Annotated in this window: 34 protein-coding genes and 1 pseudogene; 9 read left to right on the forward strand and 26 right to left on the reverse strand. The window is 56.5% G+C overall.

Annotation, left to right across the window (positions count from 1 at the left end):
- The 3 genes and pseudogenes from AC2FNB_RS09090 to AC2FNB_RS09100 form a co-directional block, all read right to left on the reverse strand.
- Positions 1 to 446, reverse strand: a pseudogene (locus tag AC2FNB_RS09090) (hypothetical protein); the annotation flags it as partial.
- Complete coding sequence (rbbA, locus tag AC2FNB_RS09095; protein ID WP_496745812.1) at positions 447 to 3,140, reverse strand: ribosome-associated ATPase/putative transporter RbbA; 2,694 nt, start codon at positions 3,138 to 3,140, stop codon at positions 447 to 449.
- Entirely contained in the window at positions 3,137 to 4,132 is a 996-nt protein-coding gene (locus AC2FNB_RS09100) for an HlyD family secretion protein (RefSeq protein ID WP_496745814.1), read from the reverse strand. The genes rbbA and AC2FNB_RS09100 overlap by 4 nt, the downstream gene beginning before the upstream one ends.
- A gap of 247 nt (positions 4,133 to 4,379) precedes the next feature.
- On the opposite strand from AC2FNB_RS09100, the gene pobA reads away from it, so the two are divergent.
- From pobA to AC2FNB_RS09125, 5 genes are all read left to right on the forward strand, one after another.
- Complete coding sequence (gene pobA, locus AC2FNB_RS09105) at positions 4,380 to 5,549, forward strand: 4-hydroxybenzoate 3-monooxygenase (RefSeq protein ID WP_496745816.1); 1,170 nt, start codon at positions 4,380 to 4,382, stop codon at positions 5,547 to 5,549.
- Positions 5,550 to 5,637: 88 nt separating this feature from the next.
- Complete coding sequence (gene pcaC / locus AC2FNB_RS09110; RefSeq protein WP_480751918.1) at positions 5,638 to 6,015, forward strand: 4-carboxymuconolactone decarboxylase; 378 nt, start codon at positions 5,638 to 5,640, stop codon at positions 6,013 to 6,015.
- 46 nt (positions 6,016 to 6,061) lie between these two features.
- Positions 6,062 to 6,790 carry a protocatechuate 3,4-dioxygenase subunit beta gene (gene pcaH / locus AC2FNB_RS09115; protein ID WP_480751916.1) on the forward strand — a complete coding sequence of 243 codons (729 nt, stop codon included), beginning with the start codon at positions 6,062 to 6,064 and terminating at the stop codon, positions 6,788 to 6,790.
- Positions 6,791 to 6,792: 2 nt separating this feature from the next.
- Entirely contained in the window at positions 6,793 to 7,413 is a 621-nt protein-coding gene (gene pcaG, locus AC2FNB_RS09120) for a protocatechuate 3,4-dioxygenase subunit alpha (RefSeq protein ID WP_496745818.1), read from the forward strand.
- Positions 7,414 to 7,473: 60 nt separating this feature from the next.
- The gene (locus AC2FNB_RS09125) at positions 7,474 to 8,319 is read left to right on the forward strand and encodes a 3-oxoadipate:acetyl-CoA acetyltransferase (RefSeq protein ID WP_496745820.1); all 846 of its coding nucleotides are present in this window, start codon (positions 7,474 to 7,476) and stop codon (positions 8,317 to 8,319) included.
- Between the two features lie 227 nt (positions 8,320 to 8,546).
- Here AC2FNB_RS09125 and AC2FNB_RS09130 read toward each other — a convergent pair whose 3' ends face one another.
- The 15 genes from AC2FNB_RS09130 to AC2FNB_RS09200 form a co-directional block, all read right to left on the reverse strand.
- Complete coding sequence (locus AC2FNB_RS09130; RefSeq protein WP_480751912.1) at positions 8,547 to 9,920, reverse strand: aspartate aminotransferase family protein; 1,374 nt, start codon at positions 9,918 to 9,920, stop codon at positions 8,547 to 8,549.
- A gap of 26 nt (positions 9,921 to 9,946) precedes the next feature.
- Entirely contained in the window at positions 9,947 to 11,422 is a 1,476-nt protein-coding gene (locus tag AC2FNB_RS09135; RefSeq protein WP_496745822.1) for an NAD-dependent succinate-semialdehyde dehydrogenase, read from the reverse strand.
- A 110-nt stretch (positions 11,423 to 11,532) separates the two neighbouring features.
- Positions 11,533 to 12,012 (reverse strand): Lrp/AsnC family transcriptional regulator, encoded by a 480-nt coding sequence (locus tag AC2FNB_RS09140; protein ID WP_480751908.1) that lies wholly within the window; start codon positions 12,010 to 12,012, stop codon positions 11,533 to 11,535.
- 13 nt (positions 12,013 to 12,025) lie between these two features.
- Entirely contained in the window at positions 12,026 to 13,018 is a 993-nt protein-coding gene (doeB, locus tag AC2FNB_RS09145; RefSeq protein ID WP_496745824.1) for a N(2)-acetyl-L-2,4-diaminobutanoate deacetylase DoeB, read from the reverse strand.
- A 3-nt stretch (positions 13,019 to 13,021) separates the two neighbouring features.
- The gene (doeA, locus tag AC2FNB_RS09150; RefSeq protein ID WP_480751906.1) at positions 13,022 to 14,209 is read right to left on the reverse strand and encodes an ectoine hydrolase DoeA; all 1,188 of its coding nucleotides are present in this window, start codon (positions 14,207 to 14,209) and stop codon (positions 13,022 to 13,024) included.
- A gap of 19 nt (positions 14,210 to 14,228) precedes the next feature.
- On the reverse strand, positions 14,229 to 15,218 hold the full coding sequence (locus tag AC2FNB_RS09155; protein ID WP_480751904.1) for a cyclodeaminase: 990 nt from the start codon (positions 15,216 to 15,218) through the stop codon (positions 14,229 to 14,231).
- Complete coding sequence (gene eutB / locus AC2FNB_RS09160; protein ID WP_496745827.1) at positions 15,211 to 16,224, reverse strand: hydroxyectoine utilization dehydratase EutB; 1,014 nt, start codon at positions 16,222 to 16,224, stop codon at positions 15,211 to 15,213. The genes AC2FNB_RS09155 and eutB overlap by 8 nt, the downstream gene beginning before the upstream one ends.
- A gap of 17 nt (positions 16,225 to 16,241) precedes the next feature.
- The gene (eutA, locus tag AC2FNB_RS09165) at positions 16,242 to 17,006 is read right to left on the reverse strand and encodes an ectoine utilization protein EutA (RefSeq protein ID WP_496745829.1); all 765 of its coding nucleotides are present in this window, start codon (positions 17,004 to 17,006) and stop codon (positions 16,242 to 16,244) included.
- Positions 17,007 to 17,016: 10 nt separating this feature from the next.
- Positions 17,017 to 17,454: a universal stress protein gene (locus tag AC2FNB_RS09170; protein WP_496745831.1), complete on the reverse strand. Its 438-nt coding sequence runs from the start codon at positions 17,452 to 17,454 to the stop codon at positions 17,017 to 17,019.
- A gap of 15 nt (positions 17,455 to 17,469) precedes the next feature.
- A complete protein-coding gene (locus tag AC2FNB_RS09175; RefSeq protein WP_480751899.1) occupies positions 17,470 to 18,756 on the reverse strand; it encodes a TRAP transporter large permease in 1,287 nt (428 codons plus the stop codon).
- Between the two features lie 10 nt (positions 18,757 to 18,766).
- Entirely contained in the window at positions 18,767 to 19,333 is a 567-nt protein-coding gene (locus AC2FNB_RS09180) for a TRAP transporter small permease (RefSeq protein WP_480751898.1), read from the reverse strand.
- A gap of 67 nt (positions 19,334 to 19,400) precedes the next feature.
- A complete protein-coding gene (locus AC2FNB_RS09185; RefSeq protein ID WP_480751897.1) occupies positions 19,401 to 20,420 on the reverse strand; it encodes a TRAP transporter substrate-binding protein in 1,020 nt (339 codons plus the stop codon).
- A 96-nt stretch (positions 20,421 to 20,516) separates the two neighbouring features.
- A complete protein-coding gene (gene ehuR, locus AC2FNB_RS09190; protein WP_496745834.1) occupies positions 20,517 to 21,911 on the reverse strand; it encodes a MocR-like ectoine utilization transcription factor EhuR in 1,395 nt (464 codons plus the stop codon).
- 206 nt (positions 21,912 to 22,117) lie between these two features.
- The gene (locus tag AC2FNB_RS09195; RefSeq protein WP_496745836.1) at positions 22,118 to 24,298 is read right to left on the reverse strand and encodes a serine/threonine protein kinase; all 2,181 of its coding nucleotides are present in this window, start codon (positions 24,296 to 24,298) and stop codon (positions 22,118 to 22,120) included.
- A 39-nt stretch (positions 24,299 to 24,337) separates the two neighbouring features.
- A complete protein-coding gene (locus AC2FNB_RS09200; RefSeq protein WP_496745837.1) occupies positions 24,338 to 24,916 on the reverse strand; it encodes an OmpA family protein in 579 nt (192 codons plus the stop codon).
- 166 nt (positions 24,917 to 25,082) lie between these two features.
- Between AC2FNB_RS09200 and AC2FNB_RS09205 the strand changes: the two genes are divergently transcribed.
- Positions 25,083 to 25,928, forward strand: coding sequence for a M15 family metallopeptidase (locus AC2FNB_RS09205; RefSeq protein WP_480751892.1), 846 nt, complete (start codon positions 25,083 to 25,085; stop codon positions 25,926 to 25,928).
- A 67-nt stretch (positions 25,929 to 25,995) separates the two neighbouring features.
- Here AC2FNB_RS09205 and AC2FNB_RS09210 read toward each other — a convergent pair whose 3' ends face one another.
- Positions 25,996 to 27,387, reverse strand: a complete 1,392-nt coding sequence (locus AC2FNB_RS09210; protein WP_496745839.1) for a hypothetical protein — start codon at positions 27,385 to 27,387, stop codon at positions 25,996 to 25,998.
- A gap of 200 nt (positions 27,388 to 27,587) precedes the next feature.
- Here AC2FNB_RS09210 and AC2FNB_RS09215 point away from each other — a divergent pair, with 200 nt between their 5' ends.
- From AC2FNB_RS09215 to AC2FNB_RS09225, 3 genes are all read left to right on the forward strand, one after another.
- A complete protein-coding gene (locus tag AC2FNB_RS09215; RefSeq protein ID WP_496745841.1) occupies positions 27,588 to 29,318 on the forward strand; it encodes a ShlB/FhaC/HecB family hemolysin secretion/activation protein in 1,731 nt (576 codons plus the stop codon).
- Positions 29,319 to 29,322: 4 nt separating this feature from the next.
- Complete coding sequence (locus tag AC2FNB_RS09220; RefSeq protein ID WP_496745843.1) at positions 29,323 to 33,753, forward strand: two-partner secretion domain-containing protein; 4,431 nt, start codon at positions 29,323 to 29,325, stop codon at positions 33,751 to 33,753.
- Positions 33,754 to 34,444: 691 nt separating this feature from the next.
- Entirely contained in the window at positions 34,445 to 34,876 is a 432-nt protein-coding gene (locus tag AC2FNB_RS09225; protein ID WP_480751887.1) for a GtrA family protein, read from the forward strand.
- Positions 34,877 to 34,878: 2 nt separating this feature from the next.
- Here AC2FNB_RS09225 and AC2FNB_RS09230 read toward each other — a convergent pair whose 3' ends face one another.
- The 7 genes from AC2FNB_RS09230 to AC2FNB_RS09260 all read right to left on the reverse strand — a co-directional run.
- Positions 34,879 to 36,255: a hypothetical protein gene (locus AC2FNB_RS09230; protein WP_480751885.1), complete on the reverse strand. Its 1,377-nt coding sequence runs from the start codon at positions 36,253 to 36,255 to the stop codon at positions 34,879 to 34,881.
- Positions 36,256 to 36,258: 3 nt separating this feature from the next.
- The gene (locus AC2FNB_RS09235) at positions 36,259 to 39,081 is read right to left on the reverse strand and encodes a peroxidase family protein (RefSeq protein ID WP_496745845.1); all 2,823 of its coding nucleotides are present in this window, start codon (positions 39,079 to 39,081) and stop codon (positions 36,259 to 36,261) included.
- 13 nt (positions 39,082 to 39,094) lie between these two features.
- A complete protein-coding gene (locus AC2FNB_RS09240; protein WP_496745847.1) occupies positions 39,095 to 40,825 on the reverse strand; it encodes a thiamine pyrophosphate-binding protein in 1,731 nt (576 codons plus the stop codon).
- 417 nt (positions 40,826 to 41,242) lie between these two features.
- On the reverse strand, positions 41,243 to 41,740 hold the full coding sequence (locus AC2FNB_RS09245; protein ID WP_496745849.1) for a sarcosine oxidase subunit gamma: 498 nt from the start codon (positions 41,738 to 41,740) through the stop codon (positions 41,243 to 41,245).
- A 1-nt stretch (position 41,741) separates the two neighbouring features.
- Complete coding sequence (locus AC2FNB_RS09250; RefSeq protein ID WP_496745851.1) at positions 41,742 to 44,612, reverse strand: 2Fe-2S iron-sulfur cluster-binding protein; 2,871 nt, start codon at positions 44,610 to 44,612, stop codon at positions 41,742 to 41,744.
- Complete coding sequence (locus AC2FNB_RS09255; protein WP_480751879.1) at positions 44,602 to 44,856, reverse strand: sarcosine oxidase subunit delta; 255 nt, start codon at positions 44,854 to 44,856, stop codon at positions 44,602 to 44,604. Before AC2FNB_RS09255 ends, AC2FNB_RS09250 begins: the two co-directional genes overlap by 11 nt.
- 16 nt (positions 44,857 to 44,872) lie before the next feature.
- A partial coding sequence (locus AC2FNB_RS09260) for an FAD-dependent oxidoreductase (RefSeq protein ID WP_496745853.1) occupies positions 44,873 to 45,881 on the reverse strand: 1,009 nt, incomplete at its 5' end.

The raw sequence follows: 45,881 nt of genomic DNA on the forward strand, positions 1-45,881 counted from the left end.
ATGGCGAAGCGGCGGATTTCAGCACTCAGAATGTTGGAGATATAGCTTGACCCTATCCCCGCCTGTTCCATTGCGGTCGCGTCGATGAGCACCTGAATCTCCGGAGAACGGTTGGCCCGGAGATCCTTTTCGAAACCCGGCGGTACAGCAACGACAAAGATGAAACGACCCGCATCCATCTCTGCCGTACCCGTCCCGGGCTTGATGTGCACCACGGGCTGGAACTCTGGTGGAAAGAATGCAGCGGCCAACGCACGAGAAAGCGGAGAGTTGTCTTCATCCGAAAACGCAATTGACGCGTTGTTGACAGACGTTGAAACTCCGGTCGCTTCCATGATCGGTGACAGAGTGAACGACCAAACCAATAGCGCCATCATCACCCAATCGCGGCGCAGGCTTATCATCTCCTTCAGTCCAAGCCAGAAAATGCAATGCAACCGTCGCATTTACTTCTCCTGAGCCCGAAGCGCCAGTACCGCAATTGCTGTAAACACCGGTCCAAAGCAGGCCAGCGCCAGAATATCGGGGCCAAGCGCTTCCCAGCTGAGACCTTTGGTGAATGCGCCGACGTTCAAGTGCAGGAAATAGGACGACGGCCACAGCGATCCGATCGTCTGCGCGCCGGGCTCCAGGGTCGAGACCGGTTGCAGCAGGCCGGAAAACTGGATGGTGGGCACAACCGAGGCGATGGCGGTTGCAAAGGTTGCGGCAACCTGGCTTGACGTCATGGTTGCGATCAGCAAGCCATAGGACGTTGTGGCCCAAACATAGAGGAGCGCGCCAATCGCAAGTGGAATCGGATTGCCTTTGAGCGGCACACCGAAAACCAGAATGATCATCCCGGTCAGAAGCAGAAAATTGGCAAATGCGATCACAATATAGGGGATCTGCTTGCCGATCAGGAATTCGAGCCGCGTCGTGGGCGTCACATAGAAATTGACCACCGAACCCAATTCCCGTTCCCGCGCCACACTGACGGCCATCAGGATCGCAGGCAGCATGATGAGCAGGATCGCGGGCATGGCAGGAGCCATCGCGGCTATGCTCTCGAAACTCTGATTGTACCGGAAACGCGGCTCGATCCGGGCAATCTCTGCTTTCTTCGCGCCACTGTTGTCGGCCAGAACGTTCAGAAATGTTTGGTGCAGCCCCATGGCATAGCCTTCGACCGTCTCGCCTTTGAACGGGATTGCCCCATCCACGATCGCCAGAACCTCTGTCGGCTCGCCCGAGCGCAGCTTGCGTCCGAAATCCGGCGGTAATTCCACGACCAGAGAAACTTCGTTGGCGGCCAACCGACGATGCCCTTCGGTTGCAGAGGTCAGTGGGGTCGTTGGCTGGAAGTACCGTGACCCTTCGATTTCGGCAACATAAGCTCGGCTTTCCGGGCTTTGTGACAGGTCGAAAACCGCAAAGTTCAGCTCCTCAATATCCAACGTGATCCCGTAGCAGAAAACCAGCATCAACAGGGCTGAACCCAAAAACGCGAAAGCAAGCCGAACTCGGTCGCGCAACACTTCTATCGCTTCACGTCGAGCATACGCCAAAACCCGCCCGACTCCTCCTCCGGTTCCTGCGCGCGCTGTGTCAACCGGGATCGTCGGAGCCGAGACTGGAACTGGCGGATCGGCGGCTTGCAGAACGGACACGAAGGCGGCTTCCAGACTGTCGACACCTTCCGCCGCAATCAGCTCATCCGGTGTACCTTCGACAAGAACCCGACCCGCATGCATGAACGAGACGCGGTCGCAACGTTCGGCCTCAGACAAGAAGTGGGTTGAGACGAAGATTGTCACGTTCTCCTGGCGTGCCAGTTCGATCAGAAGCTCCCAGAACGAGTCGCGCGCCTCGGGGTCCACGCCTGACGTCGGTTCATCCAGAATGAGAATTCGCGGGCGGTGGATCACAGCGACTGCAAGTGACAATCGTTGCTTGATGCCAAGAGGCAATGACATGGCCAGCGCATCACTATGGGCTCCTAGAGCGAAGCGATCCAGCAATTCGTCGATCCGCGCATCGCGGTTATCGATCTCGAAAATTCGGGCGTGAAGTTTCAGGTTCTGGCGGACAGTCAGTTCGCCATAAAGCGAAAATGCCTGACTCATATAACCGATTTCTCGGCGCAATTGCAGGTCATGCGCGTCAGCAGGCCTGCCAAACAAATAGGCCTCGCCCGAACTCGCGGGCAGCAGGCCGGTCAGCATTTTCATGGTTGTCGACTTGCCGCAGCCATTCGACCCGAGAAAGCCGAAGATTTCTCCAGGCCTGATAGCGAAATTGACGGCATCGACTGCAACGAAATCCCCAAAACGACGGGTCAGGCCGCGTGCGATAATAACAGGTTCAGCGGTGGTATGTGGGCTTGGCTTTTGTTCCTGGCTTTGCTGCGGTGTCTTGTGTGTCCGGAGCCGCCTATAAGCTGTTTCGAGGTCTTCTTCGTCGCCCTTCAAATCTTGGGGCGCCCCCTGGAAAAGTACGCGCCCCCTATCCATGGCGACAATTTGGTCAAATTGCTGAGCCTCATCCATATAGGCCGTTGAAACCAGTACGGTCAGGTTGGGGCTGTCCGCCCGAATTGCGTCGATCAACGCCCAGAATTGTCGACGTGACAGCGGATCGACGCCGGTTGTCGGTTCATCCAACACCAGAATTTCCGGATCGTGGATCAGTGCGCAACAAAGCCCCAATTTCTGTTTCATGCCGCCTGAGAGTTTGCCCATCAACCGATCGGCGAAGGGTGAAAGCCCCGTCGCCGCCAACAGCGCGTCGATACGGATATCGCGTTCCTCCGGGCCTTGTCCGAAGATGCCCGAAAAAAACTCCAGGTTCTCTCGGACCGACAGTTCGGCATACAGGTTGCGGCCCAGCCCTTGCGGCATGAAAGCGATGGAAGGGCACACGCGGCGACGATGTGCCGGATCGTCGATTGGACCCCCAAGCACATCAATTGTTCCGGCCTGCAGTTTTTTCGCTCCAGTCACAAGCCCCAGCAGGGTTGACTTTCCGACCCCATCCGGCCCGATGAACCCGGTGAGCCGGCCGGTGGGAAGTTCCAATGATACTGCGTCCAGTGCGACAACCTTGCGATACCGATGTGTGACGTCCTGAACGCGGATCGTTGCGGCTGCTCCGGCACTCATTCGAACAACTCAGGTGGAATGCGCCTTTCCAGAGCGTCTGGCCATACGGCGCCAGACGCGAGGCGTATCACCGCCATACCCCTCAGTCCGGTTTTGACATGTTCTATCCGCTCCGAGACCAGTTCCTCTGGAATGCGGACGCGGACCCGAAACACCAGTTGTTCGCGTTCGCTCAGTGTCTCCACCTGCTTTGGTGTGAACTGAGCTTCGGGCGAGACGAAAGTAACGGTTGCCGGGATGGCATAGTCGGGCAGGGCATCAAGTACGATGCGCGCTTCGGCACCGATTGGCAAAAGACCTGCTTCACGGGCCGGAAGGAACACTTCCATATAGATGTTTTCAAGACTGAGAAGGGTCAGGATCGGCTCTCCCGCGCCGACGACTTCTCCGGGCTCAGCCAATCGATAGAGGACCCGTCCGGGCATGGGGGCAACAAGGGAGCTGTCCTCGATCTGTGCAACGATCCGTCGAACCTCGGCCTCGGCCGCCACGATCTGGCTAGCCGCAGTTGCAACGCGGGCCTTGGCCGCGCCCAGGACAGCCTCGGCCACTTCCTTGGCGGTTACGCGTGCCTCGAACACGGTTTCGGAAATATTCTGGCCGGCCAGCAACGCTGTCGCGCGGTCAAATTCCTGCTTTGCCCTGCGCTGTTCGCTCTCTCGCTGGACGACCACGGCCTCGGCTTCGGCCTTGTTCTGGCGCGCCAGGGCAACTTCGGCTCTGGCTCGATCAAGTGCAGCCGACAACTCATCCGTATCCATTTCGACAAGGATATCACCAGCCGAGACAAGTTCGCCTTCTGCTGCCATGATCCGGGCGATGCGCCCGGCGCTGGTCGGGGCGATTTCAACCTGTTCAGCCTCGATCCGCCCGTTGCCCTGCACAAAGCCGGGCGGCAGTTCTTCGCCGTTCCTGGCGATGACCACATACGCCACTGCCCCTGCCAGCAGGAGTATGGTTGCAAAAGTTATCGAGCCTGCCGTCAGTTTCATGAACAAGTGTCCAACTGTTGACGATGCGCTTTGAATATATTTTTTCCCAACCCAACCTACATTGCGATGAATCAAACGGCAGTACTGGCCTGACGACGGGTACCTATTTGTCGTTGACACACTTCCGACGCGGCTAAGAGCGATCGGGCATCGAGCCATAGTTTCCAAAAGGCGGGAACGATAAGATCGTTTTACTTTGATCTATTCGACAAGCAATATCTTATTCAAAGATTTTGGGAGGACCACCATGCGCACGCAAGTCGCCATAATTGGCGGTGGCCCGTCAGGGCTGTTGCTGGGCCAGCTACTCCATCGAAAGGGTATCGACACGGTCGTTCTGGAAAGGAAAACCAGGAACTATGTTCTCGGCCGCATTCGCGCGGGGATTCTGGAAGTCGGATTTGTCGAGCTTATGCGCGAGGCAGGAGTATCGGAAAGAATGGACAGGGAATGCTTTGTCCATGACGGTACGGTGATCTCTTATGGTGGTACGGAATTTGGCATCAACTTCAAGGAACTGACCGGCAGTCACGTTGTCGTCTATGGCCAAACCGAGTTGACACGGGACCTATACGATGCCCGCGAGGCCGCAGGTGGCAAGGTCATTTTCAATACAGACAATGTCACCATTCACGGCGCAGATACCGATACACCGAACGTCTCCTACATGGTCGACGGCACCGAATACCGCATCGATTGTGACTACGTCGCCGGTTGTGATGGGTTTCACGGGGTCAGTCGTCAGACCGTTCCCCTGACCGTGCGACGCGAATACGAAAAACTCTATCCTTTTGGGTGGTTGGGCGTTCTGTCTGAAACTCCACCTGTGAACGACGAAGTGATCTATGCTGGATCCGACCGTGGCTTTGCCCTGTGCTCGATGCGCAACGAACATCTCAGCCGGTACTACATCCAGTGTTCCCTGTCCGACAGCCCCGAGGATTGGACGGACGCCGCATTCTGGGATGAACTCAAGCGCCGCGTTCCCGAAAAATACGCGGAAAATCTGGTGACCGGCCCATCGGTCGAGAAATCAATTGCGCCGCTCAGGTCTTTCGTTGTCGAACCCATGCGCTGGGGGCGCCTGTTCCTTTGCGGGGATGCCGCCCATATCGTACCCCCAACCGGGGCCAAAGGATTGAACACCGCCGCCAGCGACATTCACTATCTCTATCATGGATTGATGCAGTTTTTTGAGGAGGGTGACAGTGAAGGTATCGACCGCTACTCGGAAAAGGCATTGGCGCGCATATGGAAAGCAGAGCGTTTCAGCTGGTCTACCACCAACCTGCTGCATCGCTTTCCATATCAGAACGAATTCGATCTCAAGATGCAGCAGGCAGACATAGATTTCCTGCGGGAAAATCGCGAGGCACAGTCGGTGTTTGCGCAAAACTATGTGGGGCTGCCATATTGATGTGGACAGGATGTTTGAACCCAAATCGTCCGTTTCATGTTGCCCTGTTTGCCGATCAGAGAAACGAGGTTTCAAAGGAGACGCCTGAATGAACGACCGATTTCGCGACGGAATGGAGGTGCGCCGGAGAATTCTGGGTGACGCCCACGTTGATCGTGCCGAAGCGGCAAAGTCGGATTTTGATGAACCGTTCCAGACCCTGATCACCGAAGCGGCGTGGGGCACGGTCTGGGCCTCGGATGGGATCAGTGACCGCGAACGTTCGATGCTGACACTTGCCTTGTTGGCGGCACTGGGAAACTTTGACGAAATCCCCATGCATATCCGCGCCACGGCTCGGACCGGGGCCAGCAAGCAGGATGTGTTGGAGGCATTTCAGCATGTGGCGATCTATGCCGGTGTGCCGCGTGCCAATCACGCATTCAAGCTGGCCAGGCAGACCTATGACGAAATGGAAAAGGAATGACAGCCAAACGCGCGCAGCACCAGAATAAGGGAGGAGAGATCTGACAATGTTGAAACCAGGCGAGTTCTATCAGAGGGATCGTGAATGGCATCCTCCGGCCCTCACGCCAAACTACAAGACAAGCGTGTCGCGCTCACCTCAGTACTCTTTGATCTCGTTGCAAAACTCGATCGGCGAAGTCACGGGTCCCGTCTTTGGTCACAACGACATCGGCCCGAATGACAACGATCTGATCTACAATTACGCGCAACCCGACCAAAGCGCCATCGGCGAGCGCATCATACTTCATGGGCGCGTTCTGGACGAAAATGGTCGACCGGTTCCTGGTACCCTGGTCGAGATCTGGCAGGCCAATGCGGGCGGTCGTTACCGGCATAGGAAAGACACCTACCTCGCGCCGATCGATCCGAATTTTGGTGGCTGCGGCCGAACCCTGACTGACGAAAATGGATACTACTACTTTCGAACGGTCAAACCCGGGGCCTATCCCTGGCGAAACTGGGTCAACAGTTGGCGTCCTGCACATATCCACCTGTCGATATTCGGTAGCGCGTTTGCGCAGCGTCTGATCACTCAGTGCTATTTCGAAGGCGACCCGCTGATCCCGCAATGCCCGATCATCAACACCATTCCGGACCCAGACGCAATCGAGCGACTGATCGCGCCTTTGGATCTGAACTCTACCATCCCGCTCGACACAATCGCCTACAAATTCGACATGGTGCTCAGGGGGCGCCGTTCGACCCTGTTCGAGAACCGCCTGGAGGGGAACTGATCATGCCGCAGGAGCTCAGATACCTCAAGGAAACACCGTCTCAGACGGCTGGGCCGTATGTCCATATCGGTCTTGCGCCGGGGGCAGCCGGATTTGACATATACAAACACGAACTTGGGCACGACATCGCAGGTCCAAATGCGAAAGGAGAGCGCATTCGCATCGAAGGTGTGGTGATTGATGGCACCGGCAGCCCGATCAAGGATGTGTTGCTTGAGGCGTGGCAAGCCAATTCCGAAGGTCATTATGCACACCCGGAAGACGAGGGAGAGGTTGAGGTCGGATTTCGAGGCTGGGGCCGCGTCATCACCGACTTTGACACCGGCGAATGGGCATTCGATACGGTCAAGCCCGGACCGACCCGGGGGCGCAACGTTGGCGTTCAGGCCCCACATATCAGTTTGTGGATCGTTGCCCGCGGCATCAATGTCGGACTGAACACGCGCATTTATTTCGACGACGAAGTCCAGGCAAATGCTGCTGACCCGGTGCTTAACCTGATCGAATGGGAACGACGGCGCGATACTCTGATTGCGAAGCGTTCCGAACGGGACGGGCAGGCGGTTTATCGCTTTGACATCAAGCTGCAAGGCCAGGATGAGACCGTTTTTTTCGATATCTGAGGCAGTTTGTTCATCGCCCGGTTCAAGTTGGCCGGCGGACCCATCAGCAAAGGCCAAGCCATGACCAAGCCCTGCATCATCTGCGTTGCCATCACGGGGTCGTTGCCAACAAAGGCCAACAACCCTGCAGTCCCTATTACCGTGCAGGAACAGATCGAAAGCACCCACGAAGCGTTCGAAGCAGGGGCTTCAATCGTCCATGCCCATGTTCGGAACGACGACCAGACACCAAGTTCGGACCCCGAAAAATTTGCCCGGCTCAAGGAAGGTGTGGAAAAGCACTGCCCCGGGATGATCATCCAGTTTTCGACCGGAGGACGCTCGGGCGCAGGGAAAGAAAGAGGTGGAATGCTGCCTTTGGCACCCGATATGGCCTCGTTGTCGGTAGGCTCGAACAATTTTCCCACGCGCGTCTACGAAAACCCGCCGGATCTGGTGCGATGGCTCGCTGCTGAAATGCGCAAATACAACGTAATCCCCGAAGTCGAAGCCTTTGACCTCAGCCATATTCTGAACGCCATTCACATGCATGGCGAAGGCATTTTGCCGGGCCAACTCTATGTGCAATTCGTTATGGGGGTGAAGAATGCGATGCCCGCTGACCGTGACGTATTCGACTATTACGTCAAAACCATGCAGGCCCGTGCACCAAACGCTGAATGGTGCGCCGCTGGTATCGGGCCGAACCAGATTGTTGTCAACGAATGGGCTATTGCCGCCGGTGGTCACACGCGCACTGGCCTCGAAGACAACGTCAGGCTCGACAGAAGTAAGCTAGCGCCTTCCAACGCGGCGCTGGTAAGACGCGCGGTCGAACTTTGCGACCGCTATGATCGTCCCGTGGCAACATGGCGGCAGGCAAGAGAGATGCTGAAGCTCGCAAGAGCTATTCCCGAAAAATGTTAACTGCAAGGCCGGGAAAGAGAACTATTCACCGACAGTCAGCGTGTCTAGGTACGGCTGTGGTTCGGCGGCAGCGCGACTCTGGCGCGCAGACGTTTTTCAACGGCACTTAACTTGTGCGCCGCCTGATTAAGCCCAGGCTGGCGCGATCCTGACAACTGGCGAGTTGAACAAGCCGGAATGACAAAGGGCCGGAATGACCGGCCCTCTCGTCAGACTATCGGCGGGGTTCATCCAAGTACGGCTTTGACGGCCTGAACTGTCCCGGCCACAACCTGATCCGCCTCTTCGCGGGTCAGGCAGAAGGGTGGCGCAAAGCCGAGGATGTCGCCTTGTGGCATGGCGCGGGCGATGATTTTGCTTTGCTCCAGCAATTTGGCCGATACCTGCGGGCCGATCTTGTCGGCTGCGTCAAAGAAGGTGCGACTGTCCTTGTCCTTCACGAACTCAACAGCGCATAGCATCCCTTCGCCGCGCACGTCGCCGACATTGGCATGGTCCGACAATGCCTCGGCCATGGTGGCATTGAGGTAGGCCCCAACGTCGCCGGCATTTCGCACAAGGTTCAACTCGTCAATCAGCTTGAGGTTGGCAACCCCTGCCGCGGCCCCGATCGGGTGCGCCGAATAAGTCCAGCCGTGGCCGATCGGGCCATTTTCATCCGTGCCCTGTTCCAACACTTTCCAGACCTTGTCCGAGACGATGGATCCGGAAAGCGGCGCATAGGCCGAGGTGAGGCCCTTGGCGATGGTTATGATGTCGGCCTCTATCCCATAGTGATCCGAACCGAACATGGTGCCGAGGCGGCCAAAGCCGGTTACCACCTCATCTGCGACCAGCAGGATGTCGTGTTTTTTCAGCACCGTCTGGATCGCTTTCCAGTACCCTGCGGGCGGCGGAACGATGCCGCCGGTGCCCAGCACCGGCTCGCCTATGAAGGCTGCGATTGTGTCTGCGCCCTCGCGCTCGATCAGCGCTTCCAGTTCGGCCGCGCAATGGGCCGCAAACTGGTCTTCAGTCTGTTTCAGGTCGGTGCGGCGATAGTAATAGGGCGCCTCGGTGTGGATCACCTGTTCCACCGGCAGGTCGAATTTCTTGTGAAACAATTCCAGCCCGGTCAGTGAGCCGGTAACCAGACCCGAACCATGATACCCTCGCCAGCGCGAGATGATCTTCTTCTTCTCGGGGCGACCCAGAATGTTGTTGTAGTACCAGATCAGCTTGACATTGGTTTCATTTGCATCGGAACCGCCAAGCCCAAAATAAACCTTCGACATGTTCTTGGGCGCCCGGTCCAGGATCATCTTTGACAGCGTGATCGAGGCCTCGGTACCGTGACCCACGTAAGCGTGGTAATAGGCCAGTTCGCGGGCTTGCTCTGCAATCGCCTCGGCAATTTCCTGACGACCATAGCCGACATTCACGCAATAGAGCCCGGCAAAGGCATCCAGCAGCTTGTTGCCGTCACGATCTTCGATAAAGACGCCGCTGGCGGTCTTAATCACGCGGTTCGGGCTTTCCCCCCGAGCGTGCTGCGCCAGATGGGTCGAGGGGTGGAAAAAATTCTCGCGATCCCACTGGTCGAGTTGGTCGTTCTTCAGCATCAGTTTTCCTTTCTCATCCGTGTGGATCACGCCCAGTCACGGCAGACGTATTTTATTTCGGTAAATTCTTCCATGCCCAAACGGGCCCCTTCGCGACCCAGGCCGGATTGTTTGGTGCCGCCGAACGGTATGGGCGCGCCAGTGACCTTTGTGCGGTTGACCGCCACCATGCCATATTGCAACGCCCGGCTCAGCCGGTAGATACGGCGTGGGTCGTGACTGTGAACATAGGCCACCAGCCCGTATTCGCTGTCATTGGCTCGTGCAATCACTTCTTCCTCGGTGTCGAAAGGAGTGATCGGGGCGACAGGGCCAAATGTTTCCTCCGACATGATCAGAGCGTCAGCGGGTACATCCGTCAGCACGGTGGGTTCATAAAACAAAGGACCCAGCGCGTGACGCTTGCCACCACAGGACAGCTTGGCACCCTTGGCCATCGCGTCCGCCACATGCTCTTCCTGCTTCTGCACCGCCTTTTCGTTCATCAATGGGCCGATATCACAGTCATCCAGGCCCCGTCCGATTGTCAGAGCCTTTGCAGCTTCGGTGAACTTGGCACAGAATTCTGCATAGGCCGGGCGTTCGACAAAGATCCGGTTCGCCCCAAGGCAATCTTGTCCGGATGTTGCAAACTTTGCCTTGATGGTTTCGGCAACCGCCCGATCCAAATTGGCGCCTTTGAAAACAATCACCGGCGCGTGTCCACCCAATTCCATCACCAGCCGTTTCACCGTGTCGGCGGACTGGCGGTAGAGCAACTTGCCGATGGCTGTAGAGCCCGTGAATGACAACGCCCGGACCCGCTTGTCGCGCGTCCACGGCTCCACGATTGTGGCGGCCTCTCCGGTGACGACGTTGAACACACCGGCAGGGATGCCCGCGCGTTCGGCAAGTTCTGCCAACGCCAACGCGCTGAAAGGGGTTTCGCCGGACGGATGGGCAACAACGGTACAGCCTGCTGCCAGAGCCGCAGCTGCCTTGCGGGTGAGCATCGCCGAGGGGAAATTCCAGGGCGTGATCAGGGCCGCAACACCCATTGGTTCGCGCCACAATTCCACTTCAGCATCAGGCAGGTGGCTGGTCACGCCTTCGATATTTGGGCGTTTGGCTTCCTCGGAATAGAACTCCACAAAAGCTGCGCCGTACTCGATCTCGCCGCGGGCTTCCGACAACGGCTTGCCCTGTTCCAGCACCATGATGCGGGCCAGGTCCTCCTTGTGATCCAGCTGCAGCTCGTACCAGCGGCGCAAGATCTTTGCGCGCTGTTGGGGAAGAAGTGCGGACCAAGCCGGAAAAGCTGCCTGAGCAACCTCAACCGCACCAGATGATTCCTCTGCCGAAAGGCTTGCGACATGACCGAGTTCGGTTCCGTCTGCCGGGTCGGTGACAGGAAAAGATCTGCCATTGGCGGCAGCACACCATTTTCCATTTATATAGGAAAAAGAACGTACTAATGCCTTGTCTGCAATATCTGCGCGAGCAGAGAGAGCGGTTTCTGTCATGAACAACCTCCAAACCTTCGCAGCCGATTCTGCCCGATCGCCTTAGAAGTTGTGGCCGAATTTGGCCCCGCTGACAGAAGATTCATCTGACAAGGACCCTGAACCTTTGCCTAACTCCGGCCTAGCAACAGTTCAAAGGGTGGAGGGGTTTGACCCTTGACCGGTTTGGTCACGACATATGTGAAATACCTCGACAGACCGATGCGGGCGTCCAGCATTTCGTCGATCAAACGTTGATAGGCGTCGATATCCCGGGTGATGATCTGCAGAAGATAGTCAAAACCTCCGCCAAGTGCCCAGCAGGCGGTTACCTCGTCATAGCGCTGCATCGCAGCCTCAAAAGCCCGAAAGCTGGCAGCGGTGTGATCGGTGATCTCTGCCGCAACAAACACTGTCACATGCGGCGCCAGTTTCCGCAGGTTGATGTGGGCACCGTATCCTTCGATCAACCCGGCTTGTTCCAGCTTCTTCAGCCGATCCCAGCAGGGCGTCGGCGACAAACCGATCCGGTCGGCCAGCGCGGCCTTGGTAATGCGGCCCTCGGTCGAAAGCACGCGCAGAATCTGTAGGTCGCGCTGATCCAATTGCATGTGATTGGTCCAATTACGCCTCGGTCACGCCAACAACTGCCAGACAATCCCCGGACTGGATCAGGCCGGGATAGTGGCGGCTGATGACATGGCCATCGCGGCGCGCGTGGTATTCGCGCGGTGGCTGCCCAGTTCGGTCCAGCGGCCAGACACGGGCGATCAGATCGCCCTTGGAAACCGGTTCACCCAAATCCACCATCACCTCATAAAGCCCGTCGCCTTCGCTGAACAAAAAGCACTCGTCATCGGGCATGGACAGGTTCACCGTTTCGTCGATCTGCATCTCGCCTTGCAGGATGCCGAAGTGTATCAGGACGTTGCGCAGTCCCTTCTTGGCAATCGCATTACTGCGGGCGGTGGAAGAGCCGCCACCACCAAGTTCGGTAGTGACGAGCACCTTGCCCATCTCCTCGACTGCGGTGTCGTACATACCGGCGCTGTCAATTTCCAGTAGCTGTACCGAGTACGGGGCATTGAATGCCTTCATCGCGGCGAAACAGGCGTCCTGTGTGGCCTTGTCCTCAAGAATATGGGCTGCGGCAAAAGGCACAAAATCCAGTGTTCTGCCGCCTGAGTGGAAATCCACTGCGACGTCGGCCAACGGCAGAAGCGTGCGCTGGAAATAGTCAGCGATCTTCTCGGTCACGGTGCCGTCAGGGCGGCCCGGAAACGACCGGTTCATGTTGCCTTTGTCGATCGGCGAAGTACGGGTTCCGGCCCGGAAGGCGGGATAGTTGAAGGCAGGGATGATGATCAGCCTGCCGGTCACATCTTCGGCGCGGGTCGTGGCCGCCAATTCGTGCAGGGCGATGGGGCCTTCGTACTCATCACCGTGGTTGGCCCCGGTCAAAAGCGCAGTTTTGCCTTCGCCATTCCGGATCACGGTCAGCGGGATCATGATTGAACCCCAGGCGCTGTCATCGCGGCTGTAAGGAAGTTTCAGAAAGCCGTGATGCACCCCATCCTGGTCAAGCGGGATGGTGGATGAGATCGGATTTTCCTTCATGGATCAGTCCTTTACGACCATTTTGCGCGGCACGTTTGACAGGCATTCCGGCCCGTTCGCGCCGATGCGAATGCTTTCGGTGATCTCGAAACCCCAGTCTTCCATCCAAAGACCCGTCATGAAGTGGAAAGTCATGTTTTCCTGCAGAACCGTCGTATCGCCCGGGCGCAGCGACATGGTGCGCTCGCCCCAGTCCGGCGGGTAAGACACGCCGATGGGATAACCGGTGCGGTTGTCCTTCTCGATGCCATATTTTTTCAGAACCTTGAAAAAGGCCTTGGCAATGTCTTCGCAGGTGTTGCCTGCCTTGGCCATCTCCAGCCCCGCATCCATGCCTTCAAGCACTGCTTTTTCGGCATCCAGGAAGGTTTGCGTCGGATTGCCCAGAAACACGGTTCTGGACAATGGGCAATGATAGCGGTGCACGACGCCAGCAATCTCGAAGAAGGTCCCTTCGCCAGACTTCATCGGCAGGTCATCCCAGGTCAGATGCGGCGCGGCGGCGTCGGGTCCAGACGGCAACAGTGGCACGATGGCCGGATAATCACCGCCAATGCCCAAACTTTCGTCAAAGCGCAGTGCGGCGTCATAGATATCGGCGACAAGATCGCATTTGCGCATGCCGGGTTCGACCTTGTCGAAGATCCGCTGATGCATCCGTTCGACGATCTTGCCGGCCTGGCGCATAAAGGTAAGTTCGGCCTCGGATTTTACCGCACGCTGCCAGTTGACCAGCGCATTGGCATCGGCAAAGCGGGCATTGGGCAGGTGTTTTTGCAACGACGCAAAAGCTGCGGCCGTGAACCAGTAGTTGTCCATCTCGACGCCGATATTGCCGCTGTCGTGTCCACGGTCCTTCAGTTGTGCCGAAAGGTAATCCATCGGGTGCCGTTCGGTCGACTGCACATAGTGGTCCGGGTAGCCGATGATATTGGCGGGATTCATAAAGCAGGTGCGCAGGGCGCCATTTGCATCCTGACCACGCCCATACCAGATCGGGTCGCCGTCCATGCCCAGCACAACGCATTGATGCACATAGAAGGACCAGCCGTCATAACCGGTCAGCCAGTTCATGTTCGAAGGATCGGTAACGATCAAAAGATCGAGTCCACGCCGCGCCATTTCGGCCCGGGTATTGCTGATGCGTTGCTGGTATTCAGCATGCGAAAAATACAGCTTTGGGTTTGCCATATGGGTAAGTCCTGGTTGATCAGCTGGTAATGTTGGTGCCTGCACCCGCCGCATTGGCGCGGGAACCTGCAAGTGTTGCTATAGCGGTGTCCTGTACACCGGTTCCGGTCAAGTCGCAGACGGTGATGTCCGCATCCGAAGCCCGGCCCGGTACCTGGCCCGCAATAATTTGGCCCAGTTCGGGAAATCTCCCTGTTTCGGTGACAGTGCCCGCGGCCAGTGCAGGGCGCAACTCGCCTTGCTTTACGGATTGTGCCAGCCGGTCCACAACAAACAACGTCGCGGCGGGGATCACATCTGGTGAAAGCTCGGTCTTGTAATCGGCATCAGAACCCATGGCAGTCACATGCTGTCCGGGCCGGAGCATTTCGGCACTGATCAGCGGTTCGCCGGATGGTGTGGTGGTCACAACGATATCAGCCTGCTCCATTACTTCGGCAATGCTGCCAGCGGTGACCTGGATGCCCAGTTTTTCCGCGCAATCCCGCGCACACGCCTCGGCTTTCTGCACATCGCGGCCCCAGATGACGGCGCGTTGGATATCGCGCACCAATGTCAGCGCTTCCAGTTGCAGCCGTGCCTGAATACCTGTGCCGAGGACGCCTGCGACTGTGCTGTCTTCCCGCGACAGATGTTTGGCCGCGACCGCACCGGCGGCGGCGGTACGGACATCGGTCAAATAGCCGTTATCCAAAAGTACTGCCTGCACGACGCCGGTTTTCGCGTCAAACAGCACCATCAATCCATTGAGGCTGGGCAGGCCCAGATTAGGGTTGTCGAAAAACCCGGGACTCATCTTGATGGCAAACCCGTCCAGCCCCGGCACGTAGGCAGTCTTTACGTCTACCTCCCCGTTGTACTCAGGCACATGAAAACTAAGAATCGGGGGCATCTGCACATCTTTGGTGGCAAGCAGGCGAAACGCCTCTTCCACGCACATGACCGCGTCACCATCCAGCGCAACAGCGTTGCGCAGATCGGATTCCGTAAGAATCTTGATATCAGGCATCCACGCTTCCTTGTTTTCGGGTTTCTGCTTCGACATCGACGTTTTCGCCATTGATGATGCGCTTGTGCAAAACCATGTCGATGTTCTGCCCGCTTATCAGCGACACACAGCGGCCAGGATTGTCAACCTTGCCCGACAGCAGCGCGGCAATGCCGACGCTGCCAGAGCCTTCGATGACCTGTCGCTCTTGAAAATACGCATGACGGATTGCCTCGGCGATTTCAGTTTCAGTGACAAGTACAATTTCATCCACCAACGCTTTGGTCATTTCAAAGGTATAGGCATTGTCCAACCCAATGCCTCCGCCTAGGCTGTCGGCCAGCGTCGCTTTTTCTTCGACCAGAATGGGTTTGCCTGCTTTCAGGCATTCGTACATGGCGGCGCCTCGTTCCATCGAGACGCCGATCACCCGTATTTCCGGGTTTGCGGCCTTCATCACCATCGCCACTCCGGAAATCAGCCCGCCTCCCGACAAGGGCACCAGCACGGTTTCCAGATTTGGCTCCTGCTTGAGAATTTCCAGCGCTACGGTGCTTTGGCCAGCTATGATATCGCGGTGATCAAAGGGGGGCAGCATGGTCATGCCCTCTGATACCAGCCGGTCGACTTCGACCTGCGCATCATCCTGCGAACGACCGACAATGCGCACTTCTGCGCCGTGGGATTTGATGCCGTCAACCTTGTTCCGAGGCACCAGTTCCGACATGCAGATGACGCAACGCACACCCGCCTGTGCCGCGGCATATGCCAGCCCGCGTCCGTGATTGCCGGTAGAAACGCCCACGACTCCTGCAGCGCGCTGGTCATCGGTCAGCGACAGAACCGCGTTGGTGGCGCCGCGCAGTTTGAAGCTGCCGGTGTTCTGAGTATTTTCCAGCTTCAGGGATATATTTCCGCCGGTCAACGTACTCAAGGACGGAGAGGAGGCCATGGCCGTCTTCCGGATACGTCCGGCAATCCGCGCGTGCGCCAGCAAGCTGTCCTGAAGGGTTATTTGTCTTTTCATCGGGCGTGTCCGTCTGCCTATAGTTCAAAAAGCCTGCCGTAACCCTGTCTCTGATCCGGAATTCCGGCCAAGCGCAGGCAACGCCAGACCATTGCCTGGTTCGAGCTTACAACCGGCTTGCCCAACGCATCCTCGATCCGTTGCACGCAAGTTGCGGCACGCAGAGCGGTGCAGGAGAGAAACAGTGCATCTGCCTGGCTGTCACAGGCAGCAATCGCGCCGTCGATAATGCTGTCCTCGGAAATCCGCGCCATTTGCCGGTCATCGGTCAGCCCAAAGCAGGTGGCGCTGACAACTTCGGGACCATGCGCCGCAAAGTACTGAGCCATTTCATCGGTTACGTCCGGGCTGTAGGGAGTCAGCAATGACACCCGTTTTGCGCCAAGGGCTGCAAAGGCATCAAAGGCAGCAGAACTCGGCGTGACGCAGGGCGTGTTCGGCTTGGCGGCGTTCAGATACCGGGTCACGGTATCATTGCCCAGCACGATTGAGGCCGCGGTACAGCAATAGGCGACCACATCCACCTCTTCATCCGGCAGGATCTGCGCCGCGGCCGCAGTCAGGCGCGGCCCGGTCTTCAGAAGCGTTTCCTTGGTGGTCGGATTTTCGAATTCGATCCGGTTCACGTAGACGCCAACCTGATCCGGATCACAGATTCGAGCGAAGTCGCGCTCAGACGTATGATCGGTTGCCAATGCCACCAGAGCAATCCGCTTGTTTACCGGGCGGGTGTCCAGCCGGGCGGGAATGCGCGACGGTGTGGTGTGGATATCCAGTGCCATTTTCGTACTCCTAAACGACAAGAACTGGCGTTTCGGCAAGGCTGGTCACCTTGTGCGAAACGCTACCCAAAAACACCCCTTCGAGCGACCCCAACCCGCGGCTGCCAATAACGATCAGATCGTTCTGGTGTTCTCTGGCAAAGCCGACGATTGTGCGCGCGACGGGACCGCCCTTGACGAAAGCCCGCACATTGGGAACGCCGACTTCGCTTGCAAGCGACTTGCCGCGCTCGGCCACTTCTTTTGCGTGTCCCCGCATGATGTCGTCCAGATTGTCGGGTTTGTCCGAACCTACTATATGCATCGAGGCTTCGAGCAGGGAGTGGTGACGATATACCGTCAGTAGGGTCAAATCGGCTTTGCACAGCTGCGTCAGTTTCGCCGCCTTTTGCAGGGCCGCCTCGGCCCCGTGAGATCCGTCAAATGGAACCAGGATTGAAGCAAACATGGGGATATCCTTCCCTTACTTGGCAAAGGCCAGATCACGCAGAAACAATGCTATCTGCGGGAAAAATATCAGTGCCACCGACACGCCCAGCAGCATCAGGATAAATGGCGGCGTGCCGCGTACGACCTCGGCATAAGGGCGTTTGAAGACCGCAATCGCGGTGAATATATCGCACCCAAAGGGTGGTGTGGCCGAGCCGATGGCGACTTGCAGCGTAATGATGGTGCCTACCAGCACGGGATCGATACCGACCGATTTCACGACGGGTGCAAAGACCGGAACCAGTACCAGGATCACCACGATCGGATCCACGAACATGCAACCGATGAAAAACGCAATTGAAATCACGAACAACACGCCAATCGCGCCCATCTCGCTGATACCGATGGCGCCCAGTATCTGCTGCGGCACCTGCGCGAAAGAAATCACCCAGGAAAACGCAGCACCAGCGCCAACCAGAATAAAGACGATGGCTGTTATGAGACCAGTGGATTTGGCCGTGTCATAAACATTTGCCAGCGTCATCGACCGGAAGACACCAACTTCGAGGATAAGCGCGTAAAGCACGCAGGCCGCTGCCGCCTCGGTCGGGCTGAAGATGCCTCCGTAGATGCCGCCAATGATGATGATCGGAAAGCCCATTGGCCAAAGCGCCTCCCGCATGGTCGTCAGGCGCTCGCCCCAACTGGCCTTGGGTTCGGTCGGAACGTTGTTGCGCACGGCGTACACGTAACTGTACCCGGAAAACAGGACGAGGATCAGCAGCCCGGGGCCAATGCCCGCGATGAACAGTTCAGCAATCGACGTGCTGGAAACAACACCATAGATGATCATCCCGATCGATGGCGGGATCAAAAAGGCAATGTCGCTGGCGTTGACGATCAGTGCCAGCACAAAGCTGTCTTTGTAGCCTGCCTTCAACATGCGGGGCCGCAGCGGCGAGCCGATCGCCACAACCGTTGCCTGGGTCGATCCCGAAACGGCGCCAAACATGGTGCAGGCAGCAGCGGTGGAAATCGCCAGCCCGCCACGGATATGGCCGACATAGGCCATCACCACATTGATCAACCGTCCGGCTGACTGGCCGCGCGTCATGATATCCGCAGCAAAGATGAACATCGGCACCGCAATCAAGGATGCGGGGCGGATGCCGGCCATCATCTGCTGCACCATCGTCTCGGTCCTGGCCAAATCACCGAACAGCATCAGAAAACCGATGAATGCACCGGCAATCAGCGGGATCATCATCGGGAAGCCCAGAAGAAGCAGGACAATCATGGTCAGGAAAATTGTTGCAGCCATTGAATTGCCCTCAGATCTCGATTTCTTCTTCGCTCTCATACCCTTCTTGCACATGGGTCGAGAGATAGATTTCGGGCGACGTAAAGTTACGCACCGCGGTCAGCAGATACTGGGTGCCGGTCATGAAGAACCCGGCAGGTACCCAGATCAAAATCACCCAAACAGGGATCTGCAACGCGGGCAACACGCGCCCGCGCGACGCCTGAGCGCCGATGTACTTCACCGAGTAGTAACAGAGCAGGAACATGAAAAATGCCGTGATCACGGCAATCACGACCATAAGTGCCTTGCGAACGCGTGGTGGAAACGTGTCATAGATGGCCGACATGCGGATATGACGGGCATGGCGTGCAGCATAGCTGATACCAGCAAATGTGATCAGGATGATCAGTATGCGGTTCAGTTCTTCGGAAAAGAAAATCGAATGCCCCAGCAAAAACCGTCCAACAACGTTGGCCACGGTATTGGCCGCCATCAGCAAGACGCCTGCGGCCAACAGAAATGATTCCGTACGGCTTATTGCGCTGTCCAGAACACCCAAAAATCCCGGCAAGGCCGAATCATGCGGATTGCCCATTTTCTCTCCCTATTGATTGGGCGGCAGGCCGGTAAAGTCCCGGCCCGTCGCGTTTCACCAAAGGGTTTCAGTTTGCTGTGGCCGCGAGGTCCGCTTTCATTTGCTCGAGAATGGCCGCGCCGCTATCGCCGGTCATTTCGACAAACTTCGCCTCAACCTCGGCTGCCGCCTCCTTGAAACACTGGCGCTGATCATCGCTCAGCACGGTAACCTGCATTTCCGGCTTGGCCTCCATGATCTTGGCCAGCTCCGTCTCTGCCGCCTGCTGTTGATACACAACCGTGTGGTCATAGGCGGCCTGGGCCGCGTTTTGAACGACCTGCTGATCTTCGGCGCTCAACCCGTCATAGAAATCCTTGTTGGCCATTACTGCCGTGGTGAAGTTGTTATGTCCTGCATAAGTGATGTAGTCGGTCACTTCGTAGATCTTGGTGGAGTAGAGGAAGAACGTCGGGTTCTCTTGTCCCTGGATAACATTGGTCTGCAGACCACCATAAACCTCGCCCCAGGGAAGTGGCGTCGGCGTGGCGCCAAAAGCCTTGTAGCTTTCCACCAGAAGCGGGTTGGTCATGACCCGGAATTTCACTTCGTCCAGATCGGAACATGTTGCAACCGGCGTTTTGGTGGTCATGGCGACCTCGCCTTCGGGGAACATGTTCAACAACTCCAGCCCCTGATCGGCATAGAGTGGTTTGAACATTTCATTGATCGCCTTGCTCTCTTTGTAGAAGCGCGCCAGATGCTCCTGATCAGTGGGCAGCAGGTAAGGGACAAAAAAGACCTGCGCTTCGGGAATCAGCGACCCGGTAAAACCTGGTGATTGGTCCACGAACTGCAGAATTCCGTCCTGAGTCTGCTCCATGATATCGGCGGATTCACCCAGGGTGCCATAGGGGAACAGCTGGATCTCGTGATCCGAGTTCGCCTCGATCTCTTCCTTGAATTTCTGGGCATAAATGCCCTGCACATCGGTCATCGCTTCTTCGAATGCATACCGCCAGGTTTCCGCCTGCACGGTGGTGCCTGCTGTCAGTGCAATTCCCGCAGCCGTCAGGACTCCAAATGTAAATTTGATGGATTGAGCCATAGTTTCCTCCCAAGATCACCGGTGCCGGAGCACCGTCGTGCTCGGTTTGAGAGAAATTGTACTGCATGTCAATTTATTTATTGTAGCATGACAATGTTAAAACGTGAAAGGGGCAACTCCCTCAGGCGGCCGCCTGAGCATACCGGCAATCAGCTCCAGGCCTTGCCGGAACCGCTCCAGATCCTGGATGCTGCCCAGCGAAATGCGTACTGCATTTTGCTGTGATGTATTTGGAGTAAGGAAAGGCGCATCCGGGGCGACCGCCACCTTCAGTTCGCGCGCATACGAGACAAAACTTCCAGTGGTCCATCCCTCTGTCAGCGGCAGCCACAAATGAAGCGCCGATGGGTGCCCCTGCCACCGCCAGCCGTCAAGTACGTCCGCCGCAATACGGTAGCGTTCGTCCAACGCGCGCCGCTGCCATTGCGCAAGTTCAACTGCGGTTCCATCCTTTACCCACCGGGTCGCCAGTTCGCATATCAATGGTGTCGCCATCCAGCCGAACACGACAATCCGCCCGGTCAATGCAGGCAGCAGATGGTCCGGCGCAGCCATGTAGCCTGCGCGCAACCCGGACACGGTGCACTTGGTGAAGGTTGTCAGATATATCGATCGTTCGGGCGCCAGGGCGGACACGGGAACAGGCCGGTATTCTGCAACAGGACCAAACGCATCGTTCTCTATGATGTACAATTCGTACTTTCGGGCGATTTCCACCAATTCCCTACGCCTGCCTTCAGGCATCATTCCGGCCGTGGAGTTGGCTAACGACGGAAGTACAAACAATACTTTAGCGGATTTTTCACGGCAATGACGCTCTAGCGCATCAGGGATGACTCCATCCGCGTCCGTCTCAAGCCCCACAAGGTTCAGTCCGAGATAGGAACATCCAGAAACCAATAGATGATGCGTGATCCGGTCAGATACCACCGTGTCACCCGGGCGGGTCAACGCCGACAGCGCGGCAGACATCCCGTGGCTGACCCCATTTGTCATGATGATGCGTTCCGGGGATACTTCCAATCCGCAAATCCTCAACCAATCCGCTCCGGCGGCGCGATGCGCGTCATGGCCAATATTCGGACGGCAAGACAAATAGTAGGTCGGGTCCAACCCTGCGGGTAACTCTTTCAACGCCTGCTGAAACCGCTCTGCATGTTGCTGCGAGAAAACCGGTCGAGAAATCGACAAGTCGAAACCGGATCCTCTTTCCGAGCTCAGTTGAAACGGCTGGTCGTTGGGTTTGTCAGGATCCAGAACGTAGCTACCCCGTCCCACCTGACCATCAATCAACCGTTGCCGCCGCAAACTTTCATAAGCTTTGCTGACCGTATGTACGCTCAGGCCCAGTTCTTCGGCCAGTTTGCGATGAGTCGGAAGCTGCGTACCCTTTGGCAGCTTGCCATCAGAGATCGCCCTCGCAATGGATCGCGCGAGACTGGAATGTATAGGTGAGCCGAGGGAACTGGGGTCAGGAAGCCAAATTGTCATGCGACATATGTATAATTGATCAGTACAAACTGGCAATACAAACGTCGGCTTTCAGATTTTTCCAGCGAGGCTTGTCGTAGCAGCGTCATTTCCTGTCTGCCGCCAATAACCCCGACCGTTCGCGAGTTAGGCAAGGTGCAACTTCTCAATATCGCGGCTGGGTGTGCGAAGTTCGTAGGGCAAACAGGTTTTCAGTCCTCGAGTCGCTACTTGTCGAGCGTGGTCAATATCCGGCTGTCCAACGACAAAATACGCGCGCTTTGGTTGCGGCTTTGATCTCGTAAGGCTTCGGCATAACCAACAGCAGACTCGGTTGTTGGCCGCATGCTCTCGAACAGCGGTTCGTCGGAATGAATGGCGATAATCTTGCTTTTACCAAGCGTGCTGTCATCGACCTGAAACGCAATGCCGCCGTTTTCCTGACTTTCCGCAATGGAATAGGCGACGCGCACTGACAAAGGTCCATTGCGTCCGTTACGGAGCGTCGAAATGTCGTTGTTCTGGCGTGAAATGTTGGGAATCAGATGGAACACGTTGCCGGAAACGTCCAACACCGAAACAGACAGAAAGCCATCCTGAGCGTCAGCAGGCAACACTATGTCGATAACCGGGTTTTCGCCAACCACATAATCCCCGGTCGGGTTTGGTGCGTTACCCGCTTCTCCGTTGCTGAAGTCTATACCGATTTCCCCCGCTGGCGCTGCCGGGAGAAAATTCTCGATCAGGCACAACGTCGGATTCAGGATACTGGTGTCGACGGTAACCGGGCGCTCTCCCCCAACCGCGCGAACGGAATCGAACAGGGCCGCACGTGTTTCAGCCGTTGCAACTGTTCCCTTGACCAGGATCTGGCTTTCGGGGCCGTAACCGGCGGCCGGAGGGTCCACTAGGTTCAACTCACCGCAATCGGCAAGGTTTTCGAGAACCGATGTAATTGCTTCGGCAGACAAAAACAGTTCCCTCAGTTCCACAGAAACATTGCCCTTCAATCCGCCGGAAAATCCCGCGCTGAAAACTTGTTCAACTTGTTCCTGGATACCCTTGTCACTCGTCAGGCCGTTGACCGACGCGTCATTCCCATTCAGCTCAAGTCTCCAGGAGTCCAACGGAGAAAGGGCCTTTATTGTGGCCACCACGTCCGCGCCCCATGTTTCAGCAATTTCACCAGATGCCAGTGTGAGTTGGGCGAATCCAGCGTCAGATTCCACGATTGCAGTGATTTCCTCTCTGATCTGTTCAGTCGGTACATTGCCAATCGCACGGGGAACGCCGTTTTGGGGCGCTTCCACAATCAGTGTATATGGGTTGGCTACGGGATAGGTTGGTCCCATCATGCTGTCGAATAATCCCGCTACGTATCCACCTGCGCCCAACAAAGCCAAGAAACCAACAAGCAAAATTACAACCAACCCACTGCGCGACCCTGTTTCATTCGCCTGTGGTGCAGGGCGCGAAGATTTTGGTTCCTTCATGAGCGCGGCTTGTGGCTTCGCCGGTTCTGGTTTTGCAGCACCCTTGGGCACGATAATCGTCGCATCCTCCAAAGGTGTTGTGTGCTCGGCCTTACGATTGGCAAGAGTGCGCAAAACCTCTGACGCGCTTTGAAAACGGTCGTCGGGGTCGGGAGCGGTCATCTTGTCGATTATCGACTTCAAAGGGTCCGGCACATCTTCTGTGTCCAAACGCTTTTTCTTATTCTCGACCACCTCCATCGGATTGCGCCCTATCTCGGGTGACTTGCCACGATAATTAGCCAAAAGCAGAGCGCCCAGAGAGTACAGGTCGGTGCGGGCATCCGTTTTGCCCGACAGTTGCTCTGGTGCGGCGTAGGCATATTTCCCGGCAAATTCGTTGCCGACAATGGTTTCTGCGCCGGGATTGGTGTCCTTGGCGATGCCAAAGTCGATAATCACTGCCTGCGCCGGGTCGCCGTTGCGCAGGATGATGTTGTCCGGACTCAGGTCCCGATGAACAATGTTCCTTGCATGCGCCGCCTCAAGGCCTTCACATACCCTCTTGCAGACTGTCAAAAGGTCCGCAGAAGACATCGGGCCTTCTTTAAGCTTTGCGTCCAATCCCGGCCCGTCCACATAATCCATCAAAAGATAAACGTGGCCATCGGCAGTTCGGTGATTTTCCGAATATCGCACCACTGCATCGTGCCGGATTTCACGGATTTCCTCTTCTCGCGTGAGCAGGACGAGGTAATCATCATTGCCCGAAAACTCTGCCTTAAGCACTTTTAGCGCAACTTGTCGGCCTGAAATTTCCGACTTGGCCCGATACACATCCGACGTGCCACCCCGGCCCAGGATCGCCTCGATACGGTAAGTATTATTTACCAAGTCGCCTGGCTGAAACAGGTCACCGGCGCGGGATTCGGTCATTCGGCCCCCATAGATCAATCGGTTGAAGCGAGTACGTTCTTAACCAAGCGCCTGGAATTCCACCCGACGGTTTTCATCTGCGCGGGTATCGTCCGAGTTATAGGGAACGGTTTCACCCATCCCGATGGCTTCCAGCCGGTTTTCCGGAATGCCGCAATCACCCACAAGATGACGTTTTACTTCCTTTGCACGCAGCAAGGACAGGTTTTGGTTATAGTCTGCCGACCCCGAACTGTCTGTGTGCCCGATGATTTGAAAGACCTGAACATCCACCGATTTCATGGCCTGGCAAAGCGAAGCGAGCTTGGGTTTCTGGTCGTCACGCAAGGCCGCAGAGTCAAAATCGAAACTGATCTGCAAATTGACCTGATCCTCCTTCGCGACTTCTTGATAATCTGTCGCTGCAGCCACTGTGGTTCCACTGCTTTCTTCGGTTTCTGCGGTCGTAGCTTGCGTTGAAGGCACTATAACCAAGCCGCGCGTTTTTTGCTTGTTGAACGCATCGGTCATCTCTTCTGCCGTCATCTCGCTCGAAGTTTGTGCGCTTGCCGCTTGCAGGGCGAACAACCCCACCGCGACCGATGAACAGAAACGAACGAGATTTTTTTTGAAGAACATTGCCCGGCTCCCTGGCGCCAAATGAAGAGTTCTCCTGAGATTAACCAACGGGAATTGGTGTCACAATCATTATGTGCATTTGTTGAGCCTTCGACGTGACAGTTGCAAAAGAGCATCCTAAAGTATCGCTGAGCGGTAAGAACGTCGGTTCACAGGGAAATAACTCATGCGTATCGTGCCTGCGATAATTCTGGCAATCGCAATTCTGCTGGCACCTATCATCTGGTACGTCTTCCCGATGCTTGTTTCGTCTGACGAGACATTTGATGGCCCGGCCATCGATTCAGGTGCGCGGATCGAAATTGAAATGCTCAGCCAGCAGGTCGAAGATCTGAGAAATCGCTTGGAAGAAATTTCCGGTGAAATCGGGCGCTTGCAATCCGGCAATGCCGCACCGTTACTTCAACCCGATAGCCTTGATGCGGATTCATATGGTTACGACAGCACGTCACCCAACGATATCATCGATGCCTATGCTCAGGTCGTTCTGATTGCCAACAGAAACAAGGTGAACCGAGAGTTGGAGATCGCGTCGCCATCATTTCTGGCTCAAACCTTCGGGCCGCCACGCGAGAACCTGACCGACACATGCCAAGCCATGACCAACGAGCGGTTGGCTGACAAGCTTATCCTCGAACAGGTTGGCCCGGTGCAGGTCCGTATGCTGAGACCCGCAATCGATTCTCTGCGTCAGGTCTTCGACAACATTCGAAGGACAGATCCGGACCTGTATGCCCGGATAAACACGGCCGGTTCGCTGTGTGTGCGGCTGATCCGGGGATCGACCTCATCGGCGTCAGCCCATGCTTACGGTTTGGCTGTGGATTTGAACATCGACGGTGTTCTGGACACATTGGGCGATGGGAAAACCCAGTTGGGTCTGACGATCCTGGCCGATTTCTTCCGCGAAGAGGGCTGGGTATGGGGCGCGGCCTGGGGCCGCGAAGACTCGATGCATTTCGAAGTCAGCCGCAACAAAATCGAGGAATGGATCGAAGAAGGCGCGCTTTAGCGGCAATCCACGTTTCGAAATCCGTCCTTGCAACAGAACCGTTCCAAGCCTTCATGAGCGCCCTGTTCTATACGGTCATTTCCTGTTCCGCGAAGGCAACCGCTTCTTCAGAAAGCACTTTCACTTCATCAAGCTCGCGGTTTTGGAATGCCATTTTCAATCGGTCCAACAAGCTTTCAGCTTGATCGCGATTTTGCGTCGCTGACGCGATGGCCCCATGGGCCGGTTCGACAAATTCCAAATACACACGGGCAGCGGCATTGCCATTCGCTATCGCCGCTTCTGCCGTTTCGAGACAGTGAAATGCAGCCAGAAAATTTCGGGCACGCGCGGCTTGATCGGCCTCGGCCAAAGCCGCATGAACCTGTCCAAGTTCTGGTTTGACGCAATTGCCCACGTTGACGCGCTGCAACTCTTTCGCACGGGCGACCAACTGTCTGAATACGCTGGCGTATTTTCCGTCCTGCAGGACGTCTTGGGTCACTTGTTCGACGATCCGCCGTGCAGTCTCAAGCATGGCCAGCGCACCCGCTTGATCAGGAAGGATGGCTCGAGCTTGCCGAAGTGTCTTTATGCACTCGGACAGTTCAGTCGAGAATTGGCGGGAAGCAGGTAGCTTTTTCAACCCGCCCACCATCGCGAAAATGCGGGCATAGACTTTGTCGAAGTCGTCATCTTTTTTCACGGCTGGCAACTTTGAAGCCAAATCCAGCCCCTTTGTGCCCACTCGCAATTCGGTACGCGCCTTTTGCAGCATGACAACCGCACCGACCCAATTGTCGCTTTTGGTAAAGTTGGCGGCGTCGTTCATCATCTCGCGGACGTCGTTCAGAACTGGCTGCGCCGGACCACCTGCTGGAGCAAGGGCTTCGATCCTTGCGATTTCAGCAGTAAGTTCCGTGACCAGGCGCGCATAGTCGGCCCCACGTGAGGCCTCTTGCATCATGGCAGTATGGCGGTGATCCTGCCCTTCGCATACGGCCAGAGCCTGCCCGATATCCCCGCGTGCGATTGCCGCCTGCCTGCGCTTTTCGTCTGCTTCCATGCGCGCGAGATAATCGAGAATGGCTATATCCCCCCCAGTGTGTTTCTGGGCCAGGGTCTGCTTGAGCCGCGTCTGAAACTTCTTCTCTTCCTCCAGGTACAAGACGGCCGCATCGTACTCCCGATCCAGAGCGCGAGCCGTGTCACGTTCCCGATCCAATACTATTTCAGCGTTTTCTCCAGCACCCTGGGCAATCAGATCGCGCGCCTTGGAAAGTGCTTTCGAAAGGGGGGCGGACAAAGGTTGCAACAACCGCGCCCCCCGCGGAGGCAAGGCATGAACCCGCGCCAAAAGTAACTCGAAATCTTGTGCAGTCCGTTCGAAATCGCCGCTTTCATCGGTCCGATCGCCGCCTTCGGGCCCCTGCGTATCTGTAAATCTTTCCAAAAAGGCTCGTTGGGATTTGGTCAGCATAAGCTTGAACTCCGGTTCAAAGCAGTCGGGAACAAAGATAGCCTAGGTTTCGGAATGTGGCGGAAATTTGTTGCTCCTCCAACATACTTGGCCCCGGATATTAACGAGAAACACACATCTCGGCTCTTTGTGCTTGCCTGATACGGCCCAAAAGGGGTTCTCTGTCAACTACCCGACCATTTGAATACAGTAAGGAACCAATGCGTTTTCCTCGGTTAGCCGTCTCGCCCAAACTTATAGCCTGCTTGATCTCCGCGTTGCTGTTCGGGGCGGATAACGGACCGGCGTCGGCACAGTCCGCCGGCAATCTGGCACCGTCCACTTTTCAGCCGCAGAACCAGCGCGCAACGTCAGGGCCAGTGACCGTCGCGCGAGACCCGGGTGCGCAGACTCCGCCGGGGTCTGACAGGCTATTCGTCACCATCGGCACCGTCGAAATCCAAAATGCCTTACCTCAGATGGCGGCCGCAAATCAGGCGTTCACACAATCTCTGGCTGGCAAACGGGTTCCTGTTTCCGAGATTTTCAGAGCCACAAGGGTATTGGAAAGTGAATATGCAGATGCAGGATATGTGCTGGCCCGGGTTGTTCTGCCGCAGCAGACTGTCAGGGATGGCGGCGCACTCAGGATCGTTGTGGTTGACGGATTCATTGAACGAATTGATGCAACAGCCGTCCCCGAACCCGTGCGGGGCCGGATCGTCCGCCTGACGGATCCCCTGATCGGAAAGCGCGGCATTCGTCTTCAGCAAATCGAGCGGGCACTTTTACTGGCCGGCGACACCTATGGTGTAAGGCTGTCTTCCACCCTTTCCACAGGCCGGCAGGATGGCGGCACGTTGCTCACCCTGGATGGCGAATACCAAAGGGTGACCGGATCATTTGGTTTCGACAACTCGCTTTCCGACGAACTAGGTCCACTAAATTTGAGCGCCGGTGTGGAACTGAACGGCGCGCTTCAGATGGGCGAGACGTTTTACGCTCGCCTCGGCGGCTCTCCGACCCGGTATTTTTCAGACTCGGCCCAATACCGCATTCTTGCTGCCGGCGCCGTGTTTCCGATCGGCTTGAGCGGGTTGACCTTCAACATCGAAGGCACATCCAGCCGGTCGACGCCAGATAATGAACTCATTCCGACCAACAGCAGCTTTGACCGCCTGTCTTTCCGGTTTTATTACCCATGGATCCGGTCGCGACGGTTCAACTTGTCCTCGCAGTTCATTCTTGATCGCACAAGTGACGAGCAAAACCTGATCGGAACAACGACCGAGTTCCCAGTCTATGACGACGAATTGAGCGTTCTGCGGGCTTCCCTCGATGGGACTTGGAACTACGATGACGGATCATACCTGCAAGCCAGTGCAGTTTTGTCACAGGGCATAGATGCGTTTGGCGCGCGGACAACACCAGGGCCAGGGGAAACACCGCTTTCACGTCAGGGTGCTGATGCGGTTTTTACCAAGCTCGTATTGGGTTTCCAGTATCTTCGCCCATTTGACAAGAATTGGAGCCTGTCGTTGCGCGGTCGCGCCCAAAGCAACTTCGGGGATCCACTGGTGTCCTCCGAACAGATCAGCCTTGGCGGCACGGGAGAGTTGTCGACCTTTGATGCCGGAACGATCAAGGGCGATGATGGATGGGTCCTGAGGGCCGAGGTTGCCCGACAGATGGCGCTTTCCATTGGCGGCTATCCGTTTATTGGCAAACCATATTTGTTCGGAGCCACAGGTATGGTAGGACTGGAAAATCCGACTGTTTTTGAACAAAGCACCACCAAGGCTTCCAGTTACGGACTTGGATTCGAATTTTTGACGATTGAAAACTCCCCATTCAAGTCCGGATCATTGCGAGTTGAGTATGGGAGAGGGTTAAGAGATGATCTTGAACCAGATGAGAACCGCTTCAGCATCGTCGCCAGCCGCAGGTTCTAACAAGATGGCACACCCATATTCTTCACCATTCCTAGTCGGCACCTTGGCGACGTTGCTCTGCACAACTGCCTTGGCGGACAGTCTGCCAACGGGCGGAACCGTAAGCGCTGGTTCCGTGGCGATCACTTCTCCATCGTCGTCCCAAATGAACATCAATCAGGGCTCAGATGCCGCCATCGTCAACTGGAACAGTTTCTCCATCGGTCAGGATGCTCAGGTCAACATTGCCCAGCCAACGGCAAACAGCACTTTGTTGAACCGGGTAACCGGAAACACTACCTCGCAGATTCATGGCCAGCTGAACGCCAATGGTCAGGTTTTTCTGGTCAACCCAAACGGTATTTTCATCGGCCCGAACGGACATGTACAAACCGGCGGTTTCGTGGCGTCCACTTTGGATATCAACAACGACGATTTCCTTACCGGGCAATATCGATTCAATGGGCACGGCAGTTCGGCAAGTGTCGAAAATGCGGGCCAGATTTCAGTTGTACCGGGGGGATATGCCGCTCTGATGGGTGGCAAGGTCAAAAACTCGGGTGTCATCCGGGTCCCTCTGGGCAAGGTTGGCCTGGCGGCCGGAGAGCAGATTACGCTTGACGTCTCCGGTGACGGTTTCCTTCAGGTTGCCGTACCCTCCGACAGCGACGACAGCATGGATGCATTGGTCGAAAACTCCGGGTTGATCGAGGCAAATGGCGGTCAGGTGCATCTGTTGGCGGCCAGCGCGCGGGATGCGGCGCGTCAGGTTGTGAACATGTCGGGCGTGATCGAGGCGCAGACAGTCGGCGGACGTTCCGGCGCCGTTGTTCTGGGAGGAAGCGGCGGCAGCGTTAACGTCAGCGGAACAATCAACGCTTCTGCACAGGTAGAGTTGGTTGAAACCAGTCCGCGTCCCGTGGCTCGACCGGCGACCGGAGGGGACATCACCATCACTGGCGAGCAGATCACGCTTGCTGGCGCCGAGCTTCTGGCCGACGGGGCAGGGGAGGGACAAGGCGGCCTGATCCGCGTGGGCGGTGACTATCAAGGCAGCGGCACTCTTCAGCACGCTTCGCACGTTGATGTCGATGCCGATACACGGCTGTCCGCCAATGGCGGCGACAGCGGGGACGGCGGTCGCATCATCGTCTGGTCCGATGTCTATACCGAGTTCGACGGCCTGATATCCGCCCGGGGCGGTGATATTGCTGGCGACGGTGGCTTTGCCGAAGTGTCGGGCAAACTGGATTTGCGCTATCGCGGTTTGGCCGATTTGCGAGCACCCAACGGCGAAGTCGGACTGCTGCTGCTCGATCCTACAAACATCACCGTGCCCGGCACCATTGACGTGGTCACGATAGAATCCAATCTGGCTACCACCTCTGTTGAACTCAACACCAATGGCACCGGATCTTTGGTTGTGGGTGGTTCCCCGACGGATCTCGGCGGCTCGGGAGCGGACGCCGGCGACATTACGATCAACAGCGCGATTACCTGGAACAGCTTCAGCGAATTCCGGTTGACAGCTAACCGAAATGTCATCCTGAACGCCGGGATAACCGGAACGACCGGTGAGTTTGCCATTAATGCCGGCGGCACGATCACCACCGGCGCAAGCGGAGCCGTAAACGTAGGGACTTTCCGACTGGAAAACGGTACTTGGTCTCAGGTGAACGGAACGTTGCCCGCATTTCAGGCTTCGGATTTTCAACTCGGCGGTTCCACCACCTTTTTGCGTGCCCTCGGCGGTGACGGGTCTGCTGCCAATCCATATCAATTGGCGGACATCTACGGCGTACAAGGGGTAAACAGCACCTCACTATCCTCGTCGAATTTCGTGCTTGCCAATGATATCGACGCAAGCGGAACATCTGGTTGGTTCGATTTTGGCGAAGGTTTCGAGGGATTCCAGCCCATCAGTTCGTTTGACGGAACCTTCGATGGGATGGGCCACACGATTGACGGGCTGTTTGTCGACCGCTCCGGAGCTATAGGCGGGCTGTTTACCACGCTAGGAAGTAGCGCGGTCGTAACAGATTTGCGGCTCGCGAATGCTGATATCGTGACCGGCGGCGGAGGTATCCTTGCCGCTGTCAACAACGGGTTGATCGAAGGCTCGTCTGTCTCGGGATCGATGAGCAATCAGTCTTCGGGTGGGTTTGAGTACGGCGACTCCGGTCCCTTCGGCGGCATGGTTGGAACAAATAACGGCACCATTCGCGACAGTTTCTCGTTGGCTTCTGTCAGCTACCAAGAGCCGGGTTTTGGGTCAGGGTTGGTTGAAATCGGCGGGCTTGCGGGTGTGAACGATGGAACCATACTCAGGTCTCACGCGGGCGGAACGGTTACGGGCACCGATCCTGGGTCTGGTTCAACCATCGCCAGCTTCCATGCGGGCGGCCTGGTTGGTGAGAATGGTTCGACCGGGTCCATTCAAAGCTCTTACGCCATCGGCGACGTAACACTTCCCCTTGCCGGCGGCACCGGGACGGCAGGGGGCCTGATTGGCAATAATGCAGGTGGAACAGTATCTGCATCCTATTCAACAGGCGGTGTTTCGGTTTCGAACGGAACTGCTATCACCGGTGGTCTGGCCGGGGCCAATACAGGAACGGTAAGCGGTTCTTTCTGGGACACGGGCACGTCCGGACAAAGCACCAGTGCGGGCGGCACCGGGTTGAACACGGCCCAGTTTCAGGACACGGATGGTTTTGTCTCGCTGGCAAGCGCCGTTGGGTGGGATTTCGCGAACAACTGGGCTCCGGGCGCATTCGGCCTCTATCCCCAGAACTACACCACCAGCCCCGTGATCTACGTGACATATGATCCACTGTCCGCCCAATACGGCAGCACATTCTCCGCGACCGCAACCGGCACCGTCACAGGTGGTCCGGGAACCTATTTGTTCGGGCCGGCAGGTGACACACTCGACACCGCACCAGCCTTCACAAACTTGTTCTTTGCCGACGATACGGTAGGAAGTACGACGTTTGCGACGTCGACGACATCGCTCAACAGCTCTCAAGGCATAACATATGACGTCGCGGCCCTGTCCGGTGCAGGAACGGTTACACCCGCGCCTTTGACTATTACCGCAAATGACCAGTCCAAGACATATGGCACCACGTTCAGCTTTGATGGCACGGAATTCACGGCAACGGGCTTGATCGTCGCGAATGAAGATTTTGTGTCGAGCGTCACGCTGACAAGTGCAGGCTCGGCCGAGTTTGCCAGTGTAGCCGGAAGTCCCTACGCAATCGTCGCAAGCAACGCGACCGGCGGGGGGTTGAGCAACTACGATATCACCTATGTAAACGGTCAGCTGACCGTGGATCCCGCGTTTTTGTCCATCACCCCCGACTTCCTGAGCCGCACTTATGGCGACGGCTTCGCCTTTACCGGAACCGAGTTTACGACAACGGGCCTTTTGGGGTCCGACACGGTGACAAGCGTGACACTGACCAGCGCTGGCGCGGCTCAGTTCGCTCCGGCATCGGGCAGCGCCGGATATCTGATCGAATCCAGCAACGCCATCGGGTCAGGTGTCGGGAACTACGACATTTTTTATGATACCAGCCTATTGTTCGTTGATCCTGCGTCTTTGACTGTTACCGCGCTAAATCAGGTAAAACCGGAAGGTCTTGAATTTGTTTTCAACGGGACCGAATTCACCACTTCTGGCCTTGTGAATCCGGCCGATAATGTTGCCTCAGCGCAGCTGCAAAGCGCAGGTGCCTCAGCGGACGCAACAATTGATGACTCGCCTTACGCAATATCTGTTTCCAATGCGACCGGCAGCGGCCTGTCGAACTATGTCATTACTTATGTGGCCGGCCTTTTCGATGTTGTGGAGGAAATAAACGTTCCGTATCCGCCGATACCCAAGATCGAAATCACCCCGACCGTAGATACCAAGATCAGTACCGGCGGCGGTGGCGGTGGCTCCAGCACCGGTGGCACTGCCGTCACACCGGTCGAAGAAGCAGCCAAGACGCTGGATACGGTCGAAATCGTTTCCGATGACTTGGATGCCCGTATCGCGTCGTGCGGTGGCCAAGGTGACGATGTTGCATTGTACCTGGCCTGTCTCGCCGATGCGATGGACGACTACGCGGGCGATCTTGAAAGCATTGCATCCGACCTGCCGCCCGGTTTGGAACAGATCGGAGACATTGTCCGCGGTGCGGCCGCCGGGGTACGGGAAGCAGGCGAGAATGCCAATCGCCGTCTTGCCCTGGCAACCACGGCCGCAGAACGTGAATCCATCCGGCGTGAGGCCGCCACACAAGCACGACGTGCGATCCAGTCGGCTCAATCTGAAATCCGTAAGGCGATCACCCTGATCCGAGCTGATGATCCGGAACTGGCGGGATTGCAACGTCAGCAGGTCGAGACAATCGTACAGGCGGTGGGCCGCGCCGAGATTAGCCTGTCCCGCGTGCTGGAGTTGTGATGCACCGGCACGACGGATGACTTGCTTCTACGTGTGATTTCAAAAGGCGCTCCAGCTCTGCAGGGCAGGGGCGTACAAATTGAAACGCCTAACGGCAGGCAATCGCGAAAGTGGCCCCAACCGCAGCAATGTTTCCATTGACTGGATGATTAATCATTCCTCTACGTTATTGTTGACGGGATGGATTTTTGCGAAATCCGATTGGCATATGAAGAACGCCGCGCAACACATTGTAAGTAAAAAAATATCAAAATCCACAAGCTGAACTGGTTGGTTGAATTCATTGCGTATTTAAGAAATTTGTAATGCTAACTGTTCAGATGTGGTAGATTGAAACAGTCGATCGCCGTCTCTAGTTTTTGGTGTTTCCACCTTTTAGCAAAGCAGGAAGGTCAAGGAACGCGGGGTGTTCTTTCGCGGCCAACCTTCTTTCTTTAGGTCCCGATACGAGAGACGTTCGCTCGATGATCGCAGGAACGTTTCCCGCGATGTGTTTGAATGTAGTGCACCGTGTTTGGTGGTTTGGTTGTAAATGGTACTGGGGGGTTGTCCCAATGAGTGGGGATAAGCAAAAGGGTTTGCCGTCTTCGTCGTGGTCCGACGAAGCCGGCTTTGAAAATACTAAGGCCGCATTGGGGTCTGTCTGCAAGCGTCGCTTTGCAGACATTGCCTTTGGCCAGAGGGTGGGCAGATGACTGTTTGCTGCTTGCCCAGACCGGTTGATGACATCTCACTCCCCAGAGGACTAAGGCTTAACCTTGTTCCTTTTGGATTGCTTTGTGTTTTGTCGGGTTATTCAGTTTATGCGGTGCTGGTATTTGCCGGACTGAATCCGTTACTCGCGCTAACCGCGCAATTCGCTTTGTGTTGGGATCTTAATCTGCGATGCCACGCAACTCATGTGTTCCGTTCCAGAGGAACAACCAGGTCGCGCGTCTATATCCTTGCGAATATCGTCGTGTATCTGTCGAACCTTTACCTACTGCAGCTGGTATTGAAGTCTGGCGCAGACGCACTTACGGCTCAGGCCCTGGCGCTTTTGCCGATTGCGCTTCTTTCACACGTTTTGAACTCCCATGCTTTGGGCGTGCGGCCACGCGACTATCGGGGCGATTTGTTCTGACCTCACGAAGGCCAGTTCGCGTCCTGCGCGCGCTGTGCCTCGGTCAAACCGTCGTCAAAGTAAGTCTCATAATATTCGTTTTCGACCCGGTGCGTCTGCAGCCAGATTCCCGGCGCGTGAATCGCTTCGCAATGCGCTGGAAAGCGCCCGTGTGTATCATGGATATAGGTGCAGATATCGCGCGCGCAGTTGATCACATCCTGCTCGTATTCTCCGGCCTCTTCCAGATACTTGTTCCCAAAATCACCTTTGTAGATCCTGGCGAACAACTCCTCGTTTTTGTAGATGCCGCCATCGCCGAACTTGCCGGCAATAACCGCATCAACGGCATCCGACATTGAATTGTAATAGGGTGGGCATTTGCCCTTGATCAGATGTTCCCCGTGGTGACGCAGTCCCACTGCGTGAGCGCGGACATCCTTCATCCTTGTGATCGGCAGCGTATGCCAGCGGAACAAATCCATGAACCGCCATCTTGGCGAAACATGATCGAAGTTCAGCATGGATCCGTATTTCTTCTGGAACTTCGGATCGCCAAGCAAAACAGGCGGAGAGATTGCAGCGTGTATCCAGCCACCGAGGCCCAAGGCCTCCGTGACCAGAAACAGGTTTTGAATCAGCAGATCCGCTTCGATCTGAGTACGCATCTGGCCCAGGGCGCCCAATGGAATTTTGATATCGGGGTTCAGGAATCCCTTCTTGATCCACTCCTTGACACCAGCGGGCTGATAAAAGTTCCGATCATCCACAATGACCGGGCGCGCATGGTCGGGTTGGGTCAGCAGATACATCAACGCATTGATGTACTGGTGCGACAGATCCACCACGGGGAAAAAGATCGTTGATCCGGGCCTGTTCGACAAAAACCGGTTTGCATCAAGATAGGCCGGAAAGTCGCGCATATCGCCGGGCACATCAATACGGCGATCCAGAATGCGCACCTTGGCCCGTTCCGCCCGCTCCATCAACACATCCGGCGTCCAGTTTTTGGTGCCTCCTGCCAATGGATCGAGACGGCGCAAGAAATATGTACCGCTATCGTTGATCATGAAGAAATGCGTGCCTTGCGCATTATCCGGGCTTCCCGCAGTGCGCCCTTCCATCACCAGGTTGGGTTTGGACATGATCGGATCGCCGCTTTCGTCGTCGAAAAAGGGTCTGTCCGGCATGGTCATGCCTGACGCGCCGGTTGCCGCGATCAGAATGGCCTCTTGCAATGGATCGAGGGGTGAACGTTCGTTTTCTGACGTCCAACTTAAAGAGCCTGCAACCACGTTCGAACCACGGCTGACCCGCTTGGTTCGCCGGTTCCAAAGGGTTCGGGCAAGGGGGGTTTCCAAAAAGGCATCTAGCCCCTTCGAGGTGTCGGCTTTTCCCATATCTCACCCTCCGTCTACAACCCGCCATGGAGCAAAAGCGGTACCCGTTTTTGGCAAGACCGATGCAAACTCGGGGAAGTGACGCAGCAGTACCGACTTCATCCCGTTCCGTGCAATCCAATCCATACCCAGCGGTGTATAGACTTCCGGTCTGAAATCGGTGGTCAGGAACCGGTCTGACTGCAACCGCCGCGACGCCATCAGAACAAACACACGAAACGCGGTGTCGGAGAATCCAAACCCGTCGGGGGGCGTTTCCCCCAGCAAGCCGATTACCGTATCGACCTTGTCGATGTCGCCATAAAGCTCTTCAAGTGTCCGGTTTGTTGCGGGGTCTGCCGTCAAATCCTCCCACCGGGTTACCGGGGGCATATGCAAACCTTTGCGAAACTCGTTGTAACGCGGTACGCGTCGCGCGCGAGTTCGTACAATGTCGACAACCGACAAATCGATCAACTCGCCAAATCGCTCCAGGTTCTGAAGCGATTTTGGAAAGTTGTGCAGTGTGATTGCTCCGGGATGGGCAACTGCAAGTGAGTATAGCGCATCCCTCAGTCCCAGCTTTCGCAATTGGTCATCGGTGTGCTGGCCCTGAATATCCAAAAATCCAAGCCGCGCTTTTTCCTTGCCGGACCCGAAGTCATAAAAGATGTAATCATCCGGAATAAGCGGATGCATCCGGTAAACCGTCGCGAACTCCTCGGTCAGCGCGTATCTGGCCGTGTGGTGATCAGGAAGGGTTTCCGGAATGCCCTTCAAGGCATGCACGTCCGTCAGCCATATCCCCAACCGTGTCAGCCAGGACTTTGGCGGGCCGAACCAGTTGGTCTTCATCCCGATATCCAGCGCCTCGGTGCCAAGAATGGCGGGGGTCCATTCGACCGTATGTATCTTGGCAATCAACGCTGACACGATCAGTCGCGCGGTCTGATAGACTCTTTCTTCGTCCATCCGCGGATATTCTCTGCTCAACGCATCGCAGATCGCATTGTGTTCACGGGCAAAAAGCGTGTGCATGGTCGACAAGCCCAACCACCAGCTTTCGTTGAACCCGGTCATTTCAAAACCGTGAACGTTCTCGGGCAGATACCCGTTATCTAGTTTGAGCTTGGCTCCATCTCTCAGCGACTGCGCCGTCTTTGAATTGTTGCCATAGACCTCCGATCCATCCCACCAATGCGAGGTTTCATTAGCAAACAGGAACGGATCGCCACCGTCACCAAGCGGGATGTTTCCCGCAATGCGCATTTCCCGTTCGGGCACTCCATCGGGTGTATTGCGCCAATCGGGATAGGCATCGGGGATCGGGACAATGTCATCCTGTTCGCCCAGCTTGCGGCGTTCATGTGCGACCCAGTCATGAACCTGAAACTGTATCCAGGAGGCCGCCAGAATATTCAGAATCTTGGCCGGGATGAAAGAGTCCCGATCCATCAGCCTACGCGCAACCTCTATCGGGTTGGGACTTGCAGAGGGCTGGATTTGTGGCGGCATGTTGCGCCCGAAACTGGCGCCCACCGCTCCCATTCGGGGATCGGAAAGGTCGTTATAGGTGCCATCATATGTTCGATACAGCCGCTGTTCGGCGGTAGGTTCTGATGGGACAGTTCGCGCTGACGGAACCTTTTCTTCGGGATCGGTGTCGAGCAGACTTTTCTGTCTCAGGTCGTATCTCAGGGCGTCCAGGTTCAGCAGTTGTATCAACAGAAACGGGATCTTATGCCATGGCACGCGCCGGTTGACCGCGCGAAGAACGGACCGCGCCAAATTGCCAAATACCCGGTTCTGCAATGGCGGTGGATGTGCCTTGAACCGCTTGCCTTGACGATGGGCCGCCGAGGCATCATAGACCGTCTTGCGTGCCCGGTTCAGGTTTCCAAGCGGCCTGAATGCGTCCGTCGTGTTCCACGGGTTGAATGCCATGCCGTCAACAGCCGCGGCGTCGGCCAATGCATCGGTCGTGGAAAGATCCCGCCGGGGTATCACCAGTTCAGCTACCTTGATAGGAGGGCTGACAGTTTCTTCCCATTCATGCGCCGCATCTTCGATCGGTGTCTGGGCTTCCGATACAAAGCGTTGGGCAAACAGCTCAAACAGAATGTCCCCCGTGGCCTGTCTGGCTGCGAATTCGGATGAAAGACGTGCAGGGCCAGTGTATTCGCCAGCAACGCCAGGTGCGCCGGGAGCCGGCTTGAAAACATACCGCACCGCCTCGTTACCCCAAGCGATGGCGCCGCGGCTCCAATAGCTTTCAAGGGCGACACTGTCACAAGTCCTAAGCGCCTCACGAACGTTTTGCAGCATGCGCCATGTCTCGGACGGGCCCAGTACAAAAGCCAACTGCAAAAGGCCAAAGAGCTTCGACACCCTCCCTCCGGCAAGCGCGTGAGCAAAAATCACGAATTGTCGGGCGTTGCGCGCGTGCGGCACGGGATAATTCGTGGCCAGAAGGTCGTGCGCGACGCCTTCGCTCTCTTCAATGCGCACAGCGATGCCACGCAAATCCTTTTCCTCGTCCGACTGGGTTTGTGAAGACGCGTTGGAAAATCGGACCATCGCGGGATAAACAGATCCGGGTTTGGCAAAGCCAACTTGCAGGTCTTCAGGCAAATCTTCCACAAAGCGGAGCTCGGCACCTTTCAATGCCGCAATCGATTTGGTGTGAAAGGCCCGGTCCACCTTGCGTGCCTTGGCCGCCGCCTGAGACTTGAGTTGGGCGGCCATCATCAGTTCGGCAAGTTTTTTGGTCTCACTTCGCTCAGCCTCCGGAGAACCGCCAGAATAGGTTTCGGTCCACTTGTGCGAAGTCGCGGTATTGCCGGTCATCTTGGCCTCCCAATCACAACCCAAATCTTTCGCGCACACCCGACCAGAGCGCAGCCAGAATTCCTTCGGGATGAGGCGAATAATGCGGCAGGGCCAGACGTGTGATCCGGGCGTCGATCAACGTGGGCTTCCCGCTGGCCAGGGCGGCACGAAATGCCTCTTCGAAATCGTCCAGCTTGTCGACAGCAAAGCCTTGCGCCCCACAGGCGCGGGCATAGGCGGCATAGTCGGGATTGTCGAACTCCACCAGACCGGTCTTGAAAAACGCTGATAGCTGGTAGAGCTTGATCAACTTGAACTCTCGGTCATTGAAAATGACCCAGATGACCGGGATGTCGTATTGCACTGCAGTCATCAACTCGAACCCGGTCATCAGATAGGCGCCATCTCCCACTGCAGCGACCACCGGCCGGTGCATTTGAGAATATTTTGCGCCAATGGCACCGCACACACCGATGCCCATAGGCCCGTAAGTTCCGGGTTTACGAAAATTCTGACCTTCGTCGAGTTCTAGATAATAAGCCGTCCAGGCAGCATGCGCCCCCGCATCAGTCAGAACGATCCCACTGGGTGGAAGCATCTGCGAGATTTTTTGCACCATCTCACCGGGGTGAAGTTCTTTCTGCGGCGAGATGATGAACCGTTCATCATAGTCCTCGGGCCGATAGTCGCGTTCTTCGATTGGGCCTATCTGGCGGTCTAGCTGTGCAAACACCTCTTCCAATGCCAGTCGGGCGTCTCCCAGAATGACAAGGTCAGCCTTGTAGAACTTGTCGAACTCACCCGGATCGATATTGATGTGAATAAGCGTTTTTTCCTTGAACAGATCTTCAAAGAAATCGAAAGTCGCATGCTGTGCGAAAGAATTTCCAACAGCCAGAACGACATCTGCCTCTTCAAAGACTTCCCACGCCGCCTTGTGGCCGGAATCGCAATACAGCCCGATGGCAAGCGGATGCTCTTCATCCACAATTCCCTTGCCGTCCATTGTCGTCAGCAGAGGCATCTGAAAGCGCTCAATGAATGTTCTGGTGATCTCGTGCGCCTCTGCTCGAATGGCCCCGAAACCAGCCAGCAAGACGACCGTTTTTTCGTCGCCCAAGGCGTTTTTGAGGCATTCGACAACTTTCCCGACTTGTGCCGGGTCAGGACGCATGACGGTTTTACTCAGCTTCAACGGCTGGAAATTCGTTACCTCGACATTGGGGTCAGTGATGTCTTCGGCGATTGCTACATGAACCGGTCCCGGACGTCCTTCAAAGGCGACATCGATTGCCCGCTGTAACACATCGACAAGATCGTTCGGATCGGTGACCAAATAATCTGCAGGTTCTCCAGTGGCGGGGTCTTTCTTGGTCACCGCCCGAAAAATCATGCGCGAGTCCGGTGTCCGGACCAATCCCGAAGTCTCGTTCAGGCTCCCGCGACCTTGCCACGCCAATGTCGAATAGCCGCTTATCGCCAGCAGAGGATAACTGTCGGTCAACGCCACCGACAGACCCGAAATCAGGTTGAAAGCACCAGGGCCCGCTGTCGCAAAACAGACCCCCAGCTTGTTGGTGAACATGGCATGGCCGCAGGCCATAAAGGCCGCACCTTGTTCGTTCTTGGCGATAACCGGTCTGATCTTTTCCGAGGCATCCAGCGCCAGCATCAATCCCGCGGCGTTTTCACCAGCGCCACCATATGCGGCATCGACACCAATGGATTCGAGCGCGGCAACAACCGCTTCGTACACCCGCATTCAATGCACTCCGCCAATAAATTCTCTAGTATAGTTTGAGTAATCTACCAAAAAATCGCGAATTAAGATAGTGACGGCCAAACCGGTTGGTATAAAGTCGCCAATGGAATACTTCTAAGAATTCACCATAACACTGATTACACGATGTGGAACCACAGCCATATTCCGACCCCGCCGCTATCAACTCTCCACCGTTTCATGCCGTCCCGCCAGAACCGATGCTTTCGGCCTCTGGGACGGTTACGCTCTCGAAATGGCCGCCTGAAAGACGCGGGCCAGACCGCTGTCAGTCGCGTGCAAACAATTTGGCAATACCGCTCAGACCGCTTGAAAAATCAGTTGCTAGAATAGGTTGCATGCGCATGATACCGCGTCTGGTATTTGTGGATATGGACGCGGGTCATTGCGGCTTCTTCATCAAGCGGTGGCGCGGGACAAATAATCCTCCATCATATCACCAAAGCTTTGCTCGATGGCAATTTCGAAGCCCTTTTCGCACCGCATTACCAGTGCCCTGAGGCCGAAAACTTCGGTGAACGTGGTCGCCTCCTCACTGAATTCAGCGTCATGCATATCCAACGGACAGGCTATGGACATCACCTCGGCGGCCTGTGGGCCCACTACGTGAAAAAAGGTCAGCGTATCGGAAACACACACGATACTGATATCGGCCGGGCAGTCAGTCGGCCTGAGCGTTGTATTCAGTACGCCTTCTAGCTCCAGAGGTGCCCGGACGATCCAATGGTCGTTCCCGATAAAGTACACTTCTATGTTGCCCCGCGCGCGCCGCGTGTTGGGCATTTCTGGCAATTTGGGCAAGATATCACCGCACCAGCTTTGGATAGCCGAGGGCGCGCCTTTCAGATCGAATAGCGCATACAGGCTTTGCCGGCGGATCTGCACGTCGTAGCTCATGTCAGGACCTCAACAATTCGCCATCCGGGTCGTGAAACACCGGCTTGGTGATGGTTACCGGGATCGTCCCACCCTTTAGACGCACATGCGCGGTTTCCCCATGCCGCGCGTGGCCATTTTCCAAAAGCGCAAGACCGACCCAACGATCGTTGACAACGCTCCAGACGCATGCAGTGACAAGCCCTTCGGTCGCTTCCCTGCGCCCGCCTGGGGTCAGCGGCGCACCTTCGGGAATCTGGCGGCTCGGATCCTGTGGGAGCACACCCACAAGCTCGCGCCGAGGGCTGCCGCCGGCGCGGCGAAGCTCGACCGCGCGCTTGCCCAGATAGTCGGGTTTCTTTTTCGACATTACCCATCCCATTCCAAGATCATGGGCATCGACGGTTCCGTCGACCTCGTGCCCCAGCGACAGGAACCCCTTTTCAACCCGCAGAACATGGCTGGCTTCGGACCCCACCGGCTCGATCCCAAAGGGTTCGCCTACCGCCATTACCTTGTCCCACAATTCCCGCATGTGCCGAGGGGCGACGTTGACCTCGAAAGACAGCTCGCCCGTAAAGCTGACCCGAACCACCCGCGCAGGCAGGCCGGCAACAGTCCCTTCGCGGAAACTCATGAACGGGAACGCGTCGGAAGACAGATCAATATCGGTCCCCATGGCCTGCAATACCTCGCGTGCCCGCGGCCCACAGATCGTGGCATTGTTCCACTGGCTGGTGACGGTCGTGATCATCACCTGCCAATCGGGAAACTCGGTCTGCAGCAACTTTTCCATATGCTGGTTCATCGCATCAGCATGACCGGTTGAGGTCGACATTAACCAGCGATGCTCGTCCAGCCGCAGAGTCACGCCATCGTCCAGGATCAGCCCATCATCAGATAACATCAGGCCATACCGTACCTGACCCGGCTTCAGGCTGGACATCACATTGGTATAGAGGAAATCTAGAAACCTGCCGACATCCCGCCCCTTGAGTTCGAACGTACCCAATGGCGAACCATCATAGACACCCACGCGTTCGCGCACTGCGCGGCATTCCCGATTTACCGTTTCCTGAAAGCTCTCATTTCCACGCGGAAAATATCCCGGCCGCCGCCAGCGCGCGCCCGCCTCGTACATGAAGGCACCCTGTTTCAGATTCCACTTCGTCACCGGCGTGTGACGATAGGGGAACAGGACGCTCCCCTCGCGAATGCCGCCAATCGCTCCAAAAGAGACCGGGGTGTATGGCGAGCGAAAGGTGGTTGTTCCGACATCTTGCAGCGGGCGACCCTGCTGCATCGCCACCGTTCCGATGATGTTGATGTTGCCCGTTTTGCCCTGATCAATTCCCATGCCGCCAGTGGTGTAGCGTTTGACATGCTCGATGTTGTCATAGCCTTCCCGCAGCGCCAGATGTACATCATCCACAGACACGTCGTTCTGCAAATCCAGAAATGCCTTTCCGCGCTGACCTTCCGTATCTACACGCCATAGAGGTTCGATCGCATAGTCCAGTTCCTCACCACCTTCGACAATCCGATCCAGCGTCATATCACCAGCGGCTGCACCGACGGCTCGGCAAGCCTGCACGGCCTGATCGGGAACGAATCCGGCGATGCTTTCATCGAACCGCACCGAGCTGCGCGATTGTGACCACAGATGTACATTTGGACTCCAACCACCTGACAAGGCCAGAACATCGCAATTGATCCACTGGCCCGAACCGCCACTTAGCGGCTTGGTCAAAACGGCCTTGACGCCTTTTCTCCCCCGAACACCTGCGGCCACGGTGCCAGCATAAACCGGCAAGCCGTTGAATGCATTCAGCGCGGCCTGTGGCACGGTCTTGCGGCTGTCCAGAACGGCAGTCACCGTGATACCCTTTGACACCAGATCCGCAGCAACTTCATAGGCGCTGTTGTTGTTCGTGAACAGGGCCACCTGTTGGCCCGGCCGCACTCCAAAGCGGTTGGCATAAGCCTGCACCGACGAGGCCAGCATCACGCCTGGGCGGTCGTTGTCACCGAACACCAGCAGACGTTCGGTTGCGCCGGTTGCAATCACCACCTCACCCGCCCGGACCCGCCAACTGCGCTCGATCACCGAGGGGTTTTCAGGCCCGCGCTCGTTTACAATCAACAGGTTGTGCTCACGATAGGCCCAAACAGTTGCGTTCTGCAGATGGGTGACATTTTTCATCGCTCGCAATTGAGCAACCGTGTCCCCCACCCATTCCATTGCCGGAGCGCCATTGATGAACAGCTCGCGGTTGAGGAGGCTGCCGCCGGCCTCACGGCCTTCGTCCGCAAGGAACACGCGTTTCCCAGTCTGGGCCGCTTCCAGCGCGGCACGCAATCCAGCCGGACCCGCCCCCGCAACCAGCACATCCGTATGCGCATGACGCGCCTCGAAATGACCCGATGCGGGCGGTTCGGGCGGCGCTTCGGCAAGGCCTGCAGCCCTTCGGATCGAAGGTTCGAACAGGTGCCAGTCCGGCCATTTGAATGTCTTGTAGTAGAACCCCGCCGGGATGAATTTCGCAGCCAACTGATTGACACCGCCCAGATCAAAATCAGGCGAGGGCCAACAGTTGACCGAGCGCGCGCTCATCCCGTCACGCAGCGGTACCGTGGTAATCGGATTGTTGCCCGAGGCGTCGACACCTTCAAGCTCGACCAAAGAGGCGGGTTCTTCCGGCCCATGCCCGACGATGCCACGCGGCCGGTGGTATTTGAAGCTACGGGCAGTGACGCGCACTCCGTTTGCCAACAACGCCGAGGCCAGCGAGTCGCCTTCATAGCCTTCATAAGTTTTGCCGTTGAACCGAAATTTGATCGGGCGTTCTCGGTTGATCAGCCCACCCGAAGCGAAACGGTTTTCATTTCCCATCGGGCTTCTCCACAATGTCATGGGTTTTGGTATCACGCCAGATTTCGAACCAGGTGCCGCACCCGCGCGCGTGCCACCAACGTTCCTGCACAGGACCCAAGGGGTTTGGTACTATGGTCAGGTATTCGACCCATTCCACATCGCTGGCAGTATTCGGGTTGGGGCGATCAGCTCCGACGGGACCGCCATAGACAAACTCACTTTCGTTGCGACGCCCACAGAAAGGACAGGGAATGTTCATCATGATCTCGTCCTCCTGCTCATCGGGCAGTTGTGGTGCCGGATTCCATCACGAAATCCAGATTTCGGAACCTGTTTAGGGTGAAATCCGCCATCAACGGGTGAGGCTCACCCCGAGTGACGAGATGCGCCAATGTCAGCCCCCCGGCGGGAATGGCCTTGTATCCACCCCACCATCCGGCGGTAATGAAAAGCCCTTCGATTTCCGTCTTGGACATGATCGGAGAGGCGTCATGAGCGATGTCCAGGTGACCACCCCATTGCCGCATCAACTTGAGTTTCTTGAACGACGGGAACAGCGACAACATCGCTGTCACCGTGTCTTCGAACACATGTTGCTTGATGTCCCGTCGAAAGCTCTGCCCCATATCGGGCGCGCCGCCGATCACCATCTCTCCCTTGTCGGACTGGCTGAAATAGAAGCCACTATCAGGGCAGTTGACGATCACGTCGACCAGCGGCTTGACCGGCTCCGAGACAAAGGCTGTCAGGTTTATGGTGCGCAAAGGCAGTTTCAATCCGGCAGTTTCGGTGATTGTTGTCGTGTGACCTGACACGGCCACCACTACCTTGGGCGCCGCCACTGTGCCACGGGTGGTCTCGACCCCTTCGATACGACCGCCCGCACCGCGTATCAGTGACAGAACAGCAGTTTGTTGATGTATTTCAACCCCCAACGCATCCGCACCGCGAGCGTAGCCCCACGCCACCGCATCGTGCCGATTGACCGCGGCATCCGTATGCACCATCCCGCCGATCACCGGCAAACGTGCATCTGGGCCGCCCCCGGTCAGTGCCGGTATGCGGCGGCGCAATTCCTCTGTCGAGATCTGCTGATAGGTGGATCCATAGATGTCCATAGTCAGTTGCCGACGACGCAGCTCACGCATTTTGGGGTAGGTCTGAACGACATCGACCATGGTGCGCTTGGAGTGCATCATGTTGAAATTCAACTCTTTTGTGAGCCCTTCGTACATCTCTACCGACTTGACATAGAAGGGAATCGATGCGTCTCGCATGTAGTTTGAG

The sequence above is a fragment of the Ruegeria sp. BHSB058 genome (assembly GCF_059613285.1).

Excerpts from the sequence above, each read along its gene's own strand:
- rbbA (WP_496745812.1), bottom strand. The coding sequence starts at position 3,140 with ATGAGTGCCGGAGCAGCCGCAACGATCCGCGTTCAGGACGTCACACAT.
- AC2FNB_RS09100 (WP_496745814.1), bottom strand. The coding sequence starts at position 4,132 with ATGAAACTGACGGCAGGCTCGATAACTTTTGCAACCATACTCCTGCTG.
- pobA (WP_496745816.1), top strand. The coding sequence starts at position 4,380 with ATGCGCACGCAAGTCGCCATAATTGGCGGTGGCCCGTCAGGGCTGTTG.
- pcaC (WP_480751918.1), top strand. The coding sequence starts at position 5,638 with ATGAACGACCGATTTCGCGACGGAATGGAGGTGCGCCGGAGAATTCTG.
- pcaH (WP_480751916.1), top strand. The coding sequence starts at position 6,062 with ATGTTGAAACCAGGCGAGTTCTATCAGAGGGATCGTGAATGGCATCCT.
- pcaG (WP_496745818.1), top strand. The coding sequence starts at position 6,793 with ATGCCGCAGGAGCTCAGATACCTCAAGGAAACACCGTCTCAGACGGCT.
- AC2FNB_RS09125 (WP_496745820.1), top strand. The coding sequence starts at position 7,474 with ATGACCAAGCCCTGCATCATCTGCGTTGCCATCACGGGGTCGTTGCCA.
- AC2FNB_RS09130 (WP_480751912.1), bottom strand. The coding sequence starts at position 9,920 with ATGCTGAAGAACGACCAACTCGACCAGTGGGATCGCGAGAATTTTTTC.
- AC2FNB_RS09135 (WP_496745822.1), bottom strand. The coding sequence starts at position 11,422 with ATGACAGAAACCGCTCTCTCTGCTCGCGCAGATATTGCAGACAAGGCA.
- AC2FNB_RS09140 (WP_480751908.1), bottom strand. The coding sequence starts at position 12,012 with ATGCAATTGGATCAGCGCGACCTACAGATTCTGCGCGTGCTTTCGACC.
- doeB (WP_496745824.1), bottom strand. The coding sequence starts at position 13,018 with ATGAAGGAAAATCCGATCTCATCCACCATCCCGCTTGACCAGGATGGG.
- doeA (WP_480751906.1), bottom strand. The coding sequence starts at position 14,209 with ATGGCAAACCCAAAGCTGTATTTTTCGCATGCTGAATACCAGCAACGC.
- AC2FNB_RS09155 (WP_480751904.1), bottom strand. The coding sequence starts at position 15,218 with ATGCCTGATATCAAGATTCTTACGGAATCCGATCTGCGCAACGCTGTT.
- eutB (WP_496745827.1), bottom strand. The coding sequence starts at position 16,224 with ATGAAAAGACAAATAACCCTTCAGGACAGCTTGCTGGCGCACGCGCGG.
- eutA (WP_496745829.1), bottom strand. The coding sequence starts at position 17,006 with ATGGCACTGGATATCCACACCACACCGTCGCGCATTCCCGCCCGGCTG.
- AC2FNB_RS09170 (WP_496745831.1), bottom strand. The coding sequence starts at position 17,454 with ATGTTTGCTTCAATCCTGGTTCCATTTGACGGATCTCACGGGGCCGAG.
- AC2FNB_RS09175 (WP_480751899.1), bottom strand. The coding sequence starts at position 18,756 with ATGGCTGCAACAATTTTCCTGACCATGATTGTCCTGCTTCTTCTGGGC.
- AC2FNB_RS09180 (WP_480751898.1), bottom strand. The coding sequence starts at position 19,333 with ATGGGCAATCCGCATGATTCGGCCTTGCCGGGATTTTTGGGTGTTCTG.
- AC2FNB_RS09185 (WP_480751897.1), bottom strand. The coding sequence starts at position 20,420 with ATGGCTCAATCCATCAAATTTACATTTGGAGTCCTGACGGCTGCGGGA.
- ehuR (WP_496745834.1), bottom strand. The coding sequence starts at position 21,911 with ATGACAATTTGGCTTCCTGACCCCAGTTCCCTCGGCTCACCTATACAT.
- AC2FNB_RS09195 (WP_496745836.1), bottom strand. The coding sequence starts at position 24,298 with ATGACCGAATCCCGCGCCGGTGACCTGTTTCAGCCAGGCGACTTGGTA.
- AC2FNB_RS09200 (WP_496745837.1), bottom strand. The coding sequence starts at position 24,916 with ATGTTCTTCAAAAAAAATCTCGTTCGTTTCTGTTCATCGGTCGCGGTG.
- AC2FNB_RS09205 (WP_480751892.1), top strand. The coding sequence starts at position 25,083 with ATGCGTATCGTGCCTGCGATAATTCTGGCAATCGCAATTCTGCTGGCA.
- AC2FNB_RS09210 (WP_496745839.1), bottom strand. The coding sequence starts at position 27,387 with ATGCTGACCAAATCCCAACGAGCCTTTTTGGAAAGATTTACAGATACG.
- AC2FNB_RS09215 (WP_496745841.1), top strand. The coding sequence starts at position 27,588 with ATGCGTTTTCCTCGGTTAGCCGTCTCGCCCAAACTTATAGCCTGCTTG.
- AC2FNB_RS09220 (WP_496745843.1), top strand. The coding sequence starts at position 29,323 with ATGGCACACCCATATTCTTCACCATTCCTAGTCGGCACCTTGGCGACG.
- AC2FNB_RS09225 (WP_480751887.1), top strand. The coding sequence starts at position 34,445 with ATGACTGTTTGCTGCTTGCCCAGACCGGTTGATGACATCTCACTCCCC.
- AC2FNB_RS09230 (WP_480751885.1), bottom strand. The coding sequence starts at position 36,255 with ATGGGAAAAGCCGACACCTCGAAGGGGCTAGATGCCTTTTTGGAAACC.
- AC2FNB_RS09235 (WP_496745845.1), bottom strand. The coding sequence starts at position 39,081 with ATGACCGGCAATACCGCGACTTCGCACAAGTGGACCGAAACCTATTCT.
- AC2FNB_RS09240 (WP_496745847.1), bottom strand. The coding sequence starts at position 40,825 with ATGCGGGTGTACGAAGCGGTTGTTGCCGCGCTCGAATCCATTGGTGTC.
- AC2FNB_RS09245 (WP_496745849.1), bottom strand. The coding sequence starts at position 41,740 with ATGAGCTACGACGTGCAGATCCGCCGGCAAAGCCTGTATGCGCTATTC.
- AC2FNB_RS09250 (WP_496745851.1), bottom strand. The coding sequence starts at position 44,612 with ATGGGAAATGAAAACCGTTTCGCTTCGGGTGGGCTGATCAACCGAGAA.
- AC2FNB_RS09255 (WP_480751879.1), bottom strand. The coding sequence starts at position 44,856 with ATGATGAACATTCCCTGTCCTTTCTGTGGGCGTCGCAACGAAAGTGAG.